We start from the raw sequence: 57,671 nt of genomic DNA on the forward strand, positions 1-57,671 counted from the left end.
ATCTTCGATGCTTCCTCGCCGTTTCACGGCTCTTTTTGCTCATAAACTGGCGCTCCCTCCGTCTGTTATGGGGCAGCAGATCCTTGTGCAAGCACAAATCTGCTGCCCCATAACAGACGATTGAACTGTAACCCCAAAATATAAATTTTATATTAATTGAAACTTTTTAAGTTCTATTTAGGTATATATTAGTAAGAAAGGGGTGAGAACATGGAATATATTGATATCATTACCCGGCTAAAAGAAAGAGATCCAAAAGCATTAGAAGAAATCATACGAGAGTTCAATTCTTATGTCGCTAAAATTGTCTATACGATTTTACAGGGTTATGCAAATGAAATTGATATACAGGGCATTGTGAATCAGGTATTTTTTACGTTATGGGAAAAGGCGGATCTTATTGACAGTACAAATTACAATGACTTAAAACCATATCTGGGAGCAATTGCAAAAAATACGGCTATTAATGAGAAAAAGAAGATAATACATACCCTCCCGTTAAATGAACATATCATTGGAGACCTAAATGAAAGACTATCACAGGTTGAGTTGAAAACCATTCTAAATTCTGCTCTGAAGCAACTAAGTATGGAAGATCAAATGATACTGTTGAAATTCTATTTCCAGGGAAAAACCGTGAAACAGATAGCGCAAGAAGGAAAAATGCCAGAGTCCACAATAAAGACAAGGCTGAAAAGAAGCAAAACAAAACTAAAAAAAATATTAGAGAAAGAAGGTTTTATTTATGAAAATTAGTTTTTATGAAGCCTTTGATTTGATTGCTGATGAGGCGGTTGATTTACTGATTAAAGATTCATCAAATAAAACAATCATGCCGGACTTCCCTGTTGATACCACAATAAATAATGTCATGGAAAAGGTGACAAAAGGAAACAGGATAGGAAAAAGAAAGTCAACAAGAACAATCCGTCTTTTAGTTGCAATTCTGGTGATACTTGCATTATCCACAACCGTCTATGCAATTACGCAGGGGTTATCAGTAAAAGATGGCGGGGCAGAGTTATTGACAGACTCTAACAGGAATTTGATCGGTAAGGAATCAAAAGGAGAATCCACAATAAAAGATTCCAAAGGAACTATTGTTGATCAGCCAGAAACTGCTGACTATGAACCATATGACTGGAGGACAAGCTCTGTCATAAAAAGCGTCCAGAAAAATGCTCATATCCCACGAGCGATCAGTGAATTTACGGTTGTAAATGAAGATGATTTTTTTACCACACCAGAAATTATTTTTACGAATGATTGTATGATTATTTTGAAAAAAGAGGATGGAAGTGGATGGTATTTGGAAAAAGGGGATCTCCTGAATTTCAAAGTAGAGCTGTTCCCTTCAGAAGTTAATCCAGGCAAAGGACAAAACATTATATATCAATATATTCAGAACGGTAAATTAATGAAACAAAGTTTTACAGATGATGGACTGGTTCAGAATTATAGCATCAAGGCAGACAAAGCAGGCGAATATTATATCTGTTTAACCGGTGCAAGTTCTGATCCTATTTCACTAAAGCAAGGTGAGATCCTGATAAAATAGATACATATAAGCAGCTATTTCATATTTCATTAACATTTTTTTAGTATCTCCTTAAACCTCTCACTGTAACCTGATACTCATAGAAACCACAGTAAAAAAGCTATTTTAAAGGAGAGATTGAGATATGAATAAGACAATGTATTTAGTAACAGGAGCCGCAGGTTTTTTAGGAAGTAACGTATGCAGCCAGCTATTAGAGCGGGGTGACCGGGTGCGGGCCCTTGTCCTGCCAAATGACCCGGCTAAGAAATTTGTACCAAAGGAGGTAGATATCTGTGACGGAGATTTATGTGATCCGGCATCTCTGGAGCGCTTTTTTACCGTGCCGGAAGAGATGGAAACGATCGTCATCCACTGCGCAAGCATGGTCAGCGTCAGCCCGGACTACAGCCAGAAGCTTATGGATATCAATGTGGGCGGCACCCAGAATATCATCGATCAGTGCCTGGCTCACAGGGAATGTAAAAAACTGGTCTATGTCAGCAGTACGGGCGCGATCCCTGAGGCACCAAAGGGACAGCCTATCCGTGAGGTCTCCCAGTTTGACCCCAAGAAGGTTCTTGGATGCTACAGCCAGTCAAAAGCCATGGCCACCCAGGCCGTTTTGGACGCAGTCAGGGAGCATGGGCTCAACGCCTGTGTCGTACACCCCAGCGGAATCTTAGGGCCCAATGACCACGCTGTCAGCGAGACGACCGGGACGATCATCCAGATCATCAACGAAAAGATGCCTGCCGGAATACAAGGTTCCTTCAACTTATGTGATGTGCGGGATCTGGCCGCAGGATGCATCGCCGCGGCGGACAAGGGGCGAAAGGGACAGTGCTATATCCTGGGAAATGAAGAAGTCACACTGAAAGAAATCTGCCGGCTGCTCAGCGCAGAATCTGGATGTAAGCCATTAAAATTCTATCTGCCTTTAGGAATTGCCAATTTCTTTGCCAGAATCATGGAGAAACAGGCAAAAAAGAGTGGGAAAAAGCCTCTGCTGACTACCTTTTCCATTTACAATCTGGCAAGGAACAACACCTTTGATTACAGTAAAGCCAGGAAAGAACTGGGCTATCGGACACGCTCCTATGCCGAGACGATCCGGGATGAGATCACGTGGCTGAAAGCAGAGGGAAAGATTACCCCCTGCAGCCCTCTTTTGCAGTGATCTTAAATGTCATTTCTGTCATACTGATCATCAAAATAACAAACACAGCGAGATATACGGGAAGTATCTGAAAGCTGATCAGGTTCCCAAGAAATCCAAATAGCGGCGGCATAAATGTGGAACCCACATAGGCGCTCGCCATTTGGATTCCGATGATCACCCCTGAATTCTCCGGGCCGAAGTTATTCGGTGTAGAATGAATAATGCATGGGTAGATCGGTGCACAGCCAAGCCCGATAATGATGAATCCGGCAAATGAGACGATCGGCGCTCCCGTAGGAATCATCAGCAAAATAATTCCCCCGGACAAAATGAAGGTGCCGAGAATAATCATCTTTCTGTCCCCCAGCTTATTCATGATGAAACCGCCGAGAAATCTTCCAATGGTCAATCCTATGTAAAACAGGGAAGCAAATCTTGCCGCACGGTATACTGAAATCCCCTTCACTTCAACCAGATAGGTGCTGGCCCAGTACATCGCAGTTGCCTCCGCAGCGCAATATGCAAAAAATCCTATCAGGAGATAAGGAACTCCCTTGATCTTCAAAGCACCAGCTATTCCCACGCTTTTTGAATGATCCTCAACACTTTGATCGTTGGCTTTCCATACGGGAAGCGTGACAAGGAGAAGCAGGCCGATACCAAGCTGGAGAAATGCAACAATGCGGTATCCCGTGTTCCAGGTCGAATATGTTAACGCATAGCTCATAACAAATGGACTGACGATCGTTCCCACGCCCCAAAAACAATGCAGCCAGCTCATGTGTTTTGATGTGTAATGGATGGCAACATAATTATTCAGTGCAGCATCGATTGCCCCGGCACCAAGACCGTAAGGAATTCCAAATGCAATAAGCATCCAGAATTGGTTCGAAAAGGAAAAACCAAACAAAGCAATCACGGTAAGAAATACACTGCCTACCGTTACGATCCGGGTACTCAGTTTTCTCGTTAACTTATCAGATAGAATGCTGGATACGATCGTTCCTCCCGATATGATCATAGAAACAACTCCCATATAGGAAATCGGAATATTCAAGTCATTATGCATCACTGGCCACCCCGAGCCGAGAAGCGAATCGGGAAGCCCAAGGCTGATGAATGCTAAGTAAATAAGTGCAAGTAAAAGTGTGTACATCTCTAAATAGTCTCCTTTATCCAGTGAATTCTTCTTTGTATAGCATCTTTTAACAGATTGCTTTCAACCGCCGTCTCAAATCCATGGCAGGATTTTGGAATTTCATGAAGTTCAACATTGACTCCACTTTCTCTTAGTTTATTACAGAATAAAATCCCTTCATCTCTAAGAGCATCATACTCTGCCACTTCAATATACGTTGGAGGAAAAGAAGCCAGCGATTCTGCCTCCAGCGGCGATGCATATTCAATCTTTTCAGGGATCCGCCCTCCCAGATAAGCATCCCACACCATTTTGGTCAGATTCGAATCCCATACCGGAGTATCTGTATAAATCTCCATGGATTTTGTGATCATTCTTCTGTCAGTCACAGGGTAGATCAGCATCGCCGCGCTTGGAGAAGGGATTCCCCGATCCCTGCTCATCAAAGTTACTGCTGCAGCGAAATTTCCACCTGCACTGTCACCGCCTATCATCACCTGGTCCGAGTTAATTTTTAATTGATCCGCATGATCTAGTGTCCACTTGTATGCCTGATAGCAGTCTTCCACAGGAATTGGGAACGGATTCTTCGGCGCCAGCCGGTAATCTGCATAGATCACTCTGCAGGGCACCATCCGGGCATACATTTTAGCAATCTTGTAATGTGCACCGGACGCTCTTAATATAAATCCTCCTCCGTGAAAAAACACAAGACCGGGAAGTTTTTCATCCCTTTCTTTCGGTTCGATGACCTGAACCTTAATCTTCGCATTCTGATATCCCGGTATCACGTATTTCTTAACTGCTGTGCAGTCATCGGCTTTACATTTAAATAGAAGCCCCATCATAACATTCAAAAATGGGATGATCTTCAAATTCGAAGGTGTTTTTTGTCTGGCAATTTTTTTCAGCTCATCATCCAAATCGTATGTCATGATTCCCCTCCATTTTACGCTGACTTTTCTATCTTATCCCGCGGCTTTGGCTGCGGACCCGCCCGAAGGGCATGTGTTACGGGATGCCCTATGGGTATACCTTGTTCCGCTGCTTTGGCTGCGGACCCGCCCGAAGGGCATGGATTACGGGATGCCCTATGGGTATGATATAGTCTGCCCCCTTTGGTCACATACTATATCATACTATCTCCTATCAAACTAATACAAGAAGATTTTCTACTTTTCTCCCAGCAATTCGCTGCTCAACGCCCGTATCTCCTCCCCATACTTTTTCTTTCCCCTTTTCAGCATGATCTGATGGACCGGATACGCTGCTGCCAGCACTGCGATCCCCAGTACCCCCACGATGATCCCGGCGGCCATATGCCCCAGTGCCAGGGAAAGGCTCAGCCCAGTCCCTAAGATCAGCGTCCCACCGACTCCCATACACAGCGAAACTGCCAGCGCGGGGGTCTTCGCCTTCTGATCCAGCCTTCGCAGACGCTTTAACTTACCCTCTTCCTCCCGCTCCCCCTCTTCTATATACTGACTCCTGATCCGTTCCACTTCATCCTGAATCCCCTTCTGTTCTCCTGCTAAATAACGGAACTGATATCCATCTGCGGCTCTATGTTCTTCTTTCATCTTCATTTTCCTCACTTTCTATACACCTTCTATACAGGATGTTTCCCTGCCACAGCCCTGACTGAGCAGCTTTAACTGTACAGCTTTCCCCCGGCTTTTCTCACCTTGCTGCTTCCTTCCGGCTCCTGCGGCACGATCACGGTAAATGTACTGCCTCTGCCCAGTTTACTGTCCACGTAAATCTCTCCTCCGACGAGATCCACGACCCTTTTTACCATGGCAAGCCCCAGGCCGTTTCCTTCCTTTGCATGGGAAGTGTCCCCCTGGTAAAATTTATCAAAAATATGCCGTCCGGTAGCTTCATCCATCCCGCATCCACTATCCTTTACACTCACGGCAACGGCCGTCTGCCCCTGTTTTACCGATACTTCCAGGCTCCCGCCCTCCGGCGTAAATTTAACCGCATTAGAGATCAGATTACTCCACACGATTTCCAAAAGCCCCTCATCACAGGAAATGACCGCATCCTCAATCTCCGCCCCGATCTCCAGATCTTTCTTACTCCACGCACCCTCGTAAGCCAAAAGCACACCGCGCACCTGCTCTCCTACATTCAGCTTTTTGTCTTCCAGGATCATCTCCTGGTTTTCCAGCTTATTCAGTTTGAGCATATTCGTCACAAGCCCGGAAAGGCGCCTTGATGCGTCCAGGATCGTCTGTATATATTCCCGCCTTGTCTCCTCTTCAAGGGTCTCATCCTGCAGCATAGCCGCATAATTCTGGATCAGTGCCAGAGGAGTCTTAATCTCATGAGTCACATTTGCAATAAAATCAGTCTTCAGTGTCTCTGTATTCTCCAATTCCTTTGACATCCGGTTGATCCCGTCGATGATATCGTCAAATTCATTGATCCGCCTGGTGTACGGCGCTTCGATCTGTACCCCGTACTTTCCCCGTGAAGTCTTACCGACTGCCTCCAGGATCGTTCGCATCGGCACTTCAATCATGAATCTTCTGCGTATACTGTCAATCACCGTAATGACGGCACTGATAAAAAATACATTCACAAACACCGCACAGATCGCCCGCCAGTCATACAAATTGTTTCCATAGACACTCACGGATTTCGCATATAACAAAATACTGCACAGGCAGATAAAGCATACCAGCAGAAAAAAAATAAGGTAACTTTTGAAAGAAAATAAACTGCTTCTTTTTCTTCTGTCCATTTATACTTCTCCCTCATGTATGACCGCTTTATACCCCAGACCATGTACCGTCACGATCTCAAAAGCACTGCATTTCTTAAATTTGCTCCTCAGTCTGGTGATATACACATCCACCGTCCGGGGATCTGTCTCCGTATCGTACCCCCAGAATTCGTCCATCAGCTGAATCCTCGTAAATGTTTTCTTCGGATAAGACAAAAGCTTATGCAGTACGTGGAATTCCCGGACAGTGACCGGAATCTCCTCCCCATCCAGATAGGCCGTCATTTCATCGGAATCTAACAAAAGACCGCCGACTTTAAGCTGTTTTTCATCCAGTACATTTGCCCGCCGCAGAAGTGCCTGTATCCGCATCAATAATTCATCAAATTCGATCGGTTTTACCATATAATCATCGATCCCCAGACGGAACCCCTTTTTCTTGGATGAGAGATCATCCAGCGCCGTCATAAAAAGAATCGGGATGCGGCTGTCCAGCCTGCGGATCGAATCCGCAAACTGGAACCCGTCCATTCCCGGCATCATCACGTCTGAAATGATCAGATCAAACATCTTCTCAGACATCTGATCCAGGGCCTCGTCTGCATCCAGACATCCCGTCACATCGAAGCCGTTCCCCCGAAGATATTGGCAGACTGCTTTATTGAGTCCCGGCTCATCCTCTAACACTAATATTTTAATCATCGAACCTTCCTTCCCTCATCATCCAGTTATTTGAAATCCCATCAAGACATCTCGCATCCACTGCCTCCCGGTCACTTCCTCCCGGTCACTGACTACCGTCCTGCTACCAGGCCGCCGTCGCACAAGATATCTGTGCCTGTCAGATAAGAATTCCTCTCATCCGCACAGGAGGCCAGAAGCCAAGCGATCTCGTCCGGATCGCCCAGACGCTTGATGGCCGCATATTTCAGATAGCCAAGCGCTTCCTCCTTCTCCACTTCTCCCATCGGAGTCTCAAAGTTTCCCGGTGAGACGGATAATACCCGGATTCCCCGGCTACCATATACGCCTGCACACTTTTTAGCATACCAGATATCAAAGTTTTTTGACACCACATATGCAATGCCGGACCGTAGTTTTTTCGGAAATAAATTTACACGCCCCATCATTTTACGGTAAAATTTCTCCTGATCCTGAAATGCATACTTATATGCTCCTCTGGGCATCACAATTCCTGGTGACAGATAGGCCGACATGGAGGAGACATCCAGAATACAGCCCCCTTCTCCCATAACCGCTGCAAACTCTTCGTTCACATAAATCGTTCCCATCGCATTCACCTGGATAATCTATTCACCCGTACCCATGTGAGGGCTCATCCCTGCCGCATGGACAATGGTCTGCACTTCCCCCAGTGCAGCTGCGTGTTCTGCCAGACGTTTTACACTTGACCGGTCAGAGACATCACACGGATATGCCTCACACTCCGCACCTTCTGCCTGCAGTCTCGTAACAGCGGATTCCAGCTTCTGAACGGTACGCCCGCAGATGATCACATAGTGTGTCTTTCCCATCAGACTGGCTGTAGATAGGCCCATGCCGCTGCCTCCGCCTGTAATCACGCATATTTTCTTTTCCATCACATATTCCTCCTGTTAATCCATCCTCATTTTTTCATAAACCCTTTTATTGCTTTCTAATTCTTCACTGCATTTATCAGCTCCTGAATGGAATATAACACAGGAATATGAATGAAATGTTAAAATGCACCAGGGCGTGTTCGATGAATGATCAAACACGCCCTGGTCTTCTAACGTTCCGGTTCAAATCTAACATTTCAGCTCAAAACTAAAATTCCCGTTCAAAACTAACATTCCAGTTCAAAAGGAATCGCCGGAATCCCTGCCTGATTATAAAGGTTTATTAAGTACCAGGGAGTCTGCGCATACAGAAGCTTCACTGTCCCTTCCACCTCTTTGTCCAGGCTGATCAAAAGAGCTTCCCCCTCTGTCTTCGCAGTGTATTCCAGCGTTTCCTCTCCGCAGCATACCTGCAGCGCACTCAAAGCACTGCCTTCTATATGAAGCCCTCCTTCTGCATTTGCAAAAGTGACCGTAATGCAGGTTCCCTCTCTGAGCGCACACTTCGCCTTAGGTGCATCGCAGAGTATCCGTTCACCATATACATGTCCTCTCGCAAGTAACGCCAAACGCTCTCCGACTGCCTTCTTGTTCTTGGGATGAATATCTTTCTCCTCACCCACATCTGAGATGGAGCACAGGTAAACTTGATTCACCGTATCTGCGGTCCTCTCCTGACATTTTCTGATAATCGGGTAATGATTGGACTCCGTATCCAGCATCCATTTATCAAAGCCCGGAAGCTGGACGATCAGAAATGGCAGTTCCTCCTTCCACAGCTTTCTCCAGTCCGCAATCATTCCCGTCAGCATATCCTGATACAGAATATTTCTTCCCGGCACATCATCGCTCTCCCCCTGATACCACAAAACACCCTGGATACTGTATGGTGCAATGGTTTTTAACATATGCTCATAAAGACATCCAGGAATCTGCTGGGGCATAAGCATCGTCAGGTATTGTTCGAACCCCTCTTCTCCCACGGATCCGAAGAACTGGTGCAATTCTTCCTGAGTCGGCGTCTTAGGCAGAATAAACTCGCCAAACGGATCTGCAAATGGATTACCCTTATCATTGATCGGATTATGATGCTGAATCTTCCAGTATTCTTCCATGTCCATATCGGCAATTTTACTTTCATAGTCTCTCATCCATGGTTTTCCTGCCCTCCTGACCGTATCTGGTTCCATCCAGGCAGAGGCAGTTGTTCCGCCCCAATTGCATCCGATGATTCCCACAGGCACATCCAGAGCCTTTTTTATCTCCTTCTGAAAATAGTAACCTACAGCGCTGAAATACTCCAGATCCTCCGCTGCAGCCTGTCTCCAGACGGCTTGTCTGCTATAATCAAACTCCTGGCGCTGTCCCTCATAGCATACCTCGGGCACATCGTAAAAACGAAGCCTTGTATCAGGACAGTCCTTTAAAGCCTCATCCTTGTGCTTCTCGTAACGCATCCAGAACTCCATATTAGACTGTCCGCCTGCCACCCAGACTTCACCGACCGCTACCTCTGTATATGTAACAGACTCTCCTCCTGATTCCACCTTAAGAACCTCGCTCTCTGACGCTTTTAGAGCCGGGATCTCCAGCTTCCAATTCCCTCCGCCGTCTGTAACACATTCTCCTCTATGTCCCTGGATCTCGGCGGTCACCGCTGTTCCCGGTGTGTTGGTTCCCCACACGATGATCTTCTTTCCTCTCTGTAACACCATTCCATTTTGAAAAATCTCTGCGGTCTGTAACATACTGCGCCTCCTGTTTTTAATATTTTTTACAGTTTCTTATGTATTAATTGAATTAACACTATGTTAACTCAATTATATGTACAATACAAGAAGCAATATTGCACAAAACTCGATGATCTTTTTCATCCAATTTGCCATTTTATTTTTTAACTGCTATAATGAAAAACAACAATTAGAAACGGTCTGTTAAGAGGATGGATAATTATGGATAAAACAGCTTATTTTGAACAAATGCGCCGAAGACGCAGGGATGAGATTCTGGCTGCTGCCCGTGAGATGATTTTAAAACAGGGGGTGTCTGCCTTTAATATCCAGCAGTTAGCCCGCAGCCTGGATATCTCCACGGTCACACTTTACAAATATTTTAAAAATGCCGATGATATCATGCTGGCCCTAAAAGAGCAGATTATCGACGAAGCCTTTGCCATGTCAGCTTTTACAGAGCAGGAGGCAGAAGATAAGAATGCATTGGACAGCGCGCTCAAGCTGCTTCACAGCTTCTATGACAACGTCTTAAACTCCAGAGGAGACATAACTCTTCTTCTCCTCTTTGAAGTACATACACGCAGCCTTCCCTCATCCGAAGCCGGAAAAAGTGTATTTTACGCCTACACAGAAAAGTTTACCCAAAAGCTGGAAGAGCTTCTTACGCTGGCCAAAGAAAGCGGCAGTACCAGAGCGAACCTGAATATTCCCGGGGCAGTGCACTTTATTACCCGGATGAACATCTCCATGCTGCAGCATATCGGCCTGTATTCTGACGATTGTTTCGAAAAAGAGAAAGAGGATATCCAGATCCAGATCAAACAGCTGATCCAGATGTATTCCCTTTACCTTACTTTTTCAGGAAGCTCTCAGTGATCTCTGCCAATATCTCCAGGACCTTCTCAGGATCATCCCCCATGTGCTGCTCAAAAGCCCGGAAGGTCCCCTGGATCAATACCGTAAACAGAATATCCTTCCTGCAATCCCCCTGATATTCAGGACAGTTATGGTAGATCACTTCTTTCAGCAGTTTTTCCAGCCTGTCCACCAGCAGAGGCCGCCTGCTCCCCGCGTAGAGAATATCAAGCATGGGTCTTCTGGAGATCAGAGCATTCGCGATCTCAACCAGTCCTTCCCTTGGACTGGACAAGAGATATTCCGGGTGGTTCAGATCGTTGATCGCGGAAGTCAGCACTTCCATCTCAAGCTTTTCTGATAAGTCATAAATATCTTTATAATGCTGGTAAAAAGTTGCTTTGTTGATACAGGCCAGCTCTGCTAATTCCTTAATAGTAATCCTCTCCAATTCCTTTTTAGACCGTAATTCAATAAATGCATTCATGATACTGTTCCTTGTCTTCCTCACTCTTAAGTCCATACACATCACAGTTATCCGACAATATTTTCAAAACGTTGAATAACATACTCCTTTCTAAAATCGTTGATTGAATCCGTCTGCACAAGCTTTATAATAAATATAGTACTAAGAAAAACGACTCTGGTCAATTATGCTAATAAAGTTAATTTATATTATTAGAAATAAAATAATGAACTATAGTAATTATTTGCCGAAACTGAATCACCAATTGCAAAATTCATAAAAATGAAAAAACAAAAGGAGAACAAAAGATGGATTATTATGGATTCTATACAGGTAAGATATTTGATGCGTACAAGTATCTCGGCTGTCAGCTTAAGGGAAGCCATGCTGTCTTCACCGTGTTTGCACCGTCTGCCAGAAAGGTATCCCTGATCGGGGAATTCAACGACTGGACCGAAACACCCATGAACAAAATCTATAACGGACAATTCTGGCAGATCAAACTGGATGGGATGAAAGACGGGATGCTGTATAAGTACAAGATCTATAAGAGTGACGGCCGCGTAACCGACCATTGTGACCCCTACGGATATGGAATGGAGCTGCGCCCCCAGAATGCTTCTGTCATACGTGATCTGAACAGCTACAGATTTCATGATGAAAAATGGATGCGCAAAAGAACAGACTGCAAGAACAGTCCGCTCAATATCTACGAAATGCATCTCGGCTCCTGGCGCAGAAATGAGGAGGAGGAAAACGGCTGGTATACCTATGCCAAGACCGCTGATCTTCTGATCCCTTATCTGAAAGAATACGGATATAATTATGTGGAGATCCTGCCCATCAGTGAACATCCATCCGACGAATCCTGGGGCTATCAGTGTACGGGATATTACAGCCCTACCGCCCGGTATGGGACGATGAATGATCTGAAATATTTTATCGATCAGTGCCATCAAAATGAGATCGGAGTGATTCTGGACTTTGTTCCCGTACATTTTGCAGTAGATGACTATGCCCTCGCCGATTTTGACGGGACGCAGCTTTACGAATACCCAAACAGTGACGTAAGCTATAGTTCATGGGGAAGTAAAAACTTTAATCATTCCAGGGGCGAGGTACAGAGTTTTCTGCAGTCCAATGCCAATTACTGGCTTGCGGAATATCATTTTGACGGGCTTAGGATGGATGCCATTAACAACATCATCTACTGGCAGGGCGAGGCACAGCGCGGGATCAACGTCAATGCAACAGAATTTTTGAAAAATATGAACCGTTTTATAAAGCAGACCTATCCTGATGTCATCCTGGCTGCCGAGGATTCCAGCTCCTATGTCGGTGTCACCAAAAAGGCAGAGGAGGGCGGCCTGGGCTTCGATTATAAATGGGACATGGGATGGATGAACGATACCCTCGAATATTTCCGCACAGATCCCTTGTACCGGGGACGCGACTATCATAAACTGACCTTTTCCATGCAGTACTATTATGATGAACATTTCCTGCTGCCTCTCTCTCATGATGAGGTCGTACACGGAAAAGCCACCATCACTCAGAAGATGCACGGAGAGTATGACGTAAAGTTCCCGCAGGCCAGAGCGCTGTATCTGTACATGATGGCACATCCGGGCAAGAAGCTGAATTTCATGGGAACTGAATTGGGCATGTTCCGCGAGTGGGATGAAAAACGGGAACTGGATTGGGACATCTTAGAATATCCTCTGCATGACGCGTTCCATTATTATATGAAGGAACTGAATTCCCTCTATCTGGAGCACCCGGCACTTTCCGCGCTGGATTTTAGCAGAGAGGGATTCAAGTGGATCGATTGCAGTCAGGAAGAAAAGGTGATCTATGCTTTTGAACGGACAGATGGGAAGGAAAAGATTATCGCAGTGTTCAACTTCTCCGGGGAGGATGTAGAAGAGTACGAATTGGTGGCTGAAGATGAAAAAAAGCCCTTGAAAGAGAAGAAACTTCGTCTTTTGATTGCAAGTGATATGGACCGCTTCGGTGGAACAACGGCTTATAAAAAGAATCAATGCTGGAAAATGAAAGACGGGAAAGCAGTATTGAAGATGCCTGCATTCTCCGGGAAATTACTGGCAGTTGATGTCAAATGACATCAACTGCCCTCTAAATAGACATATCTCCATAGCACAGCAGCCGCTGCGCGAGGGCGATGCGGCATTCGGTGATATAACTGAAAATTGTCTTTCCTGTATGGTAGTAGTTTAAAATAAATAGGTCTATAATTATAATCCAAAAGATAGAAATGGACGGTGCAGGAATCCGCACCGTCCATTTCTATCTTTTAATTACCGGAGCATACCTGCATCAATTCCACTTCCCCAACTATTCCCGTAGGTTCCATCGCGGTATGCGACATCACAAACGGAGGTTCCGGATAATTCAGCTGGTCTCTGGCAGGAGTGGTTGCCACCTCCACACAGATGGCATTCTCCCCTTCTTTCAGGAGATGGCCGATCTCCATCTGGTATGGCGGACGAATGCAGATCCCTGCCTTTACCTCGTTCACCCAGAGTGTCATCACTTCATATACATGCTCAAAACGTATTACGGCCCTCTCCGGTTTTTGAGTAAGCCGGAACGTCTTTTCATACCGGATTACCCCCGAGAACTTAGGGTCTTCCCAAGAAACGGGCTTCAGCCTGTCCACAGGGATCTTGTTTCCAAAATTAGGATATTCGATCGCCCTGGCTTTTGAATAACTCCAGCCTTCTGAAAGCGAAAGCGTCTCTTTATATTCTGCCAGCATCTCATCCTCAGGATAATATACGGATGCATTTTCCGGAGTCTCTTCCTCTTTTGACGGACATCCTGCGATCACGCAGGATTCTCCCGGATACAGCTGAACTTTTATCTGCTGACATCCTTGTCTCTCCTGTGCAGGAAGGCGCATCCACTCGTCCCCCATTCCTTTTCGGATCTGCAATTTGTCTAAACACGGAAGGCAGATCTCGCCGCAGAAGGTCTTCTCTGCTGACTCGTTCATCACAAAGAACAGATCCCTGTCCGTTCTGTAATGATACGTTGAAAGAGACGGGAACTCTTCCTTCAATGAGAGCTCAAAATACCCCTCCTCTTTCATCCTGTCTGCCAATTTCTCCAACAAGACAACCGTGCAGCTTCTGACAGCCTCCATAAGTCTGGATTCTTCTTGTGTATCGCTTGGATCTCCATTCACGATCTGTTTCGGAAGCGCCTCAATAAACCAAACCGGGAACTGTGGGTTTTGCTCTATAAACTGTGCCAGCTCCCTGGTGATCCGCTCTGCATAAGGAACGACCAGTACATCGAAGGATTCCTCATTCACTTTCAGTTTTCCATCCTCCACCCTGGTGCGGTAGTACTCTGCTTCCTGGTACAGCATATCTGTGCTGACTACATCGAAGTCGATCTGGTGTTCCAGCAGCTCTCTTCCTGCCTTCTGCATTGCCATACGTTCCCCTGCCCACTCTGCCTCAGCATCATACAGGACCGCCGCTGTGGCAATGTGCCGGCCGCCGCTGAACAAGGTGCACATTTTTTCCGCATATTTCATCAATTCGGCAAAGTATGGGAACTCCGGATGATTCCCCCGGGCATAAAAATGCGGCGGGCAGTCCATATCCGGGTATTCTGCCATAGAGAATGCATGAGGTACCAAATAGTTGATCCCCTTTGCCAGCAGGTGATCCAATATATATTTCATATCACGGACACCCAGGTTCCAGCCGTATGCTCCAAAAAGCTCGCACATGGTCCGCCCCTTCTTCTTCGGGTCCAGATGTCCGCAGGATGCCCCCATCTTCCCAATGAGATAATGATAGAATTCTCCGTCGATGGTGACCATATCAGTACGCAGTGCATCAGGTGCCCCATATACGATCTGACCGCCGATACAGTCGATCCCTGCCATATGCTGCCCGCTCATAGCGCGGAAATAGTGGGCCGCTCCCATTCCCAGACGGCTGTGTGTACTGTCATCTTCCACCACATGACCGATATACTCCACGCCATGCTCCTCACACCAGCTTCCGATCGCCCGGCTGAAATGCTTCTCATAAAGCCTGGACACACAATCCATATAGGCAAACCGGATCTGTGGAACGATCTCCATCTCCTCACTCCCATTCCAGAGATAGGGAAGGAGCTTAGAAAGCCTGTCCCCGTATTTCTCTGTAAGCATCTCTTCCAGCTCATCACTCCACGGCAGCGGCATCTGCTTTTTCCCGACAATCGCATCTTTATCGAATCCGGCAATATTTCCAAACTGGGGTTCATCAGAAAAGAATCCGGCAATCACCTTCCCGAATTCGGCCCCGTACCTGTCGAAATGGGCCTCATACACCCCTTCGATCTGCGTATGGGCAGATACCTCGTCGATCAGATTAATATAAGCTTCATCCCCGCCGTCCGTACGGGTCTTATAGACAACGACGATCTTCCACTGCCCCTCTGGCAGTTCAAAGGTGGCATACTCTCCATCAACTGTATCCGACAGATCAATACTCTCTTCGGTAAATACATTCCCATGATGAAACTTTAATGCTGTCATAGAAACGAATTCATTCTTTTCTCTTTCTTCCTTATTAAAAGGCTTTCCGATCTCCCAGAATTTAATGGTCGGCTTAAGCATCCTTTTCACATTCAGCGTCAATGGACGCGGACTGCCGAACACATCTGCGGAGGAATATTGGATGTATGTCTTCTTCCGCTCGGGATACTTTTCCTCGATGAGCCCGTTTGCATATCCCGTGGGGAAATGCTTATCATCCAGGATCCATACCCTCATTCCCCTCTTTTTGGCTTCATCCAGAATGATATCCATATCATGCCACCAGCCGGGTCCGCAAAAATCGGGATGAGGGCGCGCCTCTACACAGATTTCCCGGATCCCGCATTCATATATCTTCTCCATCTCTTGGCGCATGACAGACTCCTCTTCACCGCGCATCCACAAGAATGGAAAGATATGGTTTTCTTTCTTTTTCTTCTCTATCATAACTTCACTCCTTATCCTGCACCTCATCCCTATATTTCCGCCACGACGATTGCCTGGATCTCCTGTGCAGACAGCCGTGTCTCCACGACCAGGGTATGGTCTGCTGCCTCTATCTTATGGATCGTCAGTCTTGGCTGGCATATCCGTTCCAGATATTCGATCTCCATGACTGAAAGATCACTAATATAGTCTAATTTTCCCCATTCACTCTGTACATTCCCGGCATCCTGGTTCACGGAAAAAATTTTAATCTGATAAGATCCATTGTTCACATGGTGCAGCTTAAAAATCATCTGCATGCTCTCGTTATCCTCATACAGACGCTGCTGATTCTCTATTTCTATTTCATCCTCATTCGCCGCATAATACCGAAAATTAAAGTGTTTGTAATTGTGGCAGCAAATAAAATACAATCCCCTTGCATTACAGGAAACAATGGCATTCTGGTTCCTGCCTAAATACCAGTTTTCCAAGTGATTCATATGCTCATAGGCAAAATACGCCGGTTTCCTGATCCCATCCTGGGTAAGCAGACCACACCCGCCAAAGAGCAGCTTCGATGAATCCATGCTCTCCGAAAAAATATCCGAGGCCGACCAATAGGCGACAGCATCCGCTTCCCCGTAATTCTGTATCAGGTTCTTTACGATATAAGCGCTTTTATAACAGCCGTCATTCAGACTGTTCCGGTTAGATAACGTAGAACTCCACTCTGTCACCAGTAACTCGGGTACATCAAACTCCTTTTCCCGAAGAATCTCCCTTGCTTTCTGAATCTGATGATAAAGATAACTCTCGTCCGAGGAATAGGGGTTGCGTCCTGCATCTAAGAGTTCCTCATTCATAAGATAGGGGTAAGAATAAATCGAGATAAAATCGGGACGCTGCTTTTTATACCTCCAGCTCTCTATCATCTCAGGAAATTCCTTGTCCACATAATTCAGGCTGAATCCTGCCCCTCCAATTTTCACATTGGGGGCATAAGTCCTAAAAATCCCGGCAATCTTATCAAAGGCCTTCAGATACTGTTCAATCGTCACCTTTTTCTGGTTCACGGGATTCCACTCCAATTCAAAATACCAGTTCTCAACTTTCTGAATTCCATACCGTCTGGTAAGATGCTTGATCAGCTCCTCCAAGAATATCTGGTTCTTCCCGATCACATCAAGCTGGTTTTCCTCATCCATAGGCACGGTCTCACGGTTCACTCGTGCAAAAAAGTTCACACATTTAAGGCCCAGCTCTATATGAGGCTTCACATCAATCTCCATCAAAAAATCCAGCACCTGATCCACAAGCTTAAAGTTATATCTCGCATTTACCGACTTGATTTCAATCATCATGTCATCCGACAGCAGATTCCAAAAACGCATATACTCAAACTTTAAATTTTCTTTCAAAAAGCGGATCTGTTCTCTTACATCATACCTTAAAATATCCTTTGCCTGTCCGATGTTAATCATGCGGCACCAGTTTTTCTTTAACGCCTGCCTCTCCCTCGTATCAATCTCCAATACGGATACTGTTGAACTCGCTGCATCCGGCGCAGATACGAGATTGGAGGTCAGATACTGCTCCACCCGTTTTAAGATTTTCTGGCTGTTCTCATCCGACTCCGGCTTTTCTCTTTTTTCCCGCATCTGTGCGCGGTACTCCGCAGGTGTCGTCTGATAACTCTCCCGGAAGGTATGGTTAAATCCTGCCTGATTGTGAAATCCGTTGTCCATAGCGATCTTAAGTACAGTCTTATCTGTATACAGCAGGTCACTTACTGCATGCTCCAGGCGGATATTATTCACGAGCTTTAGGAAGCTCATCCCAAAATTCTGTTTGATATATTTGGACAAGTATGTATGAGATAAGAATAATCTGTCCGCAAGCTCCTTTAAGGTGATCTGCTCCCTGTAATTCGTCATAATAAAACTCAGGATCTCATTGAGCCGTTCATCATGGATTCCCCGCAGTGAATCATACTGGCTCATTCCCTTTTTCACAATAAAGTCCGTTGTGATCAGATAAATCAGCTGATAATAGATGCTGTTTTTGAGCACGATCCCCTGCCCCTCCGCGGTCTGGTAATAATTGAAGATCTGGAGGATATAATACCGCATCTTATCGTAGCTCTCGGACTTTTCTTCTGTGGAGTCACACCAAAAAAATAACTGTTCCCCGCTGAATATTTCCGTAAGCATTGTATAGTCAATAAATACACTGCCCAGCAGGACTTCTCCCCTGGCATGATACTCATGACGCACATTTGCATTGATCAGAAGGAAATCATCCGTATTTAAAAAATGGCAGCTTTCCTCATAAGCCACCTCCAAACACCCATCCAGGACATAGATGATCTCTATGTCCTGATGGAAATGCATTTCTTTTACTTTTTTCGTTGAAAACTGACATCTGACTATATTTTCGTATTTCATATCTTCCCCATTCTTAGGACCGGATTCTATGGAATACTTCCCATGAAGGGTGTTTTACTGAGCATTTCTCTTAGCGTTTCTTTCGTCCAATTCCACACGAATCTTATCCATCATCTTTTTGTCTAAATTATACCAGAATAATGGAATCATAGAAACAACAATACAGATTGTCGGCATTAAATTTACCACTGCATTGATTCCCGTTTTTACTGCATCTGTCTGCTCCTGATTCGGTACATAACCGGAGGCTGCAAGAAGGAGCACCGTAACGGATCCGCCCACTGCTGTTGCCAGCTTCACGCCGAAGCTCATATAAGAATATGTAAGACCTTCCTCACGGATATTGTATTTCCAGTCTCCATATTCAATGCAGTCCGAAAGCATACCTGTAGATACATTTGCCGCAGAGTTTCCAAAACCGATCACAGCGCTGACGGCGATTAAAAATACACTGTTATTTGCCGGCATGAAGAACATTGTTACGAATCCTGCCACCATGATCACATTCAGGATCAGCAGCCAGTTCCTCTTCCCGAATTTCTTTGTACCCCAGGGAAGTGCCAGGCATCCGAGCAGTTCTGTCACCGTCATTGTTGTAAAGATCGGAGCAATCATTGTAAAGGAGCCAACCACGTAAATAATATAATATGCCAGCATAGACATACGGCACATGATTGCGATCGCACCTAAGAATACATTCACGACTGTGATCATCAGCATCTTATTCTTACACATTAATTTCAGGGACTGAATGACCGGTTTTTTCTCCATTGTCTGGATAGGTTCTACAACAACGGTTTCTTTACATCTTGCTGCACAGATCCAAAAGCAGGGAAGCATAACAATGGAACAGATGACGGTCGTAATAAAGTAACCTCTGGCATTCGCAGTATCACTCTGGCTGAAGAATAAGATCATCGGCATGGCTGCGGCTGATAAGATCATTTTAATAACAGATGCCCCTGTTGCCCTGCATGCCGTATAGTTCATACGCACCTGTGAATCTCTTGCAATCAGATTGACCAGACCGCCGTAAGTTACACAGATCGCGGTGTAGGCCATACCTGCACCTATATAACAGACCAGACACAGGACGACCTTTGCGGTTCCTTCTACCGGGAATACCGTAAAAGTCAAAATATTGAATATTGCCAGAAACGGGGACGCGAACATGAGATACGGCCTGAATTTTCCCCAGCGTGTTCTTGTCCGGTCAGCAATCACTCCCATCATCGGATCGTTGATGGCATCCCATACACGGGCGATCAGCATGATCAGTGAAATGGCTGATGCCGTCAATCCCACCACATCGGTATAAAATACGGTCAGATATGTGTTGATCATATACCATGACAGCTGAGACCCAATCTCACCGAAGCTATAACAAAACCCGGTAAGTTTGTTCGTTTTTTCCTGCGTTGTTACCTTTGTTTCCATAATTTCCTCCTCTATCTCTCTCTTCGTTTTGATAGATATATCGTAACAAGCAGTGCTGTTTTCTTCGATATCGTTTTTTCCATAAGTAAGTACCTTTTTTGTCTTTTTTTGTCTTTTCTTACGATATCAGTTTTCAGGATAAATATCCACTGTTTCTTTTTGTCTCTATCTCTTAAATCTGCCTACCTTCACTAATCTGTTGGGCAGCTTCGGAAGTTTCCCGGATGTCTTTTGGATGGCACCTGCCTCACAGACCTCCATACACTTCCCACATCCGTCACAATCGAAATCATCGATCATGTGTATAAAGCCAGCCTTTCCTTCAATACAATCCTTTGGACATACATCCATACACTCCATGCAGCCTTCACATGTCTTTGGATCAATGTATACCGTCTCTGCCGAGAAACATACCCCTGCCGGACATGTTTTCTTCCTGATGTGTGCCTCGTATTCACTTTTAAACTTTTCCACCGCCGTAAGCGCAATTTTGGATGAAACCTGTCCCATCGTACAAGGGGTTGAGATTGTCATCGCCTCTCCGATCTCCTTTGTCAGCTCAAGAAACTCTGCCTTTCCCCGGCCGGCCTTTATTTCCTTCTGCATATGTGCCAGCTGGATCAGCCCTTCCCGGCAGAAGACACATTTCCCGCAGCTCTGCCTTCCCGAGGCAGTCAGGCTTTTTTCCGTCTCCATTACAATACAGTCCTTTTTTGTCAGCACACGGATGACACCGTTTGTAATTTCCGCGGTTTCCAGAGTCAGTTCCATTGCTTCCCGGGGTGTGTAATACTGGTACCCTAGCTGTACAGCCTTTGCATCTTCGAATGAAACACATTCTGTAAGCTTTGTGTCACAGGCCTTTTTTTGAACTGCCCCTCCATTTACGGACACATAAATTCCCGGTTCATAACAATCACTGAATATATCAGCAATATTTCTTGCTGTGATTAGATGCAGAAGGGCACAGCCCTGATTGGCACGAACATCCACTGATCCGCACCTAAGGGCAACGTCATACTGCCCTGCTGCCTGCTTGACGCCCTCCTCTTCTGCCAGATCACCTGCATATTCGGGCAAATACAGCACCTTGTTTTCCGTCCCCAGCGCATACGCTGCGACAGAGATTCCTTCCATGACCTTTTCAGGCTCTGTACGCAGCACTTCCAGAAGCACCCCTTCTGTATCTGCGTTATCCAATGCACATACTACACCCGTTTCTTTTCCCTCTTCTTTACTTTCCTCTGCCGCCATGATAAGGCGGTCAGACAGCCTTTGGCGGCAGAGGCCATATTCCTCCAGCCCAAATGCTGTTATCTTTTTCAATACTTCTTCTCTGCTCATTTTTTCGGTTTGTTCTAAAGCCCCCATCTTACTCGGCCTCCTTCTGCTCTGCATAATCGCCCCATAAGCTTGGTCTGGATATCTTAAGCCTCAGATCACACTGCAGACACCGTCCTGCTTCTGCACCGATATCCTCCTCACTGATGCCATGATCAAATAAACAGAAATCACTGCACCGTGCCTCAGGAGGATCTACCTTTGTATGCTTCCGCTCCTGATAACCAAAGCCCGGGCATTGGCCGATATATGGATCTGCTTTCTGTTCAGGTGCCAGTACCTCTGAAATATCCCCGGAGCCCCCTAAGAATCTGTCAATCTGGCTTGCTGCTTCCCTGCCGGATTCAATCGCAGCAATAACAGATCTGGTCCCATAAATCACATCTCCTGCTGCAAAAATCCGGTCAACGGATGTGGTCTTATCCTTTTCTATATCTTTTACGGCAATGCTGCTGCCTCTTCCTAATTTCAGGCCTGCTTCCTCCGTGATATCCGGTCTCTGTCCAACGGCGAAGATCACCGTATCAGCCTCAATATGATGCTCAGATCCTTCCTCTTTTTCAATGACAGCCCGGCGGTTCTCATCAAACATAAAGGATTTTACGTTCATAAAATCCACGCCTGTCACATGCTCTGTCCCCGTGATCCGCTCAAAGGTCTGCGCCGGATGGACGAAAATCCCTTCCTCCCGGGCCTGTGTGATCTCTTCTTCATCCGCAGTCATGGCCTCTCTTGCCTCCAGACATGCCAGATGTATCTCTTCTGCGCCCAGCCTTTTTGCCGTCCTTGCACAGTCAAACGCCACATTGCCGCCTCCCAGAACGATAATTTTCCTGCCGATCCCGGTCTCTTTTCCCATGCTTGCATTTCTAAGGAAGTCTGCATTCAGAATCACACCCTCCAGGCTGTTTCCTTCCATTGGAAGGCGCACTCCCTGGTGGCCGCCGATCGTCATCAGCACTGCGTCATATTCTTTCAGAAGCTCTTCTGGCTTCTCAACTTTTGTATTTACTTCTATTTTTACACCCTGCTCCTCAATGATCCTTGCCTCTTCTGCAACGATCTCTCTCGGAAGACGATAGGACGGGATCCCATATGCCATCATGCCGCCCACACTTGGAAGTGCTTCCTTGATCGTGACATCATGTCCCTGCTTCCTCAGATAGTATGCCGCTGTCATTCCTGCCGGGCCTGCTCCCACAACACAGACTTTCTTATTGGTATCTGCAAGCTGCTTACCCCGGCCCCTCCAATAGGAACCAGTATCATGCTCCATGGCATACCGCTTGATGTTACGGATGGACATTGCCTCATTGACTTCCTTCCTCTTACACTCCAGCTCACAGACATGGCTGCAGATGTATCCAAGTGCTTTCGGGAACGGTACTTTCTCCCTGATCACGGCTGCCGCTTCATCGTACTCGCCATTTTTCACATGCCTGATATAACGGGGGATATCCGTATGTGCCGGACATGCATAGCGGCAGGGAACGATCGCATCCTCTCTCTTTACTTCTGGATCTATCAGCTTGTCCCGTATCGTCCCGGTCGGGCATACCTCTGCACAGGCTCCGCAGAACCGGCAGTCTGCATCCTTTAACAATTTATTATGTAAAGTGCCGACATACGTTTCCATTTCCTTCTTTTGATATTGAAGGACCTTTACCCCGCGCAGTTCGTTACATGCACGGACACATCTTCCGCAGAGTACACATCGGTTCATATCATGAAGAAGAAGAGGATTTCCCTCTTCTGTCTTAAAGCCTTTCGTGCGCATTTTGAGACGCCCGGTCTTTGGACCGATATACTGAATCAGCATCTGCAGTTCACAATTTCCATACTTGGGACAAGTGGAGCAGTCTTCCGGGTGTCCCGTCAGAAGCAGCTCCAGTGCAAGCATCCTTAATCTCTCAAGCTCCGGTGTCTTCGTTTTGATACACATTCCATCCTTCGCCTTTAGGGTACAGGATGTCTGGATCTGCTCCTCTCCTTCTACCTCAACGATACACATCCTGCAGGAGCCTAAGGGATTTAAATCTTTGTGGTGGCACAAATGTGGAATATAGATCCCGTTTTCCAATGCGCAATCTAATATATTTCTATTCTCTTCAACTTCCAGCGTCTTTCCATCTATTGTGATGACTGCCATTCTGGTTTCCTCCTTCTTAAGAGCAGTAAACAAACACGGCCCTTAATCTTCCTCTTCTACATATTCTGCTGCGCTCATACCTGCAATGCGTCCGGTATTGACAGCGAATCCCATAGAGTTTCCGGGAAGCAGGAACATATAACTGTCATCATAGATGTTGCAGGCATCTGCTCCGGCTGCAAAAAGGCCCGGTACAGGTTCAAATTCTTTATCACATGCCTCGCAGTTTTCATTGATCCTGATGCCGCCCACTGTTCCATATCCGCCGGGACGGATACGTGCTCCGTAGAATGGTGCTTTTGTGATCGGCCGCAGGAATCTCTTGTTTTTGAAAAATTCCTCATCCACACTGTCACAGAAATCGTTGTATTCCTCTACGGTATCTACCAGGTTATCGACCTTGATCCCGGCCATTTCAGCCAGCTCTTCTATGCTGTCGGCAATGAACAGACCTTCATTCCCATTTTCCTTTGCCATCTTCACTCCTTCTACAAAGTCAGATACATCCGGGTCCGGGCGCACCATCGATACGTTATCCACACCATTTCGGATGTAATACTTCACGATGGATGAATCTACGATACTGATACAAATGCGGCCCTTCTGGTGGGAGACGACATTAGAAAGATAGGTTGCATTCTGCATGTGCTCCTCATTCATCACACGTTTACCTGCCAGATTCACAAGGAGATTGGGCTGGCTCATGATATTGCCGACGCTTCCCGGAAGGTCATCGACTCCCTCGATCGCCGCTGCCTGCTCGATCCTGACCGGAAGCTTATCTGCTCCGGCTTCCCATGCCATTCTAAGGCCGTCTCCCATAATACCCGGAATTGCAAAGTTGAACATGTCTTCCCCATGCCTGTAGCCGGTCTCTTCCTGAATAAACTGCTTGTTGCATCCTGCTCCGCCTGTACAGATGATCGCAGCCCTGCAGGCGATCTCAACTTCATTGCCGTCTCTGTCTGTGGCCAGTACCCCGGCAACCTTCCCGTCCTTCATGATGATCTTCTTAGCCGGTGTCTCTAATAAAAACTTCACGCCTAACTCCTGCGCTCTGGAATACAGTGCTTTATTCATAAAAGAGGCTGCCCTCGGTCCGATTCCCTGGTCTGTCTTTACAATATGCCAGGTAGCTTCTGACTTCGGGAAATAGCGGTATGCCCCTTCGAATTCAACGCCCATGTCCTCCAGCCATTCGATCGTCTCTCCTGACTGTTCAAAATAACGTCTTACCAGTCTTGCGTCTACATTGTAGTGTGTGTATTCCATAAACATATTGAATGCTTTCTCTACTGTGATATCAACCATCTGCTGTTTCTGGTATTTTGTACCGATCCCCAGCGGACCCATTCCCATATTGGCAGCTCCGCCTACGGCTGCTGCCTTTTCAAGTACGATCACTTCTGCTCCGTCCTCTGCTGCCTGTACTGCTGCTGACAGACCGGATGGGCCTGCTGCTATCACAACGACCTGTGTTTCATAATTTGACATGATGTTTTCCTCACTTTTCTATTTGATTCTTCTCTTCGTCTTCCTGATTATCCTTCGATTGCCCTTCTCATTGCTTCCTGATGACGACGTACCTGCTCAATGCTGTCTACCGGCATATCTGCACGCAGATGCTCTCCGCCCTCGTATTCTGAACTTAAAAAGCCTTTATATCCGGCTTTCTTAAATGCTTCAATTACCTCCGGGATCGCCACTGCCGTTTCCTTATAATCTTCATGTACATTGTAGAACTTCGCATGTGTATGGAATATATAGTCGATATTATCAATGATATCCTGGGGCTCAGACCATGAATATGTGAAGGAGGTTCCTGCATATTCCATGTCAGCCGGTCCGCCGCCTGCTGCCTTGACAGCTTCCATCATTTCCTGCATTCCATTTGCCATCCGGTAATCCATATTGGCCTTTCCAAGATTCAGATCATATTTGATCTTCACAAAGCCCTTTTCAATTCTCTTGGCATATGCATCATCAACAATCTTAATACACTCTTCGGAGGCGCCGTGTCTTCTCGCCTTGTCACGAACTACATCAGGAATATTCCTGCAGAAAATCCCCATATCCGGGATAAATCCAAAATACTTTGTACCTGTGCGGCGGATCATTTCCATATATCCGTCCGCCCATCCTGAATTCAGGGAAAATGGTGCATGTACTTCCAAACCTATCTTTACATCCATCTGTTCTGCATACTCAAGGCTTCCCTCAATGACATCCATCGGTGTGGAAACAAGTGTACGCAGATTCTTGAAGCCAAGCAGGGATGCCAGACGGATGTCACGTTTCATCATATTCACCTGCTCTCCAAGACAGAGCATACGGTTATCATAAATGTGATTTTCCAAAAAAGCATCGTAGCAGGATGGTTCCAGGTTATATTTTTCAAGCCATCCAAACCACTGGGCCCTGAATTCTTCTGTCTCAATCGGAAGCGGGAATCTGCGGATCATCTGCTCGGCCAAAAGCTCTACCCCTGTTGCCCCTGTCCTGGCTGTCTCCCGAAGACATCCTTCTAGATCCAGCTTTTTGTCGTAATATTCATCCTGGTAGCTGTACAGGGAAACACTTCTTTTAATATCATAACTCATGTTTACTTCCTCCTTATTCAATCGTAAAATCTGCTTCACACACTGCTTCAATCATAAACGGCATATAAGACGGGTCGATCACCTGTACTGCCTTGATATGGTGGCTTCCTTTAGAAAGCCCGCCTTCCTTCATCACGGATACTGCTGCATAATCCCCAAATTCCCAGCGGTAATCTGAATCAATTACCGTCCTCATCTCTTCCAATGTAAAAGTTTCATTGTTTACTGTGAAACGGATATCTTCTCTTTTAACATCCTCCCCATCCACATTCACCTTGATATCTCTTACTATAGATAAGGTGATTCCACGGTAGTACTGTGCCTTAAACTCAAACTGATATCCAATGATCCTTCCATCTGCTTCCATATTCCTGAATCCGTCCGGATTATAAATCTGTCTGCCAGCCATATTCCATATTCCTCCTTATGATCTTAATTTTTTTACCTTGTTTTCATTATACCGGGTCCATTTCCAAATAACTCTCTTACAAATAACCTTATTTACCACTGTATTTGAACCCTTTTTCTCCTGGTATGTAAAAAAGGGCAGAAAAGGCATATGCTTTTTTGCCCTTAGATCTCATCCGGGGTCTAAAGCTTTTATTCCCCGACTCCTACATACTTCATCTTTAATTCCTTCAGGCCCTCAACCTTTTTCTGGGTCATGGCACCATCCCTGATTTCATTGGAATGCTCCCACTTTCCGGCATCCCGCAGGCGTGATCTTGACTGTTCTGCTTCCGAAAATTCTACCTGTATCTCTCCATCCTCCAGACGAAGCGTTCCTTCGATGCCGCAGATCGGACATTCCACTTTATTACCGCCAAAACCAACAGTCAGAAGGTCCTCGTGGCAGACCGGGCATGTCCCTTTTTCATCTCCGCGGTATCTCACACGCTCTTCTTCACTTTCGGCAGTCAAAGCCTCTGCAATATGCTGTCCAAGCTGACGCATACGCTCCATAACATCCGGTCTTCCAAGTACATGTTCTATATTCATAGCTCCGAAATATTTATACTTATCGATCACATCGATTCCCATTGGAAATGTGAACTCATACATATTAGGCAGGGATAATGACAGCCAATTCTCTGTCCTTGCACCGCCTACCGTGATCAGGGCACCAACACGCGGTTTTGTGCTTCTCGCATCCGGGTAGGTCAAAGGGTCCCGGTTCTCAGCTTCCCCCTGCTCAATGGCAGGTCCGCGGAAGGTCTTATCATGAGAGGGTCCAATCCGGTCACAGACAACCTTGAAATTCCCTGTCGGTGCAAACTCGTAGGTCGGTGAGCCAACAATCACGGCATCTGCTGACATCAGCGCTTCCTCGATTACATAGAATTCATCATCCTTATGGATACAGGTGCCTCTTCCCTTTCCTGACATCAGTCCGCCCACACAGGCACAGCACCCGGTACAGATATGTATATTCAGGTCATCACAGCGTACGAACTGAATCTCCATCCCTGCCTTCTCACATTCCAGAAGTGCCTCTTTTATCATCACCTCTGTATTGGACATCTTACGTCCGAATGAAAATCCCACTACTTTTTTCTTTCCCATAAACTTACATCCTTTCGTCCGTTTGATAATAATTTTAAGTTCTAGTATCCGCTATCTTATTTTAGAAGATTATTTTATTTGTATCTTTACATCATTTATCCAAAATGGGGAAGATCTTTTACTTGTTGCATTTTCAAAATAGTAAACATTCAAAAGGACAAGAAACCACTGCGGTTTCTTGTCCTTTTACTAGTACTTATATAATTCAACATATAAGCATTCCGGTAACTCTCCAAATTTCAATGACATCTTTTCATCTCCATTCAGAATTCGGCCTGCCTCCCACTTGCCCTGTATTACTTTACCTTCTTCAATCTTCAAATAGTCAGCCTTTAAGTTTTCCCCTGCTTTAGGCCGGAAGGTTAATGTACTCATCATTCCAACTAATAGAAATTTGTTCTCTGCAAGTTCATAAATCATTCCTGCCGCCAGCGGTTTTCCTGATACCCTTGGAGCATAGGCAACAGATACATTATATTGTTCAAACCGAAAATACGCACCGAAATCTGTCTCTGATTTTTTCACATAGCTCTGTAAATGTTCTGTTCCTCTGAATTTTAAATATAACGGTTTTATTTCATCGATTAATTCATATGTCTTACTGAGGCATTCCTTACTGCCCTCAGTGTCAAATGCTGAAGGATCAATGTTAAGAGCCAGCATGACTTCCATCGGCGGCTTATCGATCTCCTCCGGTGACAGTGCAAGATCTTCTATTCCAAAAGGAGAATATCCGATTGCATTTTTCTTCCCGAAGGCATACATACAATAGGAAGCCGTCACGGAGTCTTTTCTTACCTCTGGTACTAACAGCGGATTCCCTTCATATCCATATTCATCTAAAACCTCTGCCACATATGGTACATAAATATCCGGCGCTAAAGTGAACAAGGACGGAGCCGCCAGTTTCCAGATACGATGTACTTCTTTTACCGGTCCACCAGACGGATAGGAGCCTGCGTACCATGGATACTGTTTTAACCATGCATTTGTATAGCAGGGAAGTGGATACTTCTCCCGTCCTGTTTTTGTAATCTTTTCCACTGCCTTCGCAAAGTAATATGCCATAAAATTTTCTTCTGCTGCTTCTTTAAATGCCTCTTTCCAGGTTCCGTTTACCTGGAATTCTCTGGTAACTTCTTCCGGGATTGTTTCTGCAAATGCCTGGGACGCATTCTTACTATAATCACGTTCCGTTGAGAGTAATCCTATTTCATTCTCGACCTGTATAAAAATTACCGTGGATTCCTGTTCATCTATCTCTTTTAAGTGCGCCATGACTGCCGCAAAAGCTTTTGCATCTTTCTCTACAGCGGCTTCACAGAGGGGTGAAATCGTATTAATCTTCTCTCCATTCACCCTTTCTACCAGATAATAGGTGTCTGTATCTTGTTTCATCCACTTTGGCACATACATAGATTCAGAATTCTTCCACAAACCAAACCAAATAAAGATGATATGCATCCCGTGATTCCTTGCCTGTGAAACCAGACCGTCCGGCAAATCCATGCAGTATACCCCTTCCTCTGGTTCGATGGTCTCCCAGAATAGCGGAACGATTACTGAATTCATATGAAGACCCTCTAATTTGGGCCAGACTTCTTTTTCCATATACTCCAAACTGCTTGAACTGGAATTATGGATTTCACCGCTCAGAGCCAAAAATGGCTCTCCCTTTACATACAATGTTGGGATCCCTCTATCCTCTTTTATCATTGGAATATGACTCATCTTTTTATCTCCCTAAACTATAGTTTTTTCTTACACCTGTTTTACCCTGCTGCCTCTAAAAATACTTCTTCCTATTCCTTAATATACTTCTCAAAATTTTTAATTCTGTCCATCTGCTTCTCCAGCAGCTCTTTATTTGCCATAATCTTTGGTCCGCAGATAGAACCAAAGCTCTGGATCTCTGTCGTATGCTCACGCAGTCCCGCAAATGTTCCGCGTGCTCTTGCTCTTTGTTCCTCGGAAAATGTAACATTTAACTTGTCTCCCTCAACGGAAAGCTTTCCTTCAATACCACAGATCGGACACTCTACGGTTGTCGTGCCATTCACGGTGAGCAGGTTCTGATGGCAGACCGGACATGTCCCATTCCCCTGAGGACCGAACCATTCAATCTCATGATCTTCCATGCTGTACGCCTCTGCCGTGCGTTTTCCCATTTCACGCATATTTTGGATCAATTCCTCATCCAGATACGGGTTGCCGATATGTCCCATATCGTATGCATTATAGTTCCCTACTACCTTCATCATAACAGGGAAACCGAACAAATGCAGGGTAGCAGTTCCCATGGATACCCAGTTAGAGGTATGTGCTCCGCCGACAGAGATATAGGATACGGTACGTCTTCTGAGCCTTTCCTGCGGAAACGCATCCGGGTCCCCAGGCGCCTCACCACTTCTTCTTTTATCAAGTACCCAATTGATCGCGGATACATCATGTCTGCAGGAGAAACGGTCCACCAGATTCTTAAACTGCCCTACCGGCTGTAATACATATACCGGAGCCCCTAAAATAATGGCGTCTGCCTCACGGATCGCTTCCTCCACCATCTGGAAATCATCCTTAATAATACAATCATTGTCTTTTCCTTTTTCCAGGGCAGTTGAACATGCTCCGCATCCGATACAGCGGTCGATCGTCAGCCTCTGGGTGTTTATAAACTTAATCTCTGCATCCGGGACCCCTGCCTTCGCTCCATATAGCGCTTCCTTTACAAGAATATCTGTATTCGCATTTTTCTTACCAAATGATAATCCTAAAACCTTCATCCTTTTCTTCCTTCCTTTATCTAAACTAATTTATATTAACACTATACATGATTTCAGGATAAATGACTTCCGAAAATATGCCGCTATTCAGTGCCATATATTGACTTTTTCTTTGTCTGATAAAGGAAAGGAACGTGGACGAGGTCAAGTTTATGTATATATTTCTGACCTCTTATCTTCCCATATTCTTCTACTTCATTTCAAACCAGTCAAAGCCTGCACATTTACTGCTTTTCGTTCCATTTGCTGACGCATACATCCCAACAATCGTTCCTGACATACACCCGACCTTCTCTGGATTGAGCCGATGTCCATCTACTTTACAGAGTTCTCTTAACTGCTCTGTATCTGTACCATAGCGTAATGTGAAGTCTTCTCCCTTCATCTCAATCTGAAGAATGATTTCTTTTCCCTCATATTCCGTCTCTGCCAGCACCTCCCGCCTGGTTACGCTTTCGAAGCCCGGCATATACGGCGGATGGTTGTAGTCTGCGGTAACCAGCACGGCCTGAAGCATCTGCTTATCCTCTCTTAGCACCCGCTCAAAATGCAGCTGGTGATTCATGGCCTGCACCACTGCCAGTCCCGCACTCTCTTCTCCTTCCGGATGAAAGTCCATCTTACAGCTCACAGTCGTATCGATCATACACTGCCTTCGTGCCAGCATGGATACATACTTTCCGTCAGAACGTGCCTCGTCCATCATCATCGGACGAAGCTCCTCATCCAGCTTCTGGGGTCTGCACTGCAGGATCAGTTGAGAATCTTCTATACTATAGAAAGGCTCCTTCGGACTGCCCCAGCATACCCACTGACAATCCAGCTTCTCTTCCTCAAAGTCAAAAAATGTTTCTGCCCTTTTATACTCTGTATTTTCAAGACACGCAGGTGCATCATATTCCCATTCCAGCTTTCCGGTCTGCGGGCTGAACAGCGGCCAGTCCCGTTCCCAGACTACCGGACAAAGAAAGGTCTCCCTTCCCAGATTCTTACACTCCCCGTCAATCAGTCTGGATGCCAGCATCACCGCATACCAGCTTCCGTCAGGAAGCTCTACGAGATCCGCATGTCCTACATTTATGATCGGACAGGAAAATCCCATATGTCTGTGTGTCATCACCGGATTGGCCGGATTTCCTTCGTAGAATCCAAACAGTTCCCGGCTTCGTGCCACCATGACTGCATGATAGTGCTCAGTTCCCCCCTCCGCGATCACCAGGTAGTAATAGTCTCCCACATGATAGATGTGCGGGGATTCAGGGGATGCCCCTACACGCAGTGCACTGTTGAAAATGGTAACCGGCTCTCCCAGCATCCGAAAATGTTCCAGATCATATTCTACCAGCCAGATTCCACGTTCCATCTTACCTGCACCATTATCCCAGACATCTCCTGTACCCATAATATACGCCTTCTTATCCTCGTCAAAAAATAATGACGCATCTATCCCCGGAACGTCTGTAAGCCAATGCGGCTCTGACCAGGGTCCTGCCGGATCCTCTGCCGTTACAATATAGTTTCCCCGATCACTGAAATTCGTATTGATCAGATAAAAGATGCCATCCTGATACCGCAGCGTAGGTGCCATCACACCTCCCACCATACTATTTTTCTCCACATAGAATCCATTTTGAGCGGTCATCGCATTCCCGATCTGCTCCCAATGCACCAGATCCCTGCTGTGGAAAATCGGAATTCCCGGATATAATTCAAAGCTAGAGCATGCCAGGTAGTAGTCTTCTCCGACTCTGCAGATCGTCGGGTCCGGGTAAAAGCCCGGTATAATTGGATTTTTTACTTTATATTCCATAGTCATCGTCCCTCTTCCTTTTCTGTGTTGTATCTGAACTGTTACTCTTTGCTTTACTATAACATGTGATATTTTCTGAAACTGTATAAATTTCAGCCTAATAACTGTTCATTTTTATCCTCTTACATTTTTCTGTTTTAAGAAAGCAATAATCATATATCTATTTTTTACCTTTTTTGTATTTCACGGCTGGTCAGGCAGATATTCAAGATCTGCTTCCCTGATGAGCATAAATAGGAAAACGACATGACCGGTGTCTTCACAAGCCATGTCGTTTCGACTGATTTTATATTATCTTATAACTCCTTCGCAGCAATCATCTTTGCAATCTTTTCTTCATTTTCCATTGCCTTCTCTTTTGTCATTCCCACACAAAGGAATAAAATTCCAGCCACAATATAGAACGCTGCCGGTGCAAAGTTGATTACCATATCCATTCTTGTCAGTACTTCCTGGCTCAGGTCTTTTGCATTTGCAACATACCCAACCGCACCAAGGGCAAGGATCCCTATGGAACCGCCAATTGCATTTCCAAGCTTTGTTGAAAAAGAAACGCAGGACTGGATCACACCATCTGAACGCACCCCTGTCCTGATCCAGTTGTCATCAATGATCTCAGCACTCAATGTGAAGCATGTTATAGACACTACATTTGTGACTCCATATAGAAAGCCGGATAACACGACCAGCCCGGTCAGATTATTTTCTCCGATAATGTAGAAGAATACGCAGCATAGTGCCTGTGCCACACACCCCATGGCACCCACATACTTCTTACTCATCCGGTTTAGGAAGAACGGTGCATAGAAATTTACTACCAGCATACCCGCAGACATTGCCGTTGCGAATCCGGCGATCAAAACAGGATTCTTCATAATGTAGATAAAATAGTATGCCATGATCCCGATTCTTCCGAACAGGCCTGTTAAAAATGTCAGCATTGCCAGCATAACAAATACAGCGTTGCGGTCTTTAAATGTATATTTAAATGATGCCGCAAGATTCTTCATCGTATCTCCAATCGTCTCTTTTTTCTCACCGGGCTTTCTGCCGATGATCTCCTTTGCAGATGCGAAACATACCCAGAAGCAGGGAATGCATACGATAGAGAAAATCAATGCTGCCATGAAATATCCTTTGGCTGAGGAAGCGGAGCCATTTCCGAATTTCAGGATCAGAGGCATTGTTACTGCGCTGATCACCATCTGGATCAATCCTGAACCAATTCCTTTGTAAGCATTTAAAGACACCCTCTCCTTGTTGGAAGCTGTCATACAGTTTGCCACGCACTGTGTAGAAATATTAACGGCCGTATATGCCATTCCCGCTCCGATATATGTAAATCCACACCAGATCGCTTTCCATGAATTCGGAATATCCAGATTTAAAAATGTCAGGCAGTTAAACAGTGCCAGCACTGGTGCACCCCAAAGGATATATGGCCGGAAACGCCCCCACTTCGATCTTGTGTTTTCGGCAATCGCACCGAACATCGGGTCGTTAACTGCATCCCAGATACGTGCAACCAGCATGATAATGGAAATCACAGCCGGTGTCAGCCCCACAACGTCTGTATAGAAAACCGTCAGATAGGAACTGATCAGGGTCCAGGAACATTGTGATCCGATCTCACCAAAGCTATATCCTATTTTTGTGCGAATCGGCAGTTTCTTGTTTACATCTTCATTCATCTCATTTTCTCCCTTCGAATTAACTTGATATCATCTTATCAATTCCATCTGGGAGATACATTTCGTTTCCCGACGCTTTTACATCTTAAAATGACCCCTCTTTTACGCCTTTTTTCTGCTTTACTGAAAAAAGTAAACAAAACATAGTATAATTTTGACTTTTCTTTCTCCATCTCTTTTATTAGGTTAAACGAGCAGCCTCACACGAACAAAAGCAATCTCATTTGCCTGCAGCAAAATATTCAGCTTCAGATGCCCGCCTTCCGCCTGGATCTTCTGGATCATCAGTTTCGGTTCACACACTCTTCTGAAGTACTTAATATCGTTTCTGGATAGTTCCTTTTCATATCCCATTTCTTTCCAAAACTCCATTACATTTCCATTCTGCTCATTAATCCGGTAATACTTCACCTGATAGACTCCATCCGGTACGTCTTCCAGTTCCAGATCAAGCTCCAGGCTGTTCCTGTCCTCGAAATATTTCCAGAGATGTTCTTTTTCCAGTTCATTTTCCTTCGTAAAATAATAGTGATAGCCGAGTGTTCTCTGATTATGGCAGACGATCCCGTAAGAATCATGTCTGTCCGTGGATATCAGATAATTTTCCCCTTTTCCGATATAATATGGGTATAGCCGCTGCAGGAATTCAAACGCAAATCCCGCCGGCTTAAGAATCCCATCCCTGGTTATGACTCCGGCCCCTCCATAGAGCAATTCGCCGGAATCATAGTATTCTGATACCCGGTCACTTCCCTGGAAGAATCCCATATCCTGGATCTCACCATATACATCCAGGACATTCTTTATAATGTAGGCTCCTTTAAAACAGCTGTCATTGATATAATTTCTTGCAGAAGCAGTCAGATTCCATTCGGAGATACAGATCGGAAGATCTTTTAATCCTGCCTCCTCTAAAAGTACCTTTTCATGCAGAAGACGATGCTTAAAGCACTCATTGTCTGTACTTCTTTTTGCATAAATATCCTGCTTTTCCTCACCTCTGTCATACGGATAGTACATCATTGATAAGAAATCCGGCAGCTCCGGCTGTTCCTGCCATTCTCTGTAGAACCTGCTCCGCATGTCATCCTGGTAATCCATACGGATTCCGCAGCCGCCGACTGACATTCCTTCACTATATTTCTTTACCGTCTTATAAAGAATATGGAAAAGTTCATAATATGTATTAAAAGCCCCCTGAACATCCCATTTATTCTCATTAAACCATAACTCCATACGCCACGTATCCAGTTCACCTCTCCCATAGCGGTGTACCAAATGACGCATCATGGCATTCAGTACCCTTTCCCAGCTGTCTGCCTTTGGAAATTCTACTTCTCTGCTCCCGTCGATCTGCTGCTTTTGCACATTATATGTAATGATCCTGGGCTTCATCCCCATTTCAATATGCGGTTTTACCCCCTGCTGGATCAAGAAATCTAAAATAGAATCCAGTCTTGCAAAATTATATTCACCATCAGTCTGATTCACATCAATGAGCATTTCCTTTGTAAATATATTCCAAAATCTTACATATTCTATCCCCAGGGCCTCCCTCAAGAGGATGATATGCTCACGTATCTCTGATTTCAGCAGATCCGAGGCTGTCCCTATATTAATGAGGCGTCCCCAGCTATTATCCAATTTCTGAACATCATGGACAGAACAGATGCCTTTTACAATCCCTGTCTCGCCCGCAGCTTCCTTCTCAACATGGTTAGAGATTAAGTATTTCTCCAGACGTTCTTCAATCTCAGCATCCTTCTCCTGGCTGTCTGACACAGAAATCTGTTCCTTTGATTTTTTCCTGAAGGCAGAAGGAGTCTCACCATAGACCGCCTTAAACACCTTATTAAAGACCGCCACACTTGCAAAACCATTATCATAGGCAATCCGCGTGATTGGCGTGCTTGTATATAGCAGTTCATCTACTGCATGGAAGAGCCGGATATTCGTCAGATATTCCGCAAAGCTCATCCCATAATTCCTTTTAAAAAACCGGGACAGATATCCGTGTGAAAGATATAATTTATCAGCCAGGTCTTTTAAGCTGATCGGCTGATTATAGTTCGCCCGGATGTAATTATTGATCTGCTGGATCCTGTCATCGAATTTCTCTGTGCCGCACATGGATTCCTTATCTGCAGTCTGTACCAGGAAATAAGTCGAAAGCAGATCCAGCATTCTGTAGCATAATGAAATATGCCCGAAATCCGCACTTTCCCCTTTTGCTGAAAGATAATGATTCAGCAGAAGTTTTAAGACCCTTCTTAAATCGTCGTATCTTCTGCTTTCATCTTTTGTTGAATCACACCAGAAAATAACGTCTATACTCTTAAGCACATCACTGACCATATGATATTCCATCATCAGCTGTGTATACAGAATACGATCCTGACTCTTCATGTAATGTGACTTATTCGCGTTGATCACCAGAATGTCCTCAGCCTTCATATGGGTTACCTGTTCCCCGATAAACACATCCAGGCTCCCCTCAAGGACATAAATCAATTCTATATCCTGGTGAAAATGTTCCCGCTCTTCTACTCTGTTTCGTACTGTGATCTTAACCTTTTCTCTCCGGCTGCCATTTTCCATCGCTTCTTCAGACTCCTGTTTTTTTCTCATTTTAGCATATATTACAGAAAAAAACAGCCTCTCGATCCAAGGCTGTTTTTTACGTTTTTATATGTTAAATGTGTGATTTCACCTGGTTTTTCATAGATCAGGCTGCCATTGGAAACCTTTCGTAAGATTTTAACAATACCGGATACCTCTAATAGATACTGCCCGCTCTTCTCACCAGTTCTTCCATAAGCTCCTGCATCTTGTGGATCACCGGATGCTCCTGCATCCCATAATCTGCTGCCACACGTTTCATCCTCGGAAACGCCAGCCAGGTACTTCCGGCCTCATCTTCCCATACAGAGATCTTCAGCGGAAGCTCCAGGGCGATGCTCTGGTCTTCCTGCATCAAAACCGTTCCGACCTTTGGCGCCCCAAACACAATAACTGTTGTTGGCCGAAGAGTAAGCCCGGCTTCTTTCGCATTCTTAGCATGGTCAAACTTTGCAAATACAGGAATGCCTTTTTCCCGCAAAACTGTCTCTAACCGTTTTACAGTATCCTCCACCGGCAGCTGCCCTTCAAAAAGGTATAGTTTATTATCATCATAATTGGTAGAAAGCAGATCCCCGAAAGCTCCCGCGATCCGTCTTCCTAAATTTGTAAAGTCCACACCCTCTTTATTTGCCAGGAGTGTTACACATACCAGCTCTTCTGGATGTGTGAAGCGGCTTAAAAATGAGGAATATCCCGGAATAGAACCCTTGATATCCATCAGCCCTCTGTGCTTATAGAACTGCCACCCGGCCACTCCCGGTACTTCCCGGCCGTCTGGAAGAGCCCAGGGTCCATAGACCAGTTTCCTATGCTCCGGGTCATGGATCAGCACACCGCCTGCAAGTCCAATATCCCAGAATGAGATATCCTGCGCAGAAGCCCAGATATCACCAAACCCACGGAGTGCAGAGGAGTCTGCTGTTTCATGCTTTCTACCCTCTTTATCATAGCTGAAAGCCGGTTCTGTCGGATCAATGTAGCGTCCGTCCCTTTTGAAAAGCTGATGTACATTTTCCGTCAGCGAAACATTTTCATGGCGAAATGCTTCTAAATCTTCCGCAAATCCTGTCCGCCTAAGACCAAGATATTCTATCTGACGTTCCTTCACAAATTCCCTATAGCTCTTACCGCTGGCACGTTCCACGATCTCCGTCAGCATCAGAAAATTCGCAGCGCTTAATTCTACCTGGGTGCCCGGTTCAAAATGAAGCTTTTGTGAACTTATCAGCTCGAGAAGCTCCCTGAATCCCCACTTTTTATAAAGATCAAACCCGTCACTTAAGTAGTCAGGCAGTCCTGAGGCATGTCTGAGCATCATGAGAACCTCAATATCCCTCCACTCCGCCGGCACTTCCGGGATATGGTCTCCCAGCTTATCGTCAAGTCCCAGCTTTCCGTCCTCAAACAGCTGCATCACAGCAACCGCCGCAAATGCCTGCGAAACAGGCCCTGCCGGCCACATGGTGTTTGCAGATGCCAGCCTTTTCTCCTTCGTATCAGACAGTCCATATCCCACCACTCTTGGAATATAAGGAGCCTGTACGATCGCAAGCGTCAGCCCCGGTATCTCCTTCTCTTTCATGAATTCCCATATCATACTGTCTACACTTTCCCCAAGATAAGACACATCTGCACTTCCCCGCATCTTCATAACATCATGTTCTTTTGTGTTCATAACTGCTCCTTTCCTGTGTATCAAACACAGTGACTAAACACCCTCGCGCTATACTGTAATTATTTTAATTACATCTATACTGTAACTATATCAGTTGCAGTTATGATTGTCAAGTCCAAACTATATCTGTTTGTAATACAATTGTAAGCTTTTTGTGGATATGTTAGAATTGCATCATGGAAAGTACCCATGACAGGGTGGCATCCTCCCGAAATCTTATATACCGGTTTACCGGATTACATAAGAAGGGAGGTGGCGCATATGACAGCTTTCGAGACTATTACAGTCATAATAGGAATATTGGCTCTGCTGATTTCCTTCGGCAGCTTAATCGTTGCGTTGCTTACCTTTCTCGACAGAGACAGGAAGAATAAGCGAAAAAAATAATGCCCACCCCGTCGCAACCGGAGTGGGCGCCTCTCACTGAGAGGTAAGCAACAACCATTTCGGGAGCATCCACTTTGGAGTGGGTGCTTTCCTTATCTATGGTTATTATATCATTCGATAATTCCTGTGTAAAGTCCAAATTTCCCACAAAAATATCAATGAAAACATAAAGGGGAACTGCCCGCAGCCGTCCTGTCTATGCCGCTTTCTTCTTCCGTGCCATCACGATACTCTGTACCACCAGGAACAAGCACAGCATCGCCGCAATTGTGATCCCTGTCCACCATGCCTGGTCCAGACCTGCGGATGCCACGATATTCTGGATCGTACTTAAGGAAAGTACGCCAAACAGTGTTCCAATGATATTGCCGACACCGCCTGTCAGCAGCGTTCCGCCGATGATGGAGGATGCAATAGCATTCATTTCCATTCCGGATGCATGGGATGGCGCTCCTGATCCTACATGTAAGAAATAGACATACCCTGCAAGACCTGCCAGAATCCCACTGAATAACTGAGCGAGGAATCTTGTTCTCTTGACATTGATCCCGAGCATTAGTGCACTCTGCTTATTTCCGCCTACTGCATAGAAGGACCGGCCAAGCTTTGTCCATCTCAGCATAACAAACATCAGTACGACAACGAGGAGTGCCACGATCACACCGATCTCCACATAGGCATCTACATATTTCCCGATTCTGTTGATCGAACCCATGCCCGGAACAACCACCCGGGTATCCTTTAAAGCTACAAATGCTTTGTTCTGTACGTTAAACGGATTGGTATGTACGATCGTTGTCATACCACGGGCAAAGAACATACCTGCCAGTGTTACGATGAATGGCTGGATATCCAGATAAGCTACCAGGAACCCCTGTACCAGGCCGAATGCAAGGCCGATGCCAAGCGCGACCAGAATCGATACGAATACATTTCCACCCAGGTAATCCAGATAAACCGCGCAGCACATGCTCACTAAGGCTACCACGCCGCCGACGGAAATATCAATGCTGCCTGTGATCATGACCAGGCTTAATCCGCAGGCCGTAATGATCAGCGCCGCATTGGTATTCAGGATATTGAAAAATGTCTGTGCCTTTAAAAAGCCGCCGCCTTGAAATACCATTGCTCCGATATACATTAAGAAGAATACGACAATCGTGATCGTCAAAAGGAGAGTCGTATCGGTAATTGGTTTTCTCTTTTTATTTGCACCCATATTAACCAACCTCCTTCTTTGTTTTCATTCTCACAGTGAATGCCTTGAACTTTTCTCTGACCACCGGTGCACTGATCACCACCAAAATGATAACTACAATTGCTTTATAAGCAGAAATCGCATCGGATTTGACATTAAATTTGTAAAGTGTTGTTGCCAGGAACTGGATCACATAAGCACCAAGGATCGACGCAGCCATATTAAATTTACCGCCGCCAAGTGCATTTCCGCCAAGCGCAACTGCCAGGATGGCATCCATCTCAATGTCTTTCGCAATTACGGAGTAGTTGATGGATGAGATCCGGCTTACTTTGATCAAAGCTGCAACTGCTACACATACCCCAAGAATTACAAATGTGATAAATTTAATAAACGCCGGATTCAAACCATTGAGCCTGGAGGAATTTTCATTAATACCTACGGACTGTACATATAATCCTAATGTTGTAAACTTCAATACCAGCGCCATGATGATGATGCAGGCAAGTGCTATGAAAAATGGCGTTGGAACCGGAATTCCGGGGATAAATCCGCCAAAGTATGTAAATCCTTTGTCGCTGATCACAGGAAGCTCGTTATTGTTGATCCATGCTGCAATAGAACGTCCTGCCGTAAAAAGGATCAAAGTTGCAACCATCGGCTGAATCTTAAAACCTGCTACCAGTATCCCGTTGAAGGCTCCGCAGAGCATACCTGCTACACAAGCTACTAAGAATGCTACGATGATCGGCGCCTGCAGTTCATCCGGTCTTGAATTTGTCCCGCAAAGGACTCTTAAGATCACGGAGCCTGCAATGGCGATCGTAGCGCCCACACTGATGTCCTGTCCTCCTGATGCTGCTGTAACAAGTGTCATACCGATTGCAAGGATGGCAAGCTCTGAACCGTAATCCAGGATGGTAATCAGATAGCCTGACAATACCTGGTCCCCCGCACTGTTAACATCCAGAGAAATCTTATAGAAGGATGGATCAGCGATCAGGTTGAATACTGCAAGCAGTAAAAGCGCTGCAATCGGAATCAGTATCTGCCTTCCGGCCAGCTTAGTTGTCATATTACTCATGTTGAATTTTTTCGTTTCTTTTGTCTGCATTATTCTGTGTCACCTCCGGCAATCGTATCCATAACCTTGCTCTGCGACAGATCACTGCCTGTGAGTTCTCCGACCTGCTTTCTGTCTCTCATGACAATCAGTCTGGAACAGGTGCGAAGCATCTCGTCCATTTCAGAAGAGATGAATGTCACACTCATCCCCTCAGAAGCAAGTTTTAATACCAGTTTCTGAATCTCGATCTTAGTCCCGATGTCAATTCCCCTCGTCGGCTCATCCAGGATCAGATATTCTGGATGTGTCAGAAGCCAGCGGGCTAAGATTACTTTCTGCTGGTTACCGCCTGACAGCGACTTGATCGGTGTATCCGCGGATGCTGTCTTAATTTCCAGAAGCTTGATATACTCGTCTGCCAGTTTATTTGCCTGCGCTTTTGAAAATGGTTTGAAAAATCCTCTCAACACCTGCGCTGCCAGTAAAATGTTATCTCTGACAGACAGATCACCTACAATGCCGTCTGCCTTACGGTCTTCCGGCAGATATGCAATACCGGCTTTCATGGCATCTAACGGTTTGTTGATCTTAATCGGTTTTCCATCCTTCTTTACGGTTCCTGCGATTACTTTATCCGCACCAAAAATCGCACGCACACATTCGCTTCGTCCAGATCCCAGAAGTCCGGTAAATCCATTGACCTCTCCTTTTCTGATATGGAAGTTGAATGGTTTGATTCCCGCATTGCTCTGAAGCCCCTGGGCCTCGATCACAGGAGGAATCGTCTCATCCGCTGCATATACCTGGCTTTCGTCCTTAATCTGAGCCTCATCATCCAGCTCTTTTCCAAGCATCTTGGCAACCAGTTTTACTCTCGGAAGATCTTTAATCTCAAATTCACCGACCAGTTTTCCATCACGCAGAACGGTAATCTTGTCACATACTTCATATACCTGATCCAGGAAGTGCGTGACAAATATAATTCCCACGCCCTTGGCTCTTAGGTCCCGCATCAATCCAAACAGCTTCTCAACCTCCTGTTCATCCAGAGAGGAGGTAGGCTCATCCAGGATCAGTACCTTACAATCTGTATCTACCGCTCTGGCAATCGCTACCATCTGCTGGATAGCGATAGAGCAGCTTGATAACTGCTGTGTCGCACTTGCCGGAATATCTAATGATTTTAATATCTTATCTGCGCCTTCATTCATCTTTTTCCAATTCTGGCCCAGTCCTTTTTCACGTCCAATATACATATTTTCAGCAACTGTAAGATTCGGGCAGAGTGTGATCTCCTGATATACAGTACTGATTCCCAGATTCTGTGCATCCTGCGGTGAACGAATGACCGCAGCCTTATCCAGGCCTTTTAAGAAAATCTCTCCCTCATCCTTCTCATAAACACCAGTCAGGACTTTAATCAGTGTAGATTTTCCGGCACCGTTCTCTCCCATCAGAGCGTGGATCTCACCTTCACAGAGTGTAAAATCCACAGCCTGCAGGGCACGAACTCCTGGAAAGCTTTTATAAATATTTCTCATTTCTAATACAGAATTCTCTTTCACCGACGTATTCACCTCTTAATCTGTTTTTCTACAAAATATGCGGCGCAGCATATTCATCGATCTTATCCTACACTGCGCCGCATTCCATATCCTGATTCTCGTTCGCTTCAAAGCGAATATTCTCAATCCGCTCCGCTGCTTCTTTGGATGATGTTAGATTCCATACTGATTTACATCATCTTCTGTAATTGTTGTAGCATCAAATCCCTTTTCATCCATAATGATTGTCTTTTCTGTGATTTCTTCGCCGGCTTCCAGTTTCTCGATTACATCGGCAATATACTCAGCCTGGAATGGATTGCACTGTCCGTCATAGTTCCAGTTCTGTGCAAGGAGTTCTTCTAATGCCCACTTGTTGCAGTCAAATCCCATAACAACAACGTCTTTGCCAACACCATGAGAGATATTTGCTTTGTCAAGAGCTGCTACAGCACCTTTTGCCATATCGTCATTCTCTGCGTAAATTACGTTGAACTTCTCACCAGAGTCAATAACTGACTGAACGATCTGCTGTGCTTTTTCCGCATTCCACTCTGCAGTCTGCTGTGTCACGATCTTCCATCCATCGGATTTTGATGCTGCATCAAGAGCGCCGGAACGACCTTTCTGAGCCGCAGAACCCATAACGCCCTGGATGTGGATAATATTGTATTCATCAAGCTTCTGGTCTCTTAACCAGTTCACTGCTGTCTCGCCCTCTTTGTCCATGTCAGATACGATGGATGCCGCATAAAGGCTTTCATCAGCATCAATGGTACGGTCAAATAAGATCACCTGTGTTCCCGCATCCTGAGCGTCTTTCAGAACGGAATCCCATCCGGCTGTATCTGCTGCTGAAAGAAGTAAGTAATCCACACCGTCCTGGATGAACTTCTGAGCTGATGCGATCTGCTCGTCATTCTTTAAGCTGTATGCAAATGACGCATCATATCCGTTCTCTTTTGTAAACATCGCTTTCATGTCTTTATCATTTGCTGTACGGTATCCTGATTCGTTCGGGTCATTATTAATAATACCAACTTTGATCGTATCGCCCTTATCTGCTGATACGTTATCAGAAGATGCTTCTTTATCTTTAGAGCCGCCGCCACATGCAACAAGACTTAATGCCATCATAGATGCTAATAAAACTGAGATGATTCTCTTTTTCATAATTTCTTTCCTCCTGGTTTTAAAGGTGTCTGGATTTACTTGTGAATCTTTTACGAGGCCTCGTTTTCTTTAAGTTCACTATAACAGTCCGCCAGTACACATTCAATTCTAAAAACACTGTGCTTTAGCGATTTATGGGTTATTTACAATACAACTTTTGCGTGATACAATAGTTTTTAAATACAACTTATTTACTGCGTATGTTTTTCTCAGGTTTTTCAGTTCATATGTTAGATTTTTTCATCTTTAGCATGTTAAAAGACAGCTTTTATCCCCTGGATTTGTATTAGCACTTTTTCAAGATCAGGAAAAAAAAGGCAAAAATGTAATGATATATTTTGATTTTTCTCATGCTGCACCAGACCTTTTACCTTTGAAACCAGTAAATATTCCCCGTCAAATTTCATTTTTTTAAGGAGTTATCCATGGCAATCAAATATAAATGGCTCAGCGAACGTCTGAGAGACTTCATCACCCAGAATATGAAAAAAGGGATCGATAAACTGCCTTCAGAGCAGGAGCTCTGCCGCAGATATCAGGTCAGCCGCCAAACGGTACGTCAGTCACTATCTATTCTGGAAAAAGAGGGATTGATTGAAAAGAGACGCGGAAGCGGGACTTACATTACCGGACTTTCCTCAGATGCGGAGAAAAATATCATTGATATTTTAATCTCAGATGATTCTGAATATATTTATCCCAGACTTCTGAATGACATTAAGACCACGCTGTCCGAAAATGGATTCACCGGGAAAACATTTGTAACCGGAAACCGGACCTGCACTGAACGTGAGATCCTTACCGGACTTCTGCCGCTTTCCCCAAGAGGTCTCATTGTAGAAGGATGCAAAAGTGCACTGCCCAATCCCAATCTTGACTTGTATCATGCGCTGCTAAAGAAGGGGTGTCATATTGTATTTCTGCATAATTACTACCCGCCTCTGAGAGACTGTACCTATATCAAGGACGCGAACATCTCTGGCAGTACTATGCTTGTAGATTATCTGATCAGCCAGGGGCATACACAGATCGGAGGGATATTCAAATCTGATGATATGCAGGGAATCGAACGTTATCAGGGATTCATGGAAGCGATGCGGGATTCACATCTTGCTGTTCCGGATGAATGGGTCAGCTGGTTCGATTCTGATGATCTGGATAAACTTAAGAAGCGGGAGGATACCTCTTTTCTCAAAAAAATAGTACAGGAATCTTTAGACTCCTGTACTGCTGTCATCTGTTACAATGATATGATTGCCTATTTTCTCATGAAAGAGCTAAAGCTTTCCGGCTGTCAGCTCCCGAATGATATGTCCATTGTTACATTTGATCATACTTATCTAAGTAATTCAAACCATTTAGCACTCACAACGCTCGGACATACACATCATGAGATGGGGACAAAGGCTGCGCAGATGATCATAGACTCTTTGAAAGGATTTCCTGTTACGCCCATAGAGCTTCCGTGGAAACTCATTCCCAAAAAGAGTACTTCTAAGAAGGGAGACTAAATAACACTACTTTCCGCTTCGGAACTCTCTCGGACTGCATCCTTGTGTTTTCTTAAATACATAACTAAAATAGTGTGCATCCTTATAGCCGACTTCCGATGCAATCTTTCCGGTAGAATCATCACTGCTGCGAAGAAGCTTTTTGGCTTTTTCCATTCGTTTTTCCGTCACATACTCGGTAAATGTCTTCTGCATATTCTGACTAAATACTGAGCTTAGATAATTCGCGCTTACATCAACCGCGGATGCCACACTGCCAAGTGACAGCTCTTCCTGCGTATAATGTTCATTTATGTATTCCAATACACGCCTAAGTGTCACGCTGCCCTGATTGCTGTTCTCCTCCTCCCGGATACTGATCGCCGCCTGAAATATCTCCACAAAATAATCAAATACCCCATTGGATTCGACATGGATCTCTTCTGCATATTTCTCCATTCTTTCCAACAGTTCTTCTCTGCTTCTTCCGATCGATTCTACATACTCAATCGCAGCAAACCGAATATTCAATACTACATAGCTTCGGAATGTATTCGATTTTAATGCCCCCTTGATCCGCTGGAGATATGATTCCACAAAATCATAGATCTCATTGCTGCTTCCTTCTTCCAGGAAATCCTGAATGATCTTCGGATTCATCTGCGCAGAATCTACATAGTTAATCTCTTTATCTTCTGAGGAAGGCAGATGCTCCGTCATGGTACTCTCATCATAGACATGCAGTGCCGGGAAGATAAATCTGTAGGCAAAATAATGATTTGCACTCTGGTAACACTGTGGAAGCAGGCTTAATCTCTCTACCGGATTCCCTGCTGCAATATACCAGGTCAAATACTCCTGGGCTTCTGAACAGACCTGTCTCACATACCCTATCGCTTTCTCCGTCATCGCCTGAATATCTGCGCTTTCTGACTTTACAAGTATCCCATAACAGTTCACATTCCATCTAAAAAGAATATACTGTGGGTAGCGCAGAAAATAATGTAGCACTTTCTCCTGTTTACCGTAAAACTGCTCCATGATATTCTCCGAAGCTCCGTTACTGTTTTTCTCCTGCATATATAGGAATAAAAGATTATAGCAGGAAGCCGAAAGCTCCAGGGAGCACTTTGCCGCTTCTTCATAAATCTGTTTTACCGACCATTTGCCTTCCAGAACCTGTTCAAAAAATCTTCGGCGTGAAAACTGCTCATACTCCCTCATCTCATTTTGAAGCTGGACCTTGTAATCCTCCGGTTCCGTCTCATTCTCGATCTTTTCTTTCATCTCTAACAGAACTTTTCTTAAGTTCATTCTGGTAATCGGTTTCAGCAGATACTGATCGACTCCAACATGGATCGCTTCTCTGGCATATTCAAAGTCGTCATATCCACTAATGATCACAACTTTTGTCTTTGGAAATTCTTCCTTTACGATCTTACTTAAGGACAGACCATCCATAAAAGGCATCTTTATATCTGTTATTAAAAGATCCGGCCTGCTCTTCCTGATCAGCGGCAGTGCCATCTCTCCATCCCCTGCTTCACCTGCAAAGCGGTACCCATACTGTTCCCACGGGATATTGTCACGCAGTCCCTCACGGATCAGGCTCTCATCTTCTACCAAAAAAACTTTCAGCATTCTCTCTTCTATCCTTCCTTCATAACTTCTATACTTAATCGCTTCTATCTTTAATAAGTTCTGTCTTTAATAAATTCTATCCTTTATCACACTCATCACGTTTTTCTGCGTAAACACTTTTTCTTCCACGTAATACGCCTTTTCAACCGGCCCGTCATTCTCGATCCGTTGTATGACTTCTTCTATCTCCTCTCCCAATAACGGATTGCATTCTATATCAGCGTTGATCGTACCGGCCTTTACTTTTTCCAGAGCCGCTTTAGTTGCATCAAAAGAAATGATGATGATATCCCTTTTCACCCCTGTCGCCTTCTCGGCTTCCCGGATCGCTTCCAGAGCTCCAAATGTCATATCATCATTCTGAGATACCAGCACGTCAATATTTTCATATTTCTGCAAAAGCTGCCTCATCTCTTCTTTCCCTTTTACCGTTGTAAAATCGCCATTTACCTCTTCTAAGATCTTCCAGTTAGGGTGCTGTGATGCGACTTCATGAAATCCCCCGGTCCGTCCGATCATAGCCGAAGACCCTTCGGTCCCCTGCAAAACAACAATATTGACATCTTCATCATTGAATCTGACTCCGGCCAGATGTTCGGCAAGCCACTCTCCCGCCTTTCTTCCCTCTTCCATAAAATCAGAACCAACCCATGTTGTATATAAGGATTCATCCTCCACCTTCACTTTACGATCCATGAGAATCACCGGAATCTGCGCGTCCTTTGCCTCCTTAAGCACCGTATCCCAGCCCTCCTCTGTGATTGGTGAAAATACAATATAGTCTACTCTCTGCGAAATAAAGCTTCGGATCGCCTTGATCTGATTCTCCTGCTTCTGCCTGGCATTGTCAAAAAGCAGGAAATATCCGTTCTCCTTACAAAAAGTCTGTTTGATGGACACCGTATTTGCTGACCTCCACATAGATTCACTTCCAAGCTGGGAGACGCCTACCACTGTAAGCTCCTGATTCATGATCGTATCTTCATTCTCAGGTGCTTCTTCCTTTTTCGTGTCCTGACAGCCTGTCATAAGTGCTGTCATTAAAAATACTATGCCCCAGATCCATATTTTTCTATTTCTTTTCTGACTCATCTATCCTCTTGCCCTTTCACTCTGCTTTTCATCAGCCCTGACTGCAGGAATCGTTATGACACAAGTGGTTCCTTTTCCTTTTTCTGAATCGATCTGCATTCCATATTCTGCTCCGAAGTACATCTTAATACGCTCATTCACATTTGCAAGGCCGAAGCCCTTTTCTGTCTCCTGGCACGGCTGGCTGATCTCTTTACGCAGCTGCTCAAGCTCTGCCTGATTCATGCCCACTCCGCTGTCCCTGACGATCAAACGGATCAGTCCGCCTTCCTTTTCACCGTAGATATGAATATATCCTTTTGCACGCTTATACTTGATTCCATGATACAGTGCATTTTCAACTAACGGCTGTAAGGTCAGTTTTAATATTTGATAGTCATACAAAACCGGATCTATCTGGATGTCATATTCTAAAATATCATGATAACGCCTTTCCTGTATCTTGAGGTAACTGCGGATATGCTGCTCTTCCTGTCTGATGGAAATAAACTCTTTTCCTTTGCTTAACACTACCCGGAAGAAGTCCGACAGCGTTACCACCATTTCTACTGCCTGTTCCTGGGAGTTTGCTTCTATCAGCCATACGATATTATCCAGTGTATTATACAGAAAATGGGGATTGATCTGTTCCTGTAAAAGCCTGAGATCTGCACGCCGCATTTTTTGTTCGTCTTCTCTGATCTTATCAACCAGGATCTCTATATTCCCCGCCATGTCATTGAACCCCTGGGACAGTACCGCCAGTTCATCATTGCTGTCGGTGCTCACCCTCACCTCAAAATCCCCTTCCGCTATCTTCTCTGCCGCAGAATATAGGTTCTGAATTGGTGTCAAAATTCTTGATACAGCCCAGATAACCAGCGTGATTACTACAATTGAAAAGAATACCAGTAATACCGTGCTGATAATCGCAAAAACTCTGATCTGATGATTCAGTCTGTTGGACACCGTATCCATGCTCTGTGTCTGATAGTAGATATAATACTGGATATCATCCTGGATCAGCTCCGTCAGTATGTAAATATTATTGTCCAGCTCCTTTATATTTTCCTCATAATGTCGGCCTGCTTCAACATTCTCAACAATATCATCCACCCTCTCCTCCAGTGTATCCAGATTTCGAAGAAGGCTCACAAGCCATATCGCACTTTCTTCATCTATCGTCACTTTCTCAAGCTCTGTAAATCTGTTACGAAGCTCTGTAATTAAAAGATAGGGATCTTTTAACTCATTCTCCTCTGCGATCGTCTCAAATGTGGTATACCCGACCACGATCTTATACAGGCTCTCGTCCATCTCTTCTTTAAAGCTTATATTATAGCTGTTGGCCACCGTAAGATTATCCACGATCTCATCATATGTCCGGTTGTATTTGGACATGGATATCAAAATACATAATGCCAGGATCAAAAACGGAATGGCTGACATTGATACAAGCAGAAGAATCTTATTCTTAATTGAAAAGCGAATCCTGTTTGAAGTATCTTTAACAGTTGCTCTGTCTCTTTTTTTCACTATTCTTTCCTCACTTATTCGCACTTCGTAACATTCACAAAACCGAGTCATGTAAATAGACAGTTATATTATAATGGATTCTTCCTATTCTTTCCAATAGATTCGAATAAATATTAATGCAGGGGGGCAAAACTGATCGTCCTGACAGATATCAACGCGTTCCTCTCAGATCTGAGAGAGAAGAATATTTTAATACTAAAAAATCGCCGTACCCCACTAAATACAAAGAGTACAGCGATTTTTCTACAACAGTATAACTAGAAATATACTTTCTATATTTCCAGTACCATTTCTTCCTTAATAAGGCTAAAATTCTGTATCATAATCCCACGGCTGCCCACCGGCGATACATCCGCCATCAACCCTGACCTCCGTTCCTGTTATGTATGAAGATGCATCTGAAGCTAACATGATACATACACCAGTAACATCTTCGGGATATCCGGGTCTGCCCAGTGCGATTCTTTCCAACAAATACTTTGAGCGTTCCGGATGCTCCCAGGTGGGTACTGTCAAAGCAGTCTGTATATGACCGGGGCTTACACAATTGGCCCGTATATTATATTTTGCCCATTCTACAGCCATAGACCGGGTGAGAGAGAGGACACCGCATTTCGAAGCGCCATATACAGAACATCCGCCTAAGATACTGCCTGTATTATGAGAGCCAATGTTGATAATACTGCCCTTCCTCTGCCTTTTCATAAAAGGAGCGACTGCCTGTGACACCAGGAAAACTCCCTTTAAGTTAATATTCATAATGCGGTCAAAGGTTTCTTCCTTTACATCCATAAATCCTTCCCGCTTATTGATCCCTGCACAGTTTACCAGAATATCGATCCGCCCATAAAGCTTCCCTATTTCCTCTATACATTCTGTTATGCTGTCCTTTTGGGTTACATCCAGCAAATGGCTTGTTGCCTTACCACCTGCTTCTTTAATTCTATTTTCTATATCTGAAAGCAGTTTTTCGTCAATATCACAAAGTGCGATCTTTGCACCCGCACACGCCATGCCAAACGCGATAGCACTGCCGATCCCTCCTGCTGCCCCGGTAAAAACCACGACCTTATCTTCCAGTGAAAACAGTTTCTGCAGATTTTCCCCAACATTCATTATTCACTGTCCCCCCTGCTCTTTACACATACATCTGCCAGCTTTTCGTAATATTTTGCAATCGCACAGTGATCCTCCTGCCCGTGTCCGTCTGCATGGAGCTTCTGAAGTACCTCCATAACGCTGGCTGTCAGGGGAAGCGGAACTCCTACCTCATGTCCGGTATCCAAGGCATTATTTAAATCCTTGATATGGAGATCGATCTTAAAGCCCGGCTTAAAATTTCGTTCCATAATCATTGGAATCTTCGCATTCATTACAGTAGATCCTGCTAAACCACCCTTGATCGCATCAAAAACTTTTTCAGGGTCGACCCCAGCCTTTGTACTAAGCATAAAGGCCTCAGAAACGGCTGCAATATTTAGGGCAACGATGATCTGATTTGCCAGCTTTGTTGTATTTCCCGCACCGATCGCGCCGCAGTATACTGCACTTTTCCCCATGACCATCAGAATATCGTATACTTGTTCAAATACCTCCCTTTTACCGCCAGCCATGATAGACAGCGTCCCGTCTATCGCCTTAGGCTCACCGCCGGAAACAGGGGCATCGAGCATCTCTACGCCCTTCCTGGCACATGCGGAATAAATCTCCTGGGATGCTAATGGAGCGATCGAGCTCATATCGATCAGGATACTGCCTGGTGCGGCGCCATCCAAAACCCCGTCTTTCCCCAGAACAGCCTCCTTCACATGAGGTGAGTTTGGCAGAACAGTTATAATTACTTTACATTCCTCTGCAATACTCTTGGCAGATTTTCCTTCTATAGCCCCATCCTGTACCATTAATTCAACGTTTTGCTTTAGAATATCATAGGCAACAACAGTATGACCCGCTTTGATTAAATTTGCTGCCATCGGCTTTCCCATGATTCCTAGTCCAATAAATCCTATTTTCATATTATTAATCCCTCGACTTTCTATCATATCCCGATCAGTAATATTCTCGAGATACCCCATATTCAGACATCCCATCTATACGTCCTGCTGAGCCATTCTTTCGATCACTTCCACAATGTGCTTTTTGGTGAGTCCGTGATATTCCAGCAGCTCCTCATAATTATGGGCACTGCAGCCAAAAGTATCTTCGATCCCGACAAACTCTATCGGAATACACTCTTTTTTAAGTACTTCCGCTATTGCGCTCCCCAGGCCGCCTACTACACTGTGTTCTTCTGCTGTAACCACACCTATTAAGCCTCTTGTCAGCTGGATCACTGCATCGGTATTTATCGGCTTTATTGTACTGACATTGACGACCCTGACAGAAATCTGTCCCTCCAGCTCTTTTGCTGCCTGCATCGCAAGTCCTGCCATATATCCGGTGGCAAAGACAACCACCTGAGTTCCTTCCTTCAAAACTGTCGGTACCCCTATTTTAAATTCTGTCCCCTCTTCTGTCACATTCTCGTAATCATTGCGGTTCAGCCTTATATAACACGGACCATCCATTTCTGTCACTGCCCTGACTGCTGATCTTGTTTCATTTGCATCAGCCGGGGAGATCACCGTCATATTAGGAATCGCCCTCATAATCGCAATGTCCTCTACTGCCTGATGTGTGGCACCGTCTCCAAAATCAGATAGTCCAGAAGATGAACCACAGATCTTTACATTCAGATTTCCTATGGCAATAGTCTGGCGGATCTGGTCATATGCTCTCCCGGCAGCAAAAACAGCAAAGGAATTGGTAAAGGGTATCTTTCCTGTCTGTGCAAGCCCGGCTGCAACTGACGTCATATTCGCCTCCGCAATACCCATCTCATAGTGTCTGTCGGGGAATTCCTTTTCAAACATTTTCCCCATTGTAGATCCGCCTAAATCTGCGTCGAGAACTACGATGTTTTTATTTTCTCTCCCAAGCTCAACTAAGGTTTCCCCATAGGCGGTTCTTTGATTCTTACAACTCATAGCCATCCTCCTTTATGCCAGCTCTTCTAACGCCTGTCGGTATGTCTCTGCCGTCAGCATGCCGTTATGGTATCCGATCACATTTTCTGCGAAACTGATATCTTTTCCCTTAATGGTATTGGCAATGATCACGGTAGGTCTGTCTTTTTCATGATCTGCCTCATCCAGCGCTGTAAGGATTTCTACCATGTTATGGCCGTCAATCTCCAGCACATTCCATCCGAAACTTTTCCACTTATCCGGCAGTGGATTAGAATCCATACGTTCTTTCACGACACCGTTTGCCTGAAAATTATTTTTGTCCACGATCGCAATCAGATTATCTGTTTTATAGAATCCTGCTGCCATCGCGGCCTCCCAGATCTGCCCTTCTGCCAGTTCACCGTCGCCAATCAGCACATACACATTTCTATCAATGCGGTCTGCCCTCAGACCCAGAGCCATTCCAAGTCCGATGGACAGGCCTTGCCCAAGTGAGCCTGTGCCCGCTTCAATTCCCGGTGTCTTCCGAACATCCGGATGTCCCTGCAGATAGGAACCAACCTCCTTTGTATGGACCAGATCCTCTACCGGGAAAAACCCCGCTTCTGCCAGGGCCGCATACTGTAAAATAGCCACGTGCCCTTTACTGAGCAAGAATCTGTCCCTGTCTTTCCTCTTAGGATTTTTACTGTCATACCGCATCTTATAAAAATAAAGTGCCGCCACGATATCTGCTGATGAATTGGAACCTCCAATATGTCCTGCGACTCCGATCCCCATACTGACCACCACATCACGTCTTAATATTTTTGCCTGCTCTTTAAGTCTTATGATTAACTCATCACTGTATTCCATCTCTTAACCCCCTGTTATATGATATCTGCTGCATGATACTTGTTGTAATTTAGATATATAAAGCTAATCTAATTCTTGTATCTCGATCGCACCCTCATATTCAGCACACAAAACCATATCCTTATCTAATTTTCCGTTTTCCGGTAGAAGAACCCTGAACCGATATTCATCTCTGGCCGGTTCATAACTCTGGAAAAACTGCAATGGCCTGCCGCTTTCTAAAATACTTACTTTTTTTATCCGTGTTTTTAAGCCGGTGATCAAGATCTCATACGGAAAATGAGGGTACTTAAATACATGTAAATACAATTTTCCTTCTCTGCCCGTTACTTTTCCCCAGCTTATCTGGTATTGAAAATCCATCTTTACATTACACTCATAGATACTCTCACCGTTAACATCAAGCCACCGCCCTGCTTCATCTAACACTTCAACACTGCCCCCGGGAATATCTCCCTTTTCATCCGGGCCGATATTAAGCAAAAGATTACCGCCTTTTCCTACTACATCTACTAATTTGTACAACACATCCGATGCACTCTTCCAGTTGTGGTCCACCTTTGAATATCCCCAGGTATCATTCAGGGTCATAGGGGTCTCCCAATCTCCCGGGAAGGAAAGAAGCGGGATTTCATTGTCCGACATCTGCCTGTAATCGCCTAATTTGTAACCGATCCTTCCATTGATCAGACAATCCGGCTGTAGACTTTTTGTATATTCCTTCAATTCCTCACATAACTGGACCGGCATCACATACGGAGTGTCAAACCACATAATCCCTACATCTCCATAATTTGTAAGAAGCTCCTTGATCTGCGGCTTTACTTTGTTGTAAAAATACTTTTCAAAGTCTTTTTCCGTATCCGGTCTATAGTCCCAATCATTCCCCCAGCCATTCTCATCCTCCCAGTCCTGCATCTGAGAGTAATAAATACCTAATATGATGCCCTGTTTATGACATTCCTCTGCAAGCTCCTTCAGGGGATCGCGCTTAAACGGTGTATTCATAATGTTATAATCGGAGACCTTGGAATCATACATTGCAAATCCATCATGGTGTTTTGCAGTAAATACGAGGTACTTCATTCCCCACCTTTTTGCTTTACTTACAATGTCTGCTGCATTAAAGTCCACAGGATTAAAAATATCTGCCAGCTTTTGGTACTCCTTAAAAGGTATTTTTGCATTCTTCATGATCCATTCCGCACCATACGGAATCTTTTTTCCCTGATATACGCCTCCTAATATAGAGTAAATCCCCCAATGGATAAATAATCCGTATTTTGCATCTTTAAACCAGTTGTCTCTTATCATCTTAGCTCCCTCCTTCTATCCCTTCACCGCACCGGACATAACCCCGCTCTGAATTTGATTATGGAATAATACATACACAATAATGACCGGGATAACCGACAGAATAATAAATGCATACTGAGGTCCCATCTGTGCGGAAAACTCTCCCCAGAAAGAAAGCATTGCCCGCGGTACTGTATACTTAGCAGGATCAGAAATCAAGGTCAGAGAAAATACAAGCTCCCCATATGCGTAAATGAAAGAGAAGATTGCTTCTGTAGCAATGATAGGCTTACATATGGGTAATAAAATAGACCTTAATAATCTGAAATCACTGCATCCATCTATGATCGCTGCCTCATCTATTTCTCTGCTCACAGAATCCAGAAATCCGGTAAACAAAAAGATCCCCTGAGCCAGATTAAAGCATACATAGACTAAGACAAGATATGCAAAATTGTTTTTCAGTCCCCAGTCTGCCGCCATGGATGAAATGGGGATCAGTGTGGAGTGGATCGGCACCATAACACCTATTACAAATAACATATAAGCATGTCTCGCGAAAAAAACATGCCTTTTCCTTGAAATTGCATAGGCTGCCATCATCGCCACAATCACTTCGATCACTGTGGTAGATACTGCAACAAGTAAGGAATTTCCGATGGAGCGAATAGAATGTCCAAGCTCATTTGCCACTGCATAATTTTCTATTTTCCAGTGTATAGGCAGATTTAATGCGCTTCTATACATCTCATCATTTGTTTTAAATGAAGAAATAAATACATACAGTAACGGAATGATCGTTGCCAGAAGCCAGATTATAGCGATTGCATACAGTACAAATTTTTTCCAACTTCTTAATTTCATTGCTTTATCGCCCCCTTTCAATATTCTTCCTGTTTAAATATCTTGTTACAGCAGATGCTTAAAACTACTCCCAGCACTAAAAGTACAATTGCGATTGCTGCACTGCGCCCCATCAGCTTAAATGAATAGGCATTTAAGTAAAGCAGTATGCCCGGAGTTGAACTGGTCGCATTCGGCCCTCCGCCTGTCATGGCCCAAATCATATCAAACTGCTTGATGCAGCCCGTGATACATAGAATAGAGTAGACCTTAAAAGAATTTTTACTTAAAGGAAGGGTAATATAGCGTATCCTCTGCCAGGCAGAACAGCCATCAATGACACAAGCCTCGTTTAGCGTCTCAGGGATTGTCACTAAACCTGCACAAAAGATCAGCATATTATAAGCAGCAGACTTCCAGCAGTTTACAAGGGCTACGATCCAAACGTTTAATCCCGGAGTATTCAGCCAGTCGAAATCCATGGTTTCCCATCCCAGATTGCGGATAATCTCTATGACAGCCCCATAATTTGGATTGATCAGATTTTTCCACATGACCGCTACAATGGTTGTCCCCAATATTACAGGAAGATAGTAAACAGTCCGGAAAAGATTTTTGCCTCTTATTTTCGATGTTACCAAAAGAGCTAATCCATACGAAAGCGGCATCTGAATCAAAAAGCCAACTAAAAGGAATATCCCCGCATTTCCTAATGAACGCCAAAAAGACTTATCTGCAAAGATGACACTGTAGTTTTCTAGTCCTATAAAAGACTTTTTGGCGCTGAATATCCCATTCCAGGACTGAAAAGATAAAATGGCATTACTGATAATGGGATAGATTACAAATATAACAAGAAGTGAAATTGCCGGAAGTAAAAACACCGCAGCAATCCAATAATCCTTCCTTTTCATGCGCTTCCTCCTCATATGACAGGGCCTCCGGTTCCTTCCTGCTGTCAGGCATTTCGCGGAGGCCCCTCTTCTTATTCGTAATTTGCCAGGTTATCCATAATTTCTTTGCTTACCTCTTCTGCTGTAGAACCGCTTCCCAACAACTGTAATGCATTTCTTACAACTGTCAGTTCAGCAGTATTTGTACTTGCCTGTGCCAGCTCTGCAACATAGGCTTCTGTCTGGGACATTAACTCATTGCATTCCTCAAACATATAATTATCAATGATACCTTCGGAAGGGATCACCGAATATGTATTTGCATACTCTTTTACCAGACCGTCAACAAATTCCTGGCTTGTCAGCCATTTAACCACTTTCAGGGATGCCTTGATCTGGTTTACGGATTTGTTCATCGTACAGATAAAGTAGTTCTGAGATGCTCCTCCCATATTATCCTTTTCGTACTTTGCATCAAAATATGGGATCTTAGCCGCATGGATCGTCTGCTTTTTAAAACATTCTGAATCTGACAATAATGCCCCGCCTCTTGATAAGTCGATCATGAATGCACAGTCTCCGGCTCCAAAATAAGAACGCTCTGCATTTACATCAACACTTAAAACGTTTTCTCCAAAATACCCCTTGTCCTGCATATCTTTAATCTCCTGGATCAAGCTTACGATCTCAGGACTTGCATATGTATACTTCCGCTCAGCCAGTTCATTTTCGAAGTCGGGTCCATAAGATTTTACAGCCATCGCACTCAGCAGATGTCCATATCTGTAATTGTCAGATTCTCCAACCATAAATGGCTGATATCCGTTGTTCTTAAGTACTTCGCAGCAGTTTACAAGCTCATCCCAGCTCTTCGGGACTTCCAGATTACATTTGTCTAAATACTCCTCATTGTAGTATAAAAGCAGTTCAAAGGCTGACCAGGGTGCTCCATAGATCCCCTCATGTCCATAACGTCCATAATCAACCATATTCCAATTTGCTTTTACGATTCCATTGTACCAATCCGGATCTGCCTCAAAATAAGGCTCCAGATTTAATACAATGTCAGATTCTACATAATCAAGACAATTCGTTCCGCCATACTGCATAAAAATATCCGGGGCGTCACCTGATGCGATATCTGTGGATAGCCGGTCCAGATAATCCGTCTCTTTCATAATAAAGATCGGTTCGATCGTAATACCATTATCGGCTTCATTCCACTCATTGACCTTCTTAATAAAATATTCACTCTCTGCATCCCCGCCGTCGGCATTGATACGATGATATAATTTTACCGTTGTATCCTCTACCTCCATGGCATCAATATCGTAGCCTGCATCCG

General features: G+C 44.7%; 46 protein-coding genes (1 of these 46 running past the window's edge). 7 read left to right on the forward strand and 39 right to left on the reverse strand.

The window, feature by feature from the left end; translation table 11 throughout:
* Positions 1–210 precede the first annotated feature (210 nt).
* From AC4OGX_RS03730 to AC4OGX_RS03740, 3 genes are all read left to right on the forward strand, one after another.
* On the forward strand, positions 211–756 hold the full coding sequence (locus tag AC4OGX_RS03730; RefSeq protein WP_493328542.1) for an RNA polymerase sigma factor: 546 nt from the start codon (positions 211–213) through the stop codon (positions 754–756).
* Positions 746–1,558, forward strand: coding sequence for a hypothetical protein (locus tag AC4OGX_RS03735; protein ID WP_493328544.1), 813 nt, complete (start codon positions 746–748; stop codon positions 1,556–1,558). Before AC4OGX_RS03730 ends, AC4OGX_RS03735 begins: the two co-directional genes overlap by 11 nt.
* A 124-nt stretch (positions 1,559–1,682) precedes the next feature.
* Positions 1,683–2,717 (forward strand): NAD-dependent epimerase/dehydratase family protein, encoded by a 1,035-nt coding sequence (locus AC4OGX_RS03740; protein ID WP_493328546.1) that lies wholly within the window; start codon positions 1,683–1,685, stop codon positions 2,715–2,717.
* Here the strand turns inward: AC4OGX_RS03740 and AC4OGX_RS03745 are convergent.
* The 8 genes from AC4OGX_RS03745 to AC4OGX_RS03780 form a co-directional block, all read right to left on the reverse strand.
* A complete protein-coding gene (locus AC4OGX_RS03745) occupies positions 2,689–3,855 on the reverse strand; it encodes an MFS transporter (protein WP_493328547.1) in 1,167 nt (388 codons plus the stop codon). The two genes, AC4OGX_RS03740 and AC4OGX_RS03745, sit on opposite strands and share 29 nt — an antisense overlap.
* 2 nt (positions 3,856–3,857) lie before the next feature.
* On the reverse strand, positions 3,858–4,772 hold the full coding sequence (locus AC4OGX_RS03750) for an alpha/beta hydrolase (protein ID WP_493328549.1): 915 nt from the start codon (positions 4,770–4,772) through the stop codon (positions 3,858–3,860).
* Positions 4,773–5,009: 237 nt separating this feature from the next.
* Positions 5,010–5,423: a hypothetical protein gene (locus tag AC4OGX_RS03755; RefSeq protein ID WP_493328550.1), complete on the reverse strand. Its 414-nt coding sequence runs from the start codon at positions 5,421–5,423 to the stop codon at positions 5,010–5,012.
* 65 nt (positions 5,424–5,488) lie between these two features.
* Positions 5,489–6,586 carry a sensor histidine kinase gene (locus AC4OGX_RS03760; RefSeq protein ID WP_493328551.1) on the reverse strand — a complete coding sequence of 366 codons (1,098 nt, stop codon included), beginning with the start codon at positions 6,584–6,586 and terminating at the stop codon, positions 5,489–5,491.
* The gene (locus tag AC4OGX_RS03765; protein WP_493328552.1) at positions 6,587–7,270 is read right to left on the reverse strand and encodes a response regulator transcription factor; all 684 of its coding nucleotides are present in this window, start codon (positions 7,268–7,270) and stop codon (positions 6,587–6,589) included.
* A 92-nt stretch (positions 7,271–7,362) separates the two neighbouring features.
* Positions 7,363–7,860: an SDR family oxidoreductase gene (locus AC4OGX_RS03770; RefSeq protein WP_493328553.1), complete on the reverse strand. Its 498-nt coding sequence runs from the start codon at positions 7,858–7,860 to the stop codon at positions 7,363–7,365.
* Positions 7,861–7,878: 18 nt separating this feature from the next.
* Entirely contained in the window at positions 7,879–8,169 is a 291-nt protein-coding gene (locus AC4OGX_RS03775) for an SDR family NAD(P)-dependent oxidoreductase (protein WP_493328555.1), read from the reverse strand.
* A gap of 227 nt (positions 8,170–8,396) precedes the next feature.
* A complete protein-coding gene (locus tag AC4OGX_RS03780; RefSeq protein ID WP_493328556.1) occupies positions 8,397–9,917 on the reverse strand; it encodes a sialate O-acetylesterase in 1,521 nt (506 codons plus the stop codon).
* Positions 9,918–10,121: 204 nt separating this feature from the next.
* Here AC4OGX_RS03780 and AC4OGX_RS03785 point away from each other — a divergent pair, with 204 nt between their 5' ends.
* Entirely contained in the window at positions 10,122–10,778 is a 657-nt protein-coding gene (locus AC4OGX_RS03785; RefSeq protein WP_493328557.1) for a TetR/AcrR family transcriptional regulator, read from the forward strand.
* On the opposite strand, the gene AC4OGX_RS03790 is transcribed toward AC4OGX_RS03785, so the two are convergent.
* A complete protein-coding gene (locus AC4OGX_RS03790) occupies positions 10,753–11,244 on the reverse strand; it encodes a TetR/AcrR family transcriptional regulator (RefSeq protein ID WP_493328558.1) in 492 nt (163 codons plus the stop codon). The two genes, AC4OGX_RS03785 and AC4OGX_RS03790, sit on opposite strands and share 26 nt — an antisense overlap.
* A gap of 287 nt (positions 11,245–11,531) precedes the next feature.
* On the opposite strand from AC4OGX_RS03790, the gene glgB reads away from it, so the two are divergent.
* Positions 11,532–13,346, forward strand: coding sequence for a 1,4-alpha-glucan branching protein GlgB (glgB, locus tag AC4OGX_RS03795; protein WP_493328559.1), 1,815 nt, complete (start codon positions 11,532–11,534; stop codon positions 13,344–13,346).
* Between the two features lie 191 nt (positions 13,347–13,537).
* On the opposite strand, the gene AC4OGX_RS03800 is transcribed toward glgB, so the two are convergent.
* The 15 genes from AC4OGX_RS03800 to AC4OGX_RS03870 all read right to left on the reverse strand — a co-directional run bounded on the left by AC4OGX_RS03800 (position 13,538) and on the right by AC4OGX_RS03870 (position 38,325).
* Positions 13,538–16,231, reverse strand: coding sequence for a glycoside hydrolase family 2 (locus tag AC4OGX_RS03800; protein ID WP_493328560.1), 2,694 nt, complete (start codon positions 16,229–16,231; stop codon positions 13,538–13,540).
* Between the two features lie 29 nt (positions 16,232–16,260).
* Positions 16,261–18,657 (reverse strand): GH39 family glycosyl hydrolase, encoded by a 2,397-nt coding sequence (locus tag AC4OGX_RS03805; protein ID WP_493328561.1) that lies wholly within the window; start codon positions 18,655–18,657, stop codon positions 16,261–16,263.
* Between the two features lie 54 nt (positions 18,658–18,711).
* Positions 18,712–20,094: an MFS transporter gene (locus tag AC4OGX_RS03810; protein ID WP_493328562.1), complete on the reverse strand. Its 1,383-nt coding sequence runs from the start codon at positions 20,092–20,094 to the stop codon at positions 18,712–18,714.
* 165 nt (positions 20,095–20,259) lie between these two features.
* The gene (locus AC4OGX_RS03815) at positions 20,260–21,465 is read right to left on the reverse strand and encodes an NADH-ubiquinone oxidoreductase-F iron-sulfur binding region domain-containing protein (protein WP_493328564.1); all 1,206 of its coding nucleotides are present in this window, start codon (positions 21,463–21,465) and stop codon (positions 20,260–20,262) included.
* Position 21,466: 1 nt separating this feature from the next.
* Entirely contained in the window at positions 21,467–23,584 is a 2,118-nt protein-coding gene (locus tag AC4OGX_RS03820) for an FAD-dependent oxidoreductase (protein ID WP_493328565.1), read from the reverse strand.
* Positions 23,585–23,626: 42 nt separating this feature from the next.
* Positions 23,627–25,078, reverse strand: coding sequence for an FAD-dependent oxidoreductase (locus tag AC4OGX_RS03825; RefSeq protein WP_493328566.1), 1,452 nt, complete (start codon positions 25,076–25,078; stop codon positions 23,627–23,629).
* Positions 25,079–25,125: 47 nt separating this feature from the next.
* Positions 25,126–26,184 carry a sugar phosphate isomerase/epimerase family protein gene (locus AC4OGX_RS03830; protein WP_493328568.1) on the reverse strand — a complete coding sequence of 353 codons (1,059 nt, stop codon included), beginning with the start codon at positions 26,182–26,184 and terminating at the stop codon, positions 25,126–25,128.
* A gap of 13 nt (positions 26,185–26,197) precedes the next feature.
* Positions 26,198–26,593 carry a C-glycoside deglycosidase beta subunit domain-containing protein gene (locus tag AC4OGX_RS03835; RefSeq protein WP_493328569.1) on the reverse strand — a complete coding sequence of 132 codons (396 nt, stop codon included), beginning with the start codon at positions 26,591–26,593 and terminating at the stop codon, positions 26,198–26,200.
* Between the two features lie 191 nt (positions 26,594–26,784).
* On the reverse strand, positions 26,785–27,747 hold the full coding sequence (locus AC4OGX_RS03840) for a flavodoxin family protein (RefSeq protein ID WP_493328571.1): 963 nt from the start codon (positions 27,745–27,747) through the stop codon (positions 26,785–26,787).
* Positions 27,748–27,936: 189 nt separating this feature from the next.
* The gene (locus tag AC4OGX_RS03845; RefSeq protein WP_493328573.1) at positions 27,937–29,478 is read right to left on the reverse strand and encodes a DUF5597 domain-containing protein; all 1,542 of its coding nucleotides are present in this window, start codon (positions 29,476–29,478) and stop codon (positions 27,937–27,939) included.
* A 71-nt stretch (positions 29,479–29,549) separates the two neighbouring features.
* A complete protein-coding gene (locus AC4OGX_RS03850; protein ID WP_493328575.1) occupies positions 29,550–30,527 on the reverse strand; it encodes a flavodoxin family protein in 978 nt (325 codons plus the stop codon).
* Positions 30,528–30,717: 190 nt separating this feature from the next.
* Entirely contained in the window at positions 30,718–32,337 is a 1,620-nt protein-coding gene (locus AC4OGX_RS03855) for a glycoside hydrolase family 43 protein (RefSeq protein WP_493328576.1), read from the reverse strand.
* 296 nt (positions 32,338–32,633) lie between these two features.
* The gene (locus AC4OGX_RS03860; protein ID WP_493328578.1) at positions 32,634–34,028 is read right to left on the reverse strand and encodes an MFS transporter; all 1,395 of its coding nucleotides are present in this window, start codon (positions 34,026–34,028) and stop codon (positions 32,634–32,636) included.
* 186 nt (positions 34,029–34,214) lie between these two features.
* Entirely contained in the window at positions 34,215–36,656 is a 2,442-nt protein-coding gene (locus AC4OGX_RS03865) for a GH39 family glycosyl hydrolase (protein WP_493328580.1), read from the reverse strand.
* A gap of 148 nt (positions 36,657–36,804) precedes the next feature.
* On the reverse strand, positions 36,805–38,325 hold the full coding sequence (locus AC4OGX_RS03870) for a serine hydrolase (protein WP_493328581.1): 1,521 nt from the start codon (positions 38,323–38,325) through the stop codon (positions 36,805–36,807).
* A gap of 261 nt (positions 38,326–38,586) precedes the next feature.
* On the opposite strand from AC4OGX_RS03870, the gene AC4OGX_RS03875 reads away from it, so the two are divergent.
* On the forward strand, positions 38,587–38,712 hold the full coding sequence (locus AC4OGX_RS03875) for a putative holin-like toxin (RefSeq protein ID WP_493328583.1): 126 nt from the start codon (positions 38,587–38,589) through the stop codon (positions 38,710–38,712).
* A 196-nt stretch (positions 38,713–38,908) separates the two neighbouring features.
* Here AC4OGX_RS03875 and AC4OGX_RS03880 read toward each other — a convergent pair whose 3' ends face one another.
* The 4 genes from AC4OGX_RS03880 to AC4OGX_RS03895 form a co-directional block, all read right to left on the reverse strand.
* Positions 38,909–39,931, reverse strand: coding sequence for an ABC transporter permease subunit (locus AC4OGX_RS03880; RefSeq protein ID WP_493328585.1), 1,023 nt, complete (start codon positions 39,929–39,931; stop codon positions 38,909–38,911).
* A gap of 1 nt (position 39,932) precedes the next feature.
* Entirely contained in the window at positions 39,933–41,024 is a 1,092-nt protein-coding gene (locus tag AC4OGX_RS03885; RefSeq protein ID WP_493328586.1) for an ABC transporter permease, read from the reverse strand.
* On the reverse strand, positions 41,024–42,517 hold the full coding sequence (locus tag AC4OGX_RS03890) for a sugar ABC transporter ATP-binding protein (RefSeq protein ID WP_493328587.1): 1,494 nt from the start codon (positions 42,515–42,517) through the stop codon (positions 41,024–41,026). The genes AC4OGX_RS03885 and AC4OGX_RS03890 overlap by 1 nt, the downstream gene beginning before the upstream one ends.
* A gap of 177 nt (positions 42,518–42,694) precedes the next feature.
* Positions 42,695–43,693, reverse strand: a complete 999-nt coding sequence (locus AC4OGX_RS03895) for an ABC transporter substrate-binding protein (protein ID WP_493328588.1) — start codon at positions 43,691–43,693, stop codon at positions 42,695–42,697.
* A 425-nt stretch (positions 43,694–44,118) separates the two neighbouring features.
* On the opposite strand from AC4OGX_RS03895, the gene AC4OGX_RS03900 reads away from it, so the two are divergent.
* The gene (locus AC4OGX_RS03900; RefSeq protein WP_493328589.1) at positions 44,119–45,204 is read left to right on the forward strand and encodes a GntR family transcriptional regulator; all 1,086 of its coding nucleotides are present in this window, start codon (positions 44,119–44,121) and stop codon (positions 45,202–45,204) included.
* 6 nt (positions 45,205–45,210) lie between these two features.
* Here AC4OGX_RS03900 and AC4OGX_RS03905 read toward each other — a convergent pair whose 3' ends face one another.
* The 11 genes from AC4OGX_RS03905 to AC4OGX_RS03955 form a co-directional block, all read right to left on the reverse strand.
* The gene (locus tag AC4OGX_RS03905) at positions 45,211–46,824 is read right to left on the reverse strand and encodes a response regulator transcription factor (RefSeq protein WP_493328591.1); all 1,614 of its coding nucleotides are present in this window, start codon (positions 46,822–46,824) and stop codon (positions 45,211–45,213) included.
* Between the two features lie 66 nt (positions 46,825–46,890).
* Positions 46,891–47,916: an ABC transporter substrate-binding protein gene (locus AC4OGX_RS03910; RefSeq protein ID WP_493328593.1), complete on the reverse strand. Its 1,026-nt coding sequence runs from the start codon at positions 47,914–47,916 to the stop codon at positions 46,891–46,893.
* Positions 47,917–49,431: a sensor histidine kinase gene (locus AC4OGX_RS03915; protein ID WP_493328595.1), complete on the reverse strand. Its 1,515-nt coding sequence runs from the start codon at positions 49,429–49,431 to the stop codon at positions 47,917–47,919.
* 306 nt (positions 49,432–49,737) lie between these two features.
* Entirely contained in the window at positions 49,738–50,547 is an 810-nt protein-coding gene (locus AC4OGX_RS03920) for an SDR family NAD(P)-dependent oxidoreductase (RefSeq protein ID WP_493328597.1), read from the reverse strand.
* On the reverse strand, positions 50,547–51,473 hold the full coding sequence (gene garR, locus AC4OGX_RS03925) for a 2-hydroxy-3-oxopropionate reductase (RefSeq protein WP_493328599.1): 927 nt from the start codon (positions 51,471–51,473) through the stop codon (positions 50,547–50,549). Before garR ends, AC4OGX_RS03920 begins: the two co-directional genes overlap by 1 nt.
* A gap of 48 nt (positions 51,474–51,521) precedes the next feature.
* Positions 51,522–52,457 carry a transketolase family protein gene (locus tag AC4OGX_RS03930; RefSeq protein ID WP_493328601.1) on the reverse strand — a complete coding sequence of 312 codons (936 nt, stop codon included), beginning with the start codon at positions 52,455–52,457 and terminating at the stop codon, positions 51,522–51,524.
* Between the two features lie 12 nt (positions 52,458–52,469).
* Complete coding sequence (locus AC4OGX_RS03935) at positions 52,470–53,294, reverse strand: transketolase (protein WP_493328602.1); 825 nt, start codon at positions 53,292–53,294, stop codon at positions 52,470–52,472.
* 63 nt (positions 53,295–53,357) lie between these two features.
* Positions 53,358–54,608 carry an alpha-L-fucosidase gene (locus AC4OGX_RS03940; protein WP_493328603.1) on the reverse strand — a complete coding sequence of 417 codons (1,251 nt, stop codon included), beginning with the start codon at positions 54,606–54,608 and terminating at the stop codon, positions 53,358–53,360.
* A gap of 15 nt (positions 54,609–54,623) precedes the next feature.
* A complete protein-coding gene (locus AC4OGX_RS03945) occupies positions 54,624–55,454 on the reverse strand; it encodes a carbohydrate ABC transporter permease (protein WP_493328605.1) in 831 nt (276 codons plus the stop codon).
* 17 nt (positions 55,455–55,471) lie between these two features.
* Positions 55,472–56,347: a carbohydrate ABC transporter permease gene (locus AC4OGX_RS03950; protein WP_493328607.1), complete on the reverse strand. Its 876-nt coding sequence runs from the start codon at positions 56,345–56,347 to the stop codon at positions 55,472–55,474.
* 71 nt (positions 56,348–56,418) lie between these two features.
* Positions 56,419–57,671: the 3' portion of an ABC transporter substrate-binding protein gene (locus AC4OGX_RS03955; protein ID WP_493328609.1), read on the reverse strand. It continues 112 nt past the right edge of the window; the window shows 1,253 of its 1,365 coding nt (coding positions 113–1,365); its start codon lies off the right edge, out of view — the gene reads right to left on this strand; its stop codon occupies positions 56,419–56,421.

The organism is Faecalicatena sp. (assembly GCF_058819085.1).

Bases quoted from the DNA above. Each gene is read 5' to 3' on its own strand.
- AC4OGX_RS03905 (WP_493328591.1), bottom strand. From the start codon at position 46,824: ATGCTGAAAGTTTTTTTGGTAGAAGATGAGAGCCTGATCCGTGAGGGA.
- AC4OGX_RS03785 (WP_493328557.1), top strand. From the start codon at position 10,122: ATGGATAAAACAGCTTATTTTGAACAAATGCGCCGAAGACGCAGGGAT.
- AC4OGX_RS03945 (WP_493328605.1), bottom strand. From the start codon at position 55,454: ATGAAATTAAGAAGTTGGAAAAAATTTGTACTGTATGCAATCGCTATA.
- AC4OGX_RS03730 (WP_493328542.1), top strand. From the start codon at position 211: ATGGAATATATTGATATCATTACCCGGCTAAAAGAAAGAGATCCAAAA.
- AC4OGX_RS03745 (WP_493328547.1), bottom strand. From the start codon at position 3,855: ATGTACACACTTTTACTTGCACTTATTTACTTAGCATTCATCAGCCTT.
- AC4OGX_RS03770 (WP_493328553.1), bottom strand. From the start codon at position 7,860: ATGGGAACGATTTATGTGAACGAAGAGTTTGCAGCGGTTATGGGAGAA.
- AC4OGX_RS03765 (WP_493328552.1), bottom strand. From the start codon at position 7,270: ATGATTAAAATATTAGTGTTAGAGGATGAGCCGGGACTCAATAAAGCA.
- AC4OGX_RS03830 (WP_493328568.1), bottom strand. From the start codon at position 26,184: ATGAGTTATGATATTAAAAGAAGTGTTTCCCTGTACAGCTACCAGGAT.
- AC4OGX_RS03815 (WP_493328564.1), bottom strand. From the start codon at position 21,465: ATGGGGGCTTTAGAACAAACCGAAAAAATGAGCAGAGAAGAAGTATTG.
- AC4OGX_RS03850 (WP_493328575.1), bottom strand. From the start codon at position 30,527: ATGAAGGTTTTAGGATTATCATTTGGTAAGAAAAATGCGAATACAGAT.
- AC4OGX_RS03805 (WP_493328561.1), bottom strand. From the start codon at position 18,657: ATGAAATACGAAAATATAGTCAGATGTCAGTTTTCAACGAAAAAAGTA.
- AC4OGX_RS03910 (WP_493328593.1), bottom strand. From the start codon at position 47,916: ATGAGTCAGAAAAGAAATAGAAAAATATGGATCTGGGGCATAGTATTT.
- AC4OGX_RS03935 (WP_493328602.1), bottom strand. From the start codon at position 53,294: ATGGAATACAGTGATGAGTTAATCATAAGACTTAAAGAGCAGGCAAAA.
- AC4OGX_RS03735 (WP_493328544.1), top strand. From the start codon at position 746: ATGAAAATTAGTTTTTATGAAGCCTTTGATTTGATTGCTGATGAGGCG.
- AC4OGX_RS03890 (WP_493328587.1), bottom strand. From the start codon at position 42,517: ATGAGAAATATTTATAAAAGCTTTCCAGGAGTTCGTGCCCTGCAGGCT.
- AC4OGX_RS03840 (WP_493328571.1), bottom strand. From the start codon at position 27,747: ATGGGAAAGAAAAAAGTAGTGGGATTTTCATTCGGACGTAAGATGTCC.
- AC4OGX_RS03750 (WP_493328549.1), bottom strand. From the start codon at position 4,772: ATGACATACGATTTGGATGATGAGCTGAAAAAAATTGCCAGACAAAAA.
- AC4OGX_RS03740 (WP_493328546.1), top strand. From the start codon at position 1,683: ATGAATAAGACAATGTATTTAGTAACAGGAGCCGCAGGTTTTTTAGGA.
- AC4OGX_RS03940 (WP_493328603.1), bottom strand. From the start codon at position 54,608: ATGATAAGAGACAACTGGTTTAAAGATGCAAAATACGGATTATTTATC.
- AC4OGX_RS03930 (WP_493328601.1), bottom strand. From the start codon at position 52,457: ATGAGTTGTAAGAATCAAAGAACCGCCTATGGGGAAACCTTAGTTGAG.
- AC4OGX_RS03900 (WP_493328589.1), top strand. From the start codon at position 44,119: ATGGCAATCAAATATAAATGGCTCAGCGAACGTCTGAGAGACTTCATC.
- AC4OGX_RS03825 (WP_493328566.1), bottom strand. From the start codon at position 25,078: ATGTCAAATTATGAAACACAGGTCGTTGTGATAGCAGCAGGCCCATCC.
- glgB (WP_493328559.1), top strand. From the start codon at position 11,532: ATGGATTATTATGGATTCTATACAGGTAAGATATTTGATGCGTACAAG.
- AC4OGX_RS03835 (WP_493328569.1), bottom strand. From the start codon at position 26,593: ATGGCTGGCAGACAGATTTATAATCCGGACGGATTCAGGAATATGGAA.
- AC4OGX_RS03755 (WP_493328550.1), bottom strand. From the start codon at position 5,423: ATGAAGATGAAAGAAGAACATAGAGCCGCAGATGGATATCAGTTCCGT.
- AC4OGX_RS03875 (WP_493328583.1), top strand. From the start codon at position 38,587: ATGACAGCTTTCGAGACTATTACAGTCATAATAGGAATATTGGCTCTG.
- AC4OGX_RS03760 (WP_493328551.1), bottom strand. From the start codon at position 6,586: ATGGACAGAAGAAAAAGAAGCAGTTTATTTTCTTTCAAAAGTTACCTT.
- AC4OGX_RS03870 (WP_493328581.1), bottom strand. From the start codon at position 38,325: ATGAACACAAAAGAACATGATGTTATGAAGATGCGGGGAAGTGCAGAT.
- AC4OGX_RS03920 (WP_493328597.1), bottom strand. From the start codon at position 50,547: ATGAATGTTGGGGAAAATCTGCAGAAACTGTTTTCACTGGAAGATAAG.
- AC4OGX_RS03880 (WP_493328585.1), bottom strand. From the start codon at position 39,931: ATGGGTGCAAATAAAAAGAGAAAACCAATTACCGATACGACTCTCCTT.
- AC4OGX_RS03780 (WP_493328556.1), bottom strand. From the start codon at position 9,917: ATGTTACAGACCGCAGAGATTTTTCAAAATGGAATGGTGTTACAGAGA.
- AC4OGX_RS03865 (WP_493328580.1), bottom strand. From the start codon at position 36,656: ATGAGAAAAAAACAGGAGTCTGAAGAAGCGATGGAAAATGGCAGCCGG.
- AC4OGX_RS03810 (WP_493328562.1), bottom strand. From the start codon at position 20,094: ATGGAAACAAAGGTAACAACGCAGGAAAAAACGAACAAACTTACCGGG.
- garR (WP_493328599.1), bottom strand. From the start codon at position 51,473: ATGATAGAAAGTCGAGGGATTAATAATATGAAAATAGGATTTATTGGA.
- AC4OGX_RS03885 (WP_493328586.1), bottom strand. From the start codon at position 41,024: ATGCAGACAAAAGAAACGAAAAAATTCAACATGAGTAATATGACAACT.
- AC4OGX_RS03775 (WP_493328555.1), bottom strand. From the start codon at position 8,169: ATGGAAAAGAAAATATGCGTGATTACAGGCGGAGGCAGCGGCATGGGC.
- AC4OGX_RS03895 (WP_493328588.1), bottom strand. From the start codon at position 43,693: ATGAAAAAGAGAATCATCTCAGTTTTATTAGCATCTATGATGGCATTA.
- AC4OGX_RS03860 (WP_493328578.1), bottom strand. From the start codon at position 34,028: ATGAATGAAGATGTAAACAAGAAACTGCCGATTCGCACAAAAATAGGA.
- AC4OGX_RS03845 (WP_493328573.1), bottom strand. From the start codon at position 29,478: ATGAGTCATATTCCAATGATAAAAGAGGATAGAGGGATCCCAACATTG.
- AC4OGX_RS03800 (WP_493328560.1), bottom strand. From the start codon at position 16,231: ATGATAGAGAAGAAAAAGAAAGAAAACCATATCTTTCCATTCTTGTGG.
- AC4OGX_RS03855 (WP_493328576.1), bottom strand. From the start codon at position 32,337: ATGGAATATAAAGTAAAAAATCCAATTATACCGGGCTTTTACCCGGAC.
- AC4OGX_RS03820 (WP_493328565.1), bottom strand. From the start codon at position 23,584: ATGGCAGTCATCACAATAGATGGAAAGACGCTGGAAGTTGAAGAGAAT.
- AC4OGX_RS03950 (WP_493328607.1), bottom strand. From the start codon at position 56,347: ATGAAAAGGAAGGATTATTGGATTGCTGCGGTGTTTTTACTTCCGGCA.
- AC4OGX_RS03790 (WP_493328558.1), bottom strand. From the start codon at position 11,244: ATGAATGCATTTATTGAATTACGGTCTAAAAAGGAATTGGAGAGGATT.